The sequence below is a fragment of the Planococcus shenhongbingii genome (assembly GCF_030413635.1).
Lineage (GTDB): Bacteria > Bacillota > Bacilli > Bacillales_A > Planococcaceae > Planococcus > Planococcus shenhongbingii.
This window is the reverse complement of sequence record NZ_CP129235.1, coordinates 1,725,082-1,782,313: the sequence shown is the minus strand read 5'-3', so window position 1 is coordinate 1,782,313 and position 57,232 is coordinate 1,725,082. Positions and strand designations below refer to the sequence as shown.

General features: G+C 47.0%; 57 protein-coding genes, 2 pseudogenes and 1 other annotated feature (2 of these 60 running past the window's edge). Of the genes and pseudogenes, 14 read left to right on the top strand and 45 right to left on the bottom strand.

Features of this window, described 5'->3' with window-relative positions; all coding sequences use genetic code 11:
- Both parE and QWY16_RS08885 read right to left on the bottom strand, forming a co-directional pair.
- Positions 1 to 1,725 carry the 5' portion of a DNA topoisomerase IV subunit B gene (parE, locus tag QWY16_RS08890; RefSeq protein WP_300992829.1) on the bottom strand. The gene continues 246 nt to the left of window position 1, outside the view, so 1,725 of the gene's 1,971 nt are visible here — the first part of the coding sequence; its start codon is at positions 1,723 to 1,725; its stop codon lies beyond the left edge, outside the window.
- Positions 1,726 to 1,848: 123 nt separating this feature from the next.
- Positions 1,849 to 2,256 carry a CoA-binding protein gene (locus QWY16_RS08885; RefSeq protein ID WP_436837171.1) on the bottom strand — a complete coding sequence of 136 codons (408 nt, stop codon included), beginning with the start codon at positions 2,254 to 2,256 and terminating at the stop codon, positions 1,849 to 1,851.
- Between the two features lie 134 nt (positions 2,257 to 2,390).
- Between QWY16_RS08885 and plsY the strand changes: the two genes are divergently transcribed.
- From plsY to QWY16_RS08865, 4 genes are read left to right on the top strand one after another with little or no spacing between them, the layout of a single operon-like run.
- Positions 2,391 to 2,981 carry a glycerol-3-phosphate 1-O-acyltransferase PlsY gene (gene plsY, locus QWY16_RS08880; RefSeq protein WP_300992828.1) on the top strand — a complete coding sequence of 197 codons (591 nt, stop codon included), beginning with the start codon at positions 2,391 to 2,393 and terminating at the stop codon, positions 2,979 to 2,981.
- A 25-nt stretch (positions 2,982 to 3,006) separates the two neighbouring features.
- The gene (locus QWY16_RS08875; RefSeq protein WP_300992826.1) at positions 3,007 to 3,306 is read left to right on the top strand and encodes a HesB/YadR/YfhF family protein; all 300 of its coding nucleotides are present in this window, start codon (positions 3,007 to 3,009) and stop codon (positions 3,304 to 3,306) included.
- Positions 3,287 to 3,475 carry a hypothetical protein gene (locus tag QWY16_RS08870; protein WP_300992824.1) on the top strand — a complete coding sequence of 63 codons (189 nt, stop codon included), beginning with the start codon at positions 3,287 to 3,289 and terminating at the stop codon, positions 3,473 to 3,475. The genes QWY16_RS08875 and QWY16_RS08870 overlap by 20 nt, the downstream gene beginning before the upstream one ends.
- A gap of 43 nt (positions 3,476 to 3,518) precedes the next feature.
- Complete coding sequence (locus QWY16_RS08865) at positions 3,519 to 3,914, top strand: hypothetical protein (RefSeq protein ID WP_300992823.1); 396 nt, start codon at positions 3,519 to 3,521, stop codon at positions 3,912 to 3,914.
- A 103-nt stretch (positions 3,915 to 4,017) separates the two neighbouring features.
- Here QWY16_RS08865 and QWY16_RS08860 read toward each other — a convergent pair whose 3' ends face one another.
- From QWY16_RS08860 to QWY16_RS08845, 4 genes are all read right to left on the bottom strand, one after another.
- Entirely contained in the window at positions 4,018 to 4,314 is a 297-nt protein-coding gene (locus QWY16_RS08860) for a hypothetical protein (RefSeq protein WP_300992821.1), read from the bottom strand.
- Positions 4,298 to 4,738, bottom strand: coding sequence for an acyl-CoA thioesterase (locus QWY16_RS08855; protein WP_300992819.1), 441 nt, complete (start codon positions 4,736 to 4,738; stop codon positions 4,298 to 4,300). The genes QWY16_RS08860 and QWY16_RS08855 overlap by 17 nt, the downstream gene beginning before the upstream one ends.
- A 201-nt stretch (positions 4,739 to 4,939) precedes the next feature.
- On the bottom strand, positions 4,940 to 7,651 hold the full coding sequence (acnA, locus tag QWY16_RS08850) for an aconitate hydratase AcnA (protein ID WP_300992817.1): 2,712 nt from the start codon (positions 7,649 to 7,651) through the stop codon (positions 4,940 to 4,942).
- Positions 7,652 to 7,777: 126 nt separating this feature from the next.
- The gene (locus QWY16_RS08845) at positions 7,778 to 8,284 is read right to left on the bottom strand and encodes a DinB family protein (protein ID WP_300992815.1); all 507 of its coding nucleotides are present in this window, start codon (positions 8,282 to 8,284) and stop codon (positions 7,778 to 7,780) included.
- Positions 8,285 to 8,509: 225 nt separating this feature from the next.
- Between QWY16_RS08845 and QWY16_RS08840 the strand changes: the two genes are divergently transcribed.
- From QWY16_RS08840 to QWY16_RS08830, 3 genes are all read left to right on the top strand, one after another.
- A complete protein-coding gene (locus QWY16_RS08840; protein ID WP_300992813.1) occupies positions 8,510 to 9,364 on the top strand; it encodes a site-specific integrase in 855 nt (284 codons plus the stop codon).
- A 291-nt stretch (positions 9,365 to 9,655) separates the two neighbouring features.
- Positions 9,656 to 10,198 carry a cysteine hydrolase family protein gene (locus tag QWY16_RS08835; protein ID WP_300992811.1) on the top strand — a complete coding sequence of 181 codons (543 nt, stop codon included), beginning with the start codon at positions 9,656 to 9,658 and terminating at the stop codon, positions 10,196 to 10,198.
- A gap of 88 nt (positions 10,199 to 10,286) precedes the next feature.
- Positions 10,287 to 10,553: a GlsB/YeaQ/YmgE family stress response membrane protein gene (locus QWY16_RS08830; RefSeq protein WP_300992809.1), complete on the top strand. Its 267-nt coding sequence runs from the start codon at positions 10,287 to 10,289 to the stop codon at positions 10,551 to 10,553.
- A gap of 38 nt (positions 10,554 to 10,591) precedes the next feature.
- Here QWY16_RS08830 and QWY16_RS08825 read toward each other — a convergent pair whose 3' ends face one another.
- Entirely contained in the window at positions 10,592 to 11,239 is a 648-nt protein-coding gene (locus QWY16_RS08825) for a lytic transglycosylase domain-containing protein (RefSeq protein ID WP_300992807.1), read from the bottom strand.
- Positions 11,240 to 11,400: 161 nt separating this feature from the next.
- Here QWY16_RS08825 and mscL point away from each other — a divergent pair, with 161 nt between their 5' ends.
- Positions 11,401 to 11,790, top strand: coding sequence for a large conductance mechanosensitive channel protein MscL (gene mscL, locus QWY16_RS08820; RefSeq protein ID WP_300992805.1), 390 nt, complete (start codon positions 11,401 to 11,403; stop codon positions 11,788 to 11,790).
- Positions 11,791 to 12,395: 605 nt separating this feature from the next.
- Here mscL and QWY16_RS08815 read toward each other — a convergent pair.
- From QWY16_RS08815 to QWY16_RS08800, 4 genes are all read right to left on the bottom strand, one after another.
- Positions 12,396 to 12,956, bottom strand: a complete 561-nt coding sequence (locus QWY16_RS08815) for an SCO family protein (protein ID WP_300992803.1) — start codon at positions 12,954 to 12,956, stop codon at positions 12,396 to 12,398.
- A 95-nt stretch (positions 12,957 to 13,051) separates the two neighbouring features.
- On the bottom strand, positions 13,052 to 13,180 hold the full coding sequence (locus tag QWY16_RS08810) for a YvrJ family protein (protein ID WP_300992801.1): 129 nt from the start codon (positions 13,178 to 13,180) through the stop codon (positions 13,052 to 13,054).
- 67 nt (positions 13,181 to 13,247) lie between these two features.
- On the bottom strand, positions 13,248 to 13,463 hold the full coding sequence (locus QWY16_RS08805) for a DUF2922 domain-containing protein (RefSeq protein ID WP_300992799.1): 216 nt from the start codon (positions 13,461 to 13,463) through the stop codon (positions 13,248 to 13,250).
- Positions 13,464 to 13,483: 20 nt separating this feature from the next.
- Positions 13,484 to 13,702 (bottom strand): DUF1659 domain-containing protein, encoded by a 219-nt coding sequence (locus QWY16_RS08800; protein ID WP_300992797.1) that lies wholly within the window; start codon positions 13,700 to 13,702, stop codon positions 13,484 to 13,486.
- A 121-nt stretch (positions 13,703 to 13,823) separates the two neighbouring features.
- On the opposite strand from QWY16_RS08800, the gene QWY16_RS08795 reads away from it, so the two are divergent.
- Entirely contained in the window at positions 13,824 to 14,258 is a 435-nt protein-coding gene (locus QWY16_RS08795; protein ID WP_300993363.1) for a DUF2621 family protein, read from the top strand.
- A gap of 128 nt (positions 14,259 to 14,386) precedes the next feature.
- Here QWY16_RS08795 and QWY16_RS08790 read toward each other — a convergent pair whose 3' ends face one another.
- The 3 genes from QWY16_RS08790 to QWY16_RS08780 form a co-directional block, all read right to left on the bottom strand.
- Positions 14,387 to 14,896, bottom strand: a complete 510-nt coding sequence (locus QWY16_RS08790; protein WP_300992795.1) for a CcdC family protein — start codon at positions 14,894 to 14,896, stop codon at positions 14,387 to 14,389.
- Positions 14,897 to 15,023: 127 nt separating this feature from the next.
- Positions 15,024 to 15,734, bottom strand: a complete 711-nt coding sequence (locus tag QWY16_RS08785) for a cytochrome c biogenesis CcdA family protein (protein WP_300992794.1) — start codon at positions 15,732 to 15,734, stop codon at positions 15,024 to 15,026.
- 702 nt (positions 15,735 to 16,436) lie between these two features.
- Complete coding sequence (locus QWY16_RS08780; RefSeq protein WP_300992792.1) at positions 16,437 to 17,717, bottom strand: Y-family DNA polymerase; 1,281 nt, start codon at positions 17,715 to 17,717, stop codon at positions 16,437 to 16,439.
- Positions 17,718 to 17,853: 136 nt separating this feature from the next.
- Here QWY16_RS08780 and QWY16_RS08775 point away from each other — a divergent pair, with 136 nt between their 5' ends.
- Complete coding sequence (locus QWY16_RS08775) at positions 17,854 to 18,078, top strand: hypothetical protein (RefSeq protein WP_300992790.1); 225 nt, start codon at positions 17,854 to 17,856, stop codon at positions 18,076 to 18,078.
- Here the strand turns inward: QWY16_RS08775 and argH are convergent.
- The 4 genes from argH to QWY16_RS08755 form a co-directional block, all read right to left on the bottom strand.
- Entirely contained in the window at positions 18,068 to 19,441 is a 1,374-nt protein-coding gene (gene argH / locus QWY16_RS08770; RefSeq protein ID WP_300992788.1) for an argininosuccinate lyase, read from the bottom strand. The genes QWY16_RS08775 and argH overlap by 11 nt on opposite strands.
- On the bottom strand, positions 19,438 to 20,673 hold the full coding sequence (locus tag QWY16_RS08765; RefSeq protein WP_300993361.1) for an argininosuccinate synthase: 1,236 nt from the start codon (positions 20,671 to 20,673) through the stop codon (positions 19,438 to 19,440). The genes argH and QWY16_RS08765 overlap by 4 nt, the downstream gene beginning before the upstream one ends.
- A 126-nt stretch (positions 20,674 to 20,799) precedes the next feature.
- Positions 20,800 to 21,372: a hypothetical protein gene (locus QWY16_RS08760; protein WP_300992786.1), complete on the bottom strand. Its 573-nt coding sequence runs from the start codon at positions 21,370 to 21,372 to the stop codon at positions 20,800 to 20,802.
- 117 nt (positions 21,373 to 21,489) lie between these two features.
- On the bottom strand, positions 21,490 to 22,437 hold the full coding sequence (locus QWY16_RS08755) for an MBL fold metallo-hydrolase (RefSeq protein WP_300992784.1): 948 nt from the start codon (positions 22,435 to 22,437) through the stop codon (positions 21,490 to 21,492).
- Positions 22,438 to 22,558: 121 nt separating this feature from the next.
- Positions 22,559 to 22,766 (top strand) — a binding site (T-box leader).
- 458 nt (positions 22,767 to 23,224) lie between these two features.
- Between QWY16_RS08755 and proC the strand changes: the two genes are divergently transcribed.
- Complete coding sequence (gene proC, locus QWY16_RS08750; RefSeq protein WP_300992782.1) at positions 23,225 to 24,028, top strand: pyrroline-5-carboxylate reductase; 804 nt, start codon at positions 23,225 to 23,227, stop codon at positions 24,026 to 24,028.
- 54 nt (positions 24,029 to 24,082) lie between these two features.
- Positions 24,083 to 25,099: an NADPH dehydrogenase NamA gene (gene namA, locus QWY16_RS08745; protein WP_300992779.1), complete on the top strand. Its 1,017-nt coding sequence runs from the start codon at positions 24,083 to 24,085 to the stop codon at positions 25,097 to 25,099.
- Positions 25,100 to 25,820: 721 nt separating this feature from the next.
- Here namA and rnz read toward each other — a convergent pair.
- From rnz to mce, 5 genes are all read right to left on the bottom strand, one after another.
- Positions 25,821 to 26,780, bottom strand: a complete 960-nt coding sequence (gene rnz, locus QWY16_RS08740) for a ribonuclease Z (RefSeq protein ID WP_300992777.1) — start codon at positions 26,778 to 26,780, stop codon at positions 25,821 to 25,823.
- Between the two features lie 7 nt (positions 26,781 to 26,787).
- Positions 26,788 to 28,029, bottom strand: coding sequence for a DNA polymerase IV (locus QWY16_RS08735; protein WP_300992775.1), 1,242 nt, complete (start codon positions 28,027 to 28,029; stop codon positions 26,788 to 26,790).
- Positions 28,030 to 28,331: 302 nt separating this feature from the next.
- A complete protein-coding gene (locus QWY16_RS08730) occupies positions 28,332 to 29,447 on the bottom strand; it encodes a M20/M25/M40 family metallo-hydrolase (RefSeq protein WP_300993358.1) in 1,116 nt (371 codons plus the stop codon).
- A gap of 17 nt (positions 29,448 to 29,464) precedes the next feature.
- Complete coding sequence (locus QWY16_RS08725) at positions 29,465 to 31,006, bottom strand: acyl-CoA carboxylase subunit beta (RefSeq protein WP_300992773.1); 1,542 nt, start codon at positions 31,004 to 31,006, stop codon at positions 29,465 to 29,467.
- Between the two features lie 15 nt (positions 31,007 to 31,021).
- On the bottom strand, positions 31,022 to 31,420 hold the full coding sequence (gene mce / locus QWY16_RS08720; RefSeq protein ID WP_300992771.1) for a methylmalonyl-CoA epimerase: 399 nt from the start codon (positions 31,418 to 31,420) through the stop codon (positions 31,022 to 31,024).
- Between the two features lie 168 nt (positions 31,421 to 31,588).
- Here mce and prli42 point away from each other — a divergent pair, with 168 nt between their 5' ends.
- Positions 31,589 to 31,684, top strand: coding sequence for a stressosome-associated protein Prli42 (gene prli42, locus QWY16_RS08715; protein WP_300992769.1), 96 nt, complete (start codon positions 31,589 to 31,591; stop codon positions 31,682 to 31,684).
- A gap of 34 nt (positions 31,685 to 31,718) precedes the next feature.
- Here prli42 and QWY16_RS08710 read toward each other — a convergent pair whose 3' ends face one another.
- The 14 genes and pseudogenes from QWY16_RS08710 to QWY16_RS08650 all read right to left on the bottom strand — a co-directional run bounded on the left by QWY16_RS08710 (position 31,719) and on the right by QWY16_RS08650 (position 49,242).
- A complete protein-coding gene (locus tag QWY16_RS08710; protein ID WP_300992767.1) occupies positions 31,719 to 32,705 on the bottom strand; it encodes an aromatic acid exporter family protein in 987 nt (328 codons plus the stop codon).
- 56 nt (positions 32,706 to 32,761) lie between these two features.
- Entirely contained in the window at positions 32,762 to 33,202 is a 441-nt protein-coding gene (locus QWY16_RS08705; RefSeq protein WP_300992765.1) for a BrxA/BrxB family bacilliredoxin, read from the bottom strand.
- Between the two features lie 189 nt (positions 33,203 to 33,391).
- Positions 33,392 to 34,459, bottom strand: coding sequence for a methylmalonyl Co-A mutase-associated GTPase MeaB (gene meaB, locus QWY16_RS08700; protein WP_300992764.1), 1,068 nt, complete (start codon positions 34,457 to 34,459; stop codon positions 33,392 to 33,394).
- Positions 34,459 to 36,606, bottom strand: a complete 2,148-nt coding sequence (gene scpA, locus QWY16_RS08695) for a methylmalonyl-CoA mutase (RefSeq protein ID WP_300992762.1) — start codon at positions 36,604 to 36,606, stop codon at positions 34,459 to 34,461. The genes meaB and scpA overlap by 1 nt, the downstream gene beginning before the upstream one ends.
- A 1-nt stretch (position 36,607) precedes the next feature.
- Complete coding sequence (locus QWY16_RS08690; protein ID WP_300992760.1) at positions 36,608 to 38,302, bottom strand: methylmalonyl-CoA mutase family protein; 1,695 nt, start codon at positions 38,300 to 38,302, stop codon at positions 36,608 to 36,610.
- Positions 38,303 to 38,401: 99 nt separating this feature from the next.
- Positions 38,402 to 39,367 (bottom strand): annotated as a pseudogene (locus tag QWY16_RS08685) (dihydrolipoamide acetyltransferase family protein); the annotation flags it as partial.
- Between the two features lie 210 nt (positions 39,368 to 39,577).
- Positions 39,578 to 39,727 (bottom strand): annotated as a pseudogene (locus QWY16_RS19415) (biotin/lipoyl-containing protein); the annotation flags it as partial.
- Positions 39,728 to 40,102: 375 nt separating this feature from the next.
- Positions 40,103 to 41,086, bottom strand: a complete 984-nt coding sequence (locus tag QWY16_RS08680; RefSeq protein ID WP_300992756.1) for an alpha-ketoacid dehydrogenase subunit beta — start codon at positions 41,084 to 41,086, stop codon at positions 40,103 to 40,105.
- A complete protein-coding gene (locus QWY16_RS08675) occupies positions 41,086 to 42,087 on the bottom strand; it encodes a thiamine pyrophosphate-dependent dehydrogenase E1 component subunit alpha (RefSeq protein WP_300992754.1) in 1,002 nt (333 codons plus the stop codon). Before QWY16_RS08675 ends, QWY16_RS08680 begins: the two co-directional genes overlap by 1 nt.
- A 13-nt stretch (positions 42,088 to 42,100) precedes the next feature.
- Positions 42,101 to 43,528: a dihydrolipoyl dehydrogenase gene (gene lpdA, locus QWY16_RS08670; protein WP_300992752.1), complete on the bottom strand. Its 1,428-nt coding sequence runs from the start codon at positions 43,526 to 43,528 to the stop codon at positions 42,101 to 42,103.
- 22 nt (positions 43,529 to 43,550) lie between these two features.
- Positions 43,551 to 44,639: a butyrate kinase gene (gene buk / locus QWY16_RS08665; protein WP_300992750.1), complete on the bottom strand. Its 1,089-nt coding sequence runs from the start codon at positions 44,637 to 44,639 to the stop codon at positions 43,551 to 43,553.
- 393 nt (positions 44,640 to 45,032) lie between these two features.
- Complete coding sequence (locus tag QWY16_RS08660) at positions 45,033 to 46,136, bottom strand: Leu/Phe/Val dehydrogenase (protein WP_300992748.1); 1,104 nt, start codon at positions 46,134 to 46,136, stop codon at positions 45,033 to 45,035.
- A 19-nt stretch (positions 46,137 to 46,155) separates the two neighbouring features.
- Positions 46,156 to 47,064: a phosphate butyryltransferase gene (gene yqiS / locus QWY16_RS08655; RefSeq protein WP_300992747.1), complete on the bottom strand. Its 909-nt coding sequence runs from the start codon at positions 47,062 to 47,064 to the stop codon at positions 46,156 to 46,158.
- Between the two features lie 132 nt (positions 47,065 to 47,196).
- Positions 47,197 to 49,242, bottom strand: a complete 2,046-nt coding sequence (locus QWY16_RS08650; RefSeq protein WP_300992745.1) for a sigma 54-interacting transcriptional regulator — start codon at positions 49,240 to 49,242, stop codon at positions 47,197 to 47,199.
- 125 nt (positions 49,243 to 49,367) lie between these two features.
- Here QWY16_RS08650 and QWY16_RS08645 point away from each other — a divergent pair, with 125 nt between their 5' ends.
- The gene (locus tag QWY16_RS08645) at positions 49,368 to 49,601 is read left to right on the top strand and encodes a DUF2627 domain-containing protein (RefSeq protein WP_300992743.1); all 234 of its coding nucleotides are present in this window, start codon (positions 49,368 to 49,370) and stop codon (positions 49,599 to 49,601) included.
- A 33-nt stretch (positions 49,602 to 49,634) separates the two neighbouring features.
- Here the strand turns inward: QWY16_RS08645 and QWY16_RS08640 are convergent, their stop codons facing one another.
- The 8 genes from QWY16_RS08640 to QWY16_RS08605 all read right to left on the bottom strand — a co-directional run.
- The gene (locus tag QWY16_RS08640) at positions 49,635 to 50,369 is read right to left on the bottom strand and encodes a glycerophosphodiester phosphodiesterase (protein ID WP_300992741.1); all 735 of its coding nucleotides are present in this window, start codon (positions 50,367 to 50,369) and stop codon (positions 49,635 to 49,637) included.
- A 110-nt stretch (positions 50,370 to 50,479) separates the two neighbouring features.
- The gene (locus QWY16_RS08635; RefSeq protein WP_300992740.1) at positions 50,480 to 50,947 is read right to left on the bottom strand and encodes a plastocyanin/azurin family copper-binding protein; all 468 of its coding nucleotides are present in this window, start codon (positions 50,945 to 50,947) and stop codon (positions 50,480 to 50,482) included.
- A gap of 135 nt (positions 50,948 to 51,082) precedes the next feature.
- Positions 51,083 to 51,841, bottom strand: coding sequence for a sporulation transcription factor Spo0A (gene spo0A, locus QWY16_RS08630; protein ID WP_300992738.1), 759 nt, complete (start codon positions 51,839 to 51,841; stop codon positions 51,083 to 51,085).
- 35 nt (positions 51,842 to 51,876) lie between these two features.
- Complete coding sequence (gene recN, locus QWY16_RS08625; protein ID WP_300992736.1) at positions 51,877 to 53,574, bottom strand: DNA repair protein RecN; 1,698 nt, start codon at positions 53,572 to 53,574, stop codon at positions 51,877 to 51,879.
- Positions 53,575 to 53,590: 16 nt separating this feature from the next.
- Complete coding sequence (gene ahrC / locus QWY16_RS08620; RefSeq protein WP_036809248.1) at positions 53,591 to 54,040, bottom strand: transcriptional regulator AhrC/ArgR; 450 nt, start codon at positions 54,038 to 54,040, stop codon at positions 53,591 to 53,593.
- Positions 54,041 to 54,247: 207 nt separating this feature from the next.
- Positions 54,248 to 55,069, bottom strand: a complete 822-nt coding sequence (locus QWY16_RS08615; protein ID WP_300993356.1) for a TlyA family RNA methyltransferase — start codon at positions 55,067 to 55,069, stop codon at positions 54,248 to 54,250.
- Positions 55,069 to 56,970 (bottom strand): 1-deoxy-D-xylulose-5-phosphate synthase, encoded by a 1,902-nt coding sequence (gene dxs, locus QWY16_RS08610; RefSeq protein ID WP_300992734.1) that lies wholly within the window; start codon positions 56,968 to 56,970, stop codon positions 55,069 to 55,071. The genes QWY16_RS08615 and dxs overlap by 1 nt, the downstream gene beginning before the upstream one ends.
- A 91-nt stretch (positions 56,971 to 57,061) precedes the next feature.
- Positions 57,062 to 57,232, bottom strand: the end of a protein-coding gene (locus tag QWY16_RS08605) for a polyprenyl synthetase family protein (RefSeq protein WP_300992732.1). 708 nt of this gene lie beyond the right edge of the window; only the last 171 of its 879 coding nucleotides appear in the window; the start codon falls outside the window, past its right edge — the gene reads right to left on this strand; its stop codon occupies positions 57,062 to 57,064.

The window sequence follows — 57,232 nt, the reverse complement described above, 5'->3', positions numbered from 1 at the left end:
GCGCTGCAAAATATAGCCTTTGCCGACTTTTTTCGTCGATGCTTCCAGGTCCGCTTCGGTCCAGGCATAGTCGATGACTTCTTTCTTGCCAACGCCTTTTGACACTTTATACAGCGGTGGAAGGGCGATAAACACTTTGCCGCCTTCGATCAGCGGTTTCATGTAACGGTAAAAGAACGTCAACAGCAGCACTTGGATATGCGCGCCGTCCGTATCGGCATCGGTCATGATGATGACTTTGTTGTAAGCAATGTCGTCAATGGAAAAATCAGACGAGACACCGCCGCCGATTGCGTGGATGATCGTCGAGATTTCCTCGTTTTTCATGATGTCTTCCAGTTTCGCTTTTTCGGTATTGACGACTTTCCCGCGGAGCGGCAAAATCGCCTGGAATGTCCGGTCGCGGCCTTGCTTCGCCGAACCGCCGGCCGAGTCTCCCTCGACCAGGTACAATTCGTTTTTCGAAGCGTTCCGGGACTGTGCCGGCGTCAATTTGCCGGACAGCAAGACGTCGGATTTTTTGCGTTTCTTGCCATTCCGTGCATCTTCCCGGGCTTTCCGGGCGGCCAAGCGTGCCTGGGACGCGCGGATCGCTTTGCGGACAAGCGATGCGCTGAGGTCCGCATTTTCTTCCATAAAGTACATCAATTGCTGGGAAACGATCGAATCGACGATGCTTCTCGCTTCACTGGTGCCCAGCTTGCTTTTCGTCTGGCCTTCAAACTGCAACAGTCCTTCCGGAATCCGGACCGAGATGATCGCGGCCAATCCTTCACGGATATCAGAGCCTTCCAGGTTTTTGTCTTTGTCTTTCAATAAATTGATTTTTCGTGCGTAATCGTTGAAGACGCGCGTCATGGCGGCTTTCGCGCCGGTTTCATGCGTCCCGCCGTCACGGGTGCGGACATTATTGACGAACGACAAAATCGTCTCGGAATAGCCGTCATTGAATTGGAACGCGAATTCCACTTCCATTTCGTCTTGCTGGCCTTCGATATAGGCCACCGGATGCAAGACATCTTTTTCTTCGTTCAAATAAGCGGCAAACGCTTCAATGCCCGTTTCAAAAAAGAACGTTTCTTCCGTATCGGTGCGTTTGTCGATCAATTCGATTTTCAAGCCTTTTAACAGGAATGCGGACTCCCGCAACCGTTCGCTGAGCGTCTCATAATTGTATTTGGTGGTTGAGAAAATCGTCTCATCCGGCAGGAACTGGATGATGGTGCCGCTTTCTTTTGTCGAACCGATTTCTTCCAGAGTCGTAACCGGCTTGCCGCCATTTTCAAAGCGCTGGCGATACTTTTTGCCGTCGCGGAAAATGGTCACTTCCAGGAATTTTGATAAGGCGTTGACCACAGAAGCGCCGACTCCGTGTAGCCCGCCGCTGGTCTTGTAGCCGCCTTGGCCGAACTTGCCGCCGGCATGAAGCACCGTCAAGATGACTTCAGGCGTCGGTTTGCCGCTGCGATGCATCCCCGTAGGCATGCCGCGGCCGTAATCCCGCACGCTTATGCTGTTGTTTTCATGGATCGTGACCGTAATCCGGTCCCCGAATCCGGCGAGCGCTTCATCGACGGAGTTATCGACAATTTCATACACCAAATGGTGAAGCCCTCTGGTATCTGTTGAACCAATATACATACCCGGGCGTTTTCTAACGGCATCTAGGCCTTCGAGTACTTGGATCGCTTCTTCGTTGTATGCCGTGCTTTTTGTTTTAGCCATTAAAGTTCCCTCCAACAAACATCTGTTCGTACTTTCTTCTTCTTTTAATCGTATCGGTAACGGGCCAATCTGTCAATAATCATAGAAAAAGAGCGCTGGGCGCCCTTTATACCGCAATCGGTCTTATTTGAGGATGGCGTGTTCCACTTTGATGCAGCGGTCCATGATGACCGTGTATCCTGCATCGCTCAAGTCCTTAAACACATTTTCGTCCACGACATTCAATTGTGTCCAGAACACCGGACAATCAAGTTGAATGAATTCTTTCGCCAGTTCCGGCAAAAATTCGCTGCGTCTGAAGACATTGACGATATCGACGGAATGCGGAATGTCGGTCAGTGAAGCATAGCTCTTCTCACCTAATACTTCATCAGCTGCAGGGTTTACGGGGATAATGCGGTAGCCGGCTTTTTGCATGGCTTCTGATACCATATAGGAAGTCCGGTTCGGATTGGGGCTTAACCCCACGACTGCGATTGTTTTTGCAGAATCAAGGATTTTTTTAATTTCTTCACGGCTTGGATTGTTCACGGGAATCACCTGTCCTTTTTATTCTATCATACATGATTTCCTTTCGGAGGGTGAACAAACAGACACATATTGTCCAAAGAACTCGCTTCGTGTTAAACTGATAACATAAATAGAATGGTTCAAAGGAGTTCAAAATGGATACATTTCTTCCAGTACTTTTAGCTTATTTGCTTGGTTCAATTCCTTCCGCTTTGTGGATCGGGAAAATCTTTTACAAAACGGACATCCGGACAAAAGGAAGCGGCAACCTGGGCGCCACCAACACGTTCCGGACATTGGGCGCCAAAGCCGGAATCGTCGTTACCGTACTGGATATATTGAAAGGGACAGCCGCGACATTGATTCCGCTTTATATGGAGACCAATATCCATCCCTTGGTTTTCGGTGTCATTGCCGTAGTCGGCCATATGTTCCCGCTTTTCGCGAAATTCAAAGGCGGCAAAGCGGTGGCCACGTCCGGCGGCATTCTGCTCGGTTATCAATGGCCCCTCTTTTTAGTGGCGGTGGCTGTGCTTCTCATCACGTTGAAAATCACCAAGATGGTGTCGCTTTCTTCCATCATTTTAGCAGTGGTCGCTGTTATTTATACCACAATATACGCCATTTATACAGGAGATTATCTGTTCCTGGCGGTCATTGTCATCTTGGCAACATTCATCATTTACCGCCACCGCGCCAACATTTCGCGGATTAAAGCAGGTACAGAACCAAAAATCAAATGGTAAGGTTCAAGGAAAGGGCGTGCATGGAGTGAAGATCAAAATCAGTCAAGATGCATTCAAGTGGTTTCAAGAAGAAATGGAAGTCACTGCCGGAGAAGCGGTCCGTTTTTACGTTCGCTATGGCGGCTCGAGCCAGCTTCAGCCGGGGTTTTCTCTCGGCGTGACGAAAGACGAGCCTGCAGAAGCGGCTGCCGCGGTTAAACAGGATGAAGTCACTTATTATGTCGAGCAAAGTGATGCCTGGTTTTTTGATGGCCACGATTTACATGTCACGGTGAACGATGATTTGCAGGAACTGGATTATTCCTATGAGAAAGAAAGTGCCTGAAAACCGGGCAGCTTCATACCAAGATCGGCCCGCACTGCTTCGGCAGTGTTTTTTTGTCCAGTCAATGCCTCAATTCATTAAAGAGTGCCAGGAAAATGCGGATACTTTCTGGGATGAAGATGGCACGGCTCGTATTAGCCAGCTTCGCCTGTTAATGACAGCTACATGAACAGGCGAAACTCATAAACTTTTTTTGAAAGAAGGTAGTCTGTATGCGGATTCCTCAAAAAGAATTTACGGATGAATTGAAAAGGCAGATTGAATACACCGAAACGGAGTTGCAGCTGTATCTCGAAAAATGGCTTCTGCGCTACCAGCCGGCCTTCTTGCAGAACTATATGGTGCTCGACGGCGGAGTTGACAAAGAAGGCACCGATCCCTTTCAGCCGGATTATCGTTCTTCTCTTGTCATCAGCATCAGTGATGAAAACGAAGAGTTGATCGATTTGCAAACCATCCCGATCTGGACGTGTGAACGCTATTTTTTCGGTTTTCCAGTTGCCCAAAATTTCCCGCTCAGCCAAGGCATAGGAGAGCTGCTGGATGAATCATTGGAAGACATCCAAGAGGAATTGCAGGAGTATATTGAGAATTTCCTTGAATCGTGAGGCAATTGATTGCCGGCACATCTTTCCTTATCCAGCTTCACAGAAAAAACTGCCGGCAAAAATGAATCCGCCGGCAGTTTTTTTATTGAAAGGGTCTTTATGGTCACTGGAAGCGGTTCAATTGCTCCATCATGCCTTCAGCAGATAAAATCCGGCGCTGATGGTCGCCAAACAGGTCAAAATGAGGATAGTCGCCGCGCAAGTCCATCCACTCGGCCTTCAATCCGTACTGCTTCCCCCACTGCTCCAACTTTTCCAAATCGCTGCAGCCCACTTTCGTGACCGTCGAACAGCTTGGAAAGCGGTCGTCAATCCAGTAATGCGTGAGAAACGCGATATTTCCGGCTTCCACATTCTGCTTCCAGCGGTTTAGCTCTTCCCGCTTAATTCCGAATGCCATCTGGAGCCTGCTTTTTGATTTCTTCGTACTTATTATGCCATTCCGGGTAGATTTTCTGCAGCGAAACCGGGCGGAACGACTCTTTTTTGACCACGACGTGTTCAGAAGTTGCCGTCGCAGCGATCGTCCCATCTTCATGGAGGATTTCATAGCCATAGATGGTGCGGAGACGGCCATGGTCTTCCACCCAGGTGCGGACGGTCGCTTTCTGGCCATAGCGGAGCGCCGCTTTGTACTGGATTGAAATATCGGTCACAGGTGACAGATATCCTTCACTTTCCATTCCGGCGTAGGTAAACCCCAGATCTTCGATTAATTTGGTGCGGCCGATTTCCAGCCAGATAATGTAATTAGCGTGGTACACCACGCCCATTTGGTCTGTTTCCGCATAGCGGATCTCAATTTCTTTGTCGCTTATGTGCATTTTCTCTTTCACCTCTACTGTCAGTATACAGAAATTTTATGTATAAATAAAAAATAAGGCTGCCCAGAGGCAGCCTTATTTAAGTGTAAGGGATTGTGATTTGTTCAGATCAAACGTGCTGATTCAAGGCACGTTTGAACTTGTTGCTGTTGTTGTCTAGCTGCAGCGCTTGTAGGTGCTACATAGGCGCTTTCGCTTTTCTTATGCTTCTACTAATTTCTTTCTTAGTACCATTTGCAGGATACCACCGTGGCGGTAGTAGTCGACTTCAACTTCAGAGTCAAAACGCACAAGCGCGTTGAATTCTGTCACTTTTCCGTCTTCAGCAGTGGCTGTAACTGTCAGAACGTCACGTGGTTTCACGTCGTCTGTCAAGTTCACGGAAATGGTTTCGCGTCCAGTCAAGCCAAGTGAGTCGGCGTTTTGTCCGTTGACGAATTGCAATGGAAGAACACCCATCATCACAAGGTTCGAACGGTGGATACGCTCATAGCTTTCAGCGATAACTGTCTTGATGCCAAGCAGGAATGTACCTTTGGCAGCCCAGTCACGTGAAGAGCCCATGCCGTAGTCTTTACCCGCAAGAACTACAAGGCCGGTTCCGCGGTCTTGATACTTCATGGCAGCATCGTAGATCGGCAAGATTTCACCAGTCGGCCAGTAAGTTGTGAAACCGCCTGTTGTGCCTGGTGCCACTTGGTTACGGATACGGATGTTCGCGAACGTTCCGCGCATCATCACTTCATGGTTTCCTCGGCGAGATCCGTAAGAGTTGAAGTTACGAGGCTCTACGCCTTTTTCGCGCAAGTATTTCCCTGCTGGAGTATCTTTGCCGATGGCGCCAGCTGGTGAAATATGGTCAGTTGTGATTGAATCTGCAAATTTCGCGACGACACGCAAGTTATCCAAAGATTGGATCGGTTGCGGCTCTACGGATAAGCCTTGGAAGAATGGCGGGTTCTGAATATACGTCGATTCTTCATCGAACGCATATAGGGAATCGTCATTTGTTTCAATCGCATTCCATGTTTGGTTTTCGTCAAACACGCGTGCATATTCTTTGCGGAACAATTCAGGCGTCACTGTGCTCTTCACAACTTCGTTGACTTCTTCAGTTGTTGGCCAGATATCGCTTAAGTAGACATTATTGCCTTCTTTGTCTTGTCCGATCGGATCGTTTTGAAGGTCGATGTCAACCGTTCCTGCTAGTGCATAAGCAACAACCAACGGCGGTGAAGCCAAGTAGTTAGCTTTTACAAGCGGGTGGATACGCCCTTCAAAGTTACGGTTACCGGATAGTACAGAAGTCACCAATAAATCGTTGTCTAAAATCGCATCTTCGATTTCAGGAAGCATTGGGCCTGAGTTACCGATACATGTTGTACAGCCGTAGCCAACCAAGTTGAAACGGATTTGCTCCAAGTATTCAAGAAGTCCGCTCTGCTGCAGGTAGCCAGTAACAACTTTCGAACCTGGTGCCAAAGAAGTTTTAACGTAAGCTGGTGGCATTAGACCTTTTTCAGCCGCTTTTTTCGCAACAAGGCCAGCTCCAAGCATAACGTATGGGTTGGAAGTATTGGTACATGAAGTGATCGCTGCGATGCCGATTGCACCGGTCTTCATGACAGCAGTTGAACCGTCTTTAAAGTTGACAGTCGCTGTTTTGTTGATTTCTTCTTCACTCAGCGCGAAACCGTGTGGACCTTCAGGCGCCGTAACCGCTTTGTTGAATTCTGTTTTCATTTCAGACAACGGAATCAAATCCTGCGGACGCTTTGGACCGGACAAGTTCGGTTCGATTGTAGAAAGGTCAAGTTCAATTGTGTCTGTGTAAATAGGATCTTTATCAGCATCAAAGAACATGTCGTTCGCTTGCAAATAAGCTTTTACGATTTCGATGTGGTCGTCTTCACGGCCCGTCAGGCGAAGGTAATCCAACGCTTCTTCGTCAACCGGGAAGAATCCGCAAGTCGCGCCGTATTCAGGTGCCATGTTGGCGATCGTTGAACGGTCTGCAAGCGGCAATGTTGTAACGCCCGCTCCGTAGAATTCAACAAATTTGCCGACAACGCCTTTTTGGCGGAGCACTTGAGTGATTTTAAGTGCCAAGTCAGTTGCAGTAGCACCGTTTGGCAATGCGTTTGTCAATCTTACGCCGATAACTTCTGGAATTGGGAAGAATGAAGGCTGTCCAAGCATGCCCGCTTCCGCTTCGATGCCGCCGACGCCCCATCCAAGCACACCAAGACCGTTGATCATCGTCGTATGAGAATCCGTACCGACAAGTGTATCCGGGTAAGCTTCGAATGTGCCATCTTCATTTGCGATCGCATGAACAACGCTTGCCAAGTACTCAAGGTTTACTTGATGCACAATTCCCGTTTCCGGTGGAACTGCACGGTAGTTGTCGTATGCTTTTTGTGCCCAGTTTAGGAACTGGTAGCGCTCAGCGTTGCGCTCAAATTCAAGTTTCGTGTTGATTTTCAGAGATTCGTTTGAACCGTAGCTGTCTACTTGGACCGAGTGGTCAACAACCAGGTCAACCGGAACATCCGGATTGATCTTATTTGGATCTCCGCCAAGCTCAGACATTGCTGAACGAAGGGATGCCAAGTCAACGACTACCGGTACACCCGTGAAATCCTGAAGGATAACGCGTGACGGCTTGAATGGAACTTCCGCATCTTTGTTGGCATTTTTGCCCCATTTTGCTAATTCTTCAACGTGTTCGTCTTTGATGACGTATCCGTCGTGCTGACGCAATACGGATTCCAATAGTACTTTAATCGAGTAAGGAAGTCGTGATACTTTCGCGATTCCTGCTTCTTCTAATGCTGCTAAACGATAATAATTATACGTTTTGCCGTTTAGCTCAAAAGAAGTACGGCTGTTGTGCAAACTGCTTTTTGCCATGATCATGTTCCTCCTTTAAATCTTCTGAAAAGGCTGAGTTAGCGTCTTTTCTCCTCTTTCATCATACCTAAAATAGAAGCATAAGTAAATTACATTAAAATTATGGATTGTAATAAGTTTTTTGAATCACTCAACCTTTGCAGTTTCCAGTTTTTCCAATGTCTTTTTCAGCTGTTTCAAATGCCTTTTTTCGTGAAGGCCGATAAATGGAAACCATTGAATCAGAGGCACTTTGCCAAAAACGGGATGGGGCATCGATTTTCCTTCTAATGCTTCTGCTGCCGCTCCGTCATAAACTTTGTGAAGCAAAGCCCGTGAAGCTTCCAGCCGCTTCTTCATATCTTCAAGTGGAATAAATTCAGCAGAGGGCACGACATGATGCGGCGCATCCACTTTCACTACGCGGCTAACGGTCAATTGAATCGGCTTCTTGACTGCCTTTTCATATTTTCCGCTAGCCAATTGTTTGGCAAGACTTCTGGCAATCATGGTTTCCATCAGCTGGAGATGATCGAGGATCTGCATTGGTGACCACTCATCTGCAGAGGGTTTCCTATTGAGCGTTTCATCATTCACCCCTTCCACGGCTTTCAGTACAGCGTTTCTGATTTTTGCGTTTTCGTCTTTGAACATAGCTATCCCTCATTTTTACGGCCTTCTATAGTATGGCATACCCTTAAACTATTTAAATAAAGCTTTCTTGGCTAGTAATTTTTTGATCGAAGGGTGAGTGGGTCTTTTCGGACTCAATCCCGCATCCTTACAGCATTTCTGTTGATTAAAATAAGGGAAGATACGTTCTATTTTCCTTGATTAATGGTATAATTAAGGATAAATATGGAGGAGGGGAACTGCTTTATGCCTTATGGTTATGAAAAGTATCGATTAAAAAATGGCATCAGCCCGAATACGGTTGTCCATGAAGTGCAATTGATCCGTTCACTCTTCGCATTCTTGCGGAAAACGTATAAAAAACAAGTGGAACCCCATGAAATCCGGCCCAGCGATATCCAGAAATTCCTGCAGGAGGAATATGCGACGGGCATTAAAGACAGCACGTTAAACCGTAAATTGATCTACATTCGCCAATGGTTTGATTATATGTGGCGGATCGGCAAGATTCCGGTCGATTTTATGCCGAAGTTCAAATTCAATCAAAAATTGGACTTGACTCCGTCGGACATCCATGTGGACTATGAAGATCTGCTGGCTAAAAAGATGTCAGTCCTGGAATCTGATCAATTATCGTTGAACGCAAAAATTCTTTTTCTGTTGTATATGCGGGGACTCAGGCTGCGGGATATGGCAGCCATTGAGGTGGAGGATTTCGCGGATCACGGCGACGTGCTGGAACTGACCGTCGAAAAGAAAGATGGCTATGCTGTCCATATCGAATTCACGGGGAAGGAAATTCAAGTGATGCTCGAAGGCATTGAACGGGCGGTTTTCCGCAATACCCCTTACCTGCTTTCTTCAAAAGTGAAAGATGAATATACGATGTTCAAAATGGGGTCGCTTTCTGATTACACCGATTCGTTATCGGCTTTTCTTGGCACGCCGATCCGCTCGGGAGACATCCGTTTCGCTTATGTTCATCATCTGTATGCAGTGGAACATAAAAACGTGGAAGAGATTCAGCAAATCATGGGCGTTTCGCTCGATTCCGCTTCCCGTATGCTGAAAGATTCCTTGACGCGCCTAAAGCGCCATTAATTTTGCCCATTAAAATAACCTGCTCCCTGTTTTACTCAGGAGCAGGTTATTTTAAATGATGGATCACATGAACACTTCAAAGTCGAGTGCGAAATTGAATAGGATGACTGTATGAAGAATGACAAACCACATTGCCTGACGATTCAACTTTTTTGTGTTTTCGAATACCATATCCATCATCTCCTTTTGATGATTATACTGAATATTGTTTCTATTCGCAATATCTATTAAAGCTTTTTTTCAGAATTTTTTTATGGTTAGATAAAAAGGAAAAGACAAGGAGGATGACTCATGAAAAAGGCATTATTGGTAGTGGATTACACGGTGGATTTTGTGGCAAACGATGGCGCGTTGACGTGCGGAGAGCCCGGACAGGCCATTGAAGAAAAAATCTGTTCATTGACCGAGGAATTTGTTCAAAACAAAGAATTTGTGGTGATGCCGGTCGACTTGCATGAAATGGACAACAGCTTTCATCCGGAAGCGCAACTGTTCCCTCCCCACAATATCAGAGGCATGGCGGGAAGAAATTTATACGGCCGTTTGGCGGATGTCTATAGCGCCAATGAAGGCAGCATCGTCTGGTTGGATAAAACCCGATACAGTGCGTTTGCCGGCACCAATCTGGAGATTCTGCTGCGTGAACGGGACATAGAAGAAGTGCATATTGCCGGGGTTTGCACGGATATTTGTGTGCTTCACACAGCGGTCGACGCCTACAACAAAGGCTTTAAAATTGTCGTCTACCAAGACGCTGTCGCAAGCTTCGACCCGGCTGGCCATGACTGGGCATTGCGCCATTTCAAAAACACCTTGGGAGCCACTGTAAAATAATTTTTTCAACTTCATGTTTCAAAAGTCATGATTAAGGCTATATCTTAAGTGTAGCACTTATTCATAACGAAAAAGGAGTTGGACAAAAATGAGTTTCATTTTATTCTTGATTATGGGTGGTATCATCGGCTGGCTCGCAGGTCTAATTCTTGGTAAAGACATTCCTGGCGGCATTATTGGTAACATTATCGCAGGTATCATTGGCGCGTGGCTAGGCAGCTTGCTGCTTGGCGACTGGGGTCCATCAATTTGGGGCGTATACTTAATCCCAGCATTGATCGGTGCTTTAGTACTAGTGTTTATTTTAAGCCTTATTCTTGGATCTATGCGTAAAGGCAGAACAAGAAGAACTTAATAAAATATTAAAACCGGATCCTTGGGGATCCGGTTTTTTTATTGTCCTTGAAACTGCTCTTCATAAAGATGGTAATAATGCAAAATGTCTTCCACGTATTTGTCGCTGTGGTTATACTGAAAAATCGCTCTTTCGAGATCCCCGTCTGCTGCCCCGTTCTTTGACAAATAATTGGCGGCGCTGTACAAGGCGTCAGAGAGATTAAAGGGATCTGCGACGCCGTCGCCATTTCCGTCCACTCCGTATCCTCCGTATTTGGCAATGACTTCCGGGTCTGTTTTCTCGCTTTCCGGAATTTGTCCCTGCCCTTTTCCTGAGCAGGTCGGATGAGTCCAGCCGACAAACGTGCAAGGCATAAATTGAAGATGCCCTTCTGCCCCTACCGGCGACAGCAGCGGATCCATCGTCGAAAACTTCGTTTCAATGCGGTGATGCGCTGCAAGCAAGGTCCACGGGATGCCGTATTCATTTGCAGCTTCCTGATAAAGCGGAATATTTTCTTCAGGAAATTCAATTTCAAATAATTGTTGCGGCGTTTCTTTTAACGTATTCACTACTGTAATGGGGTTGAACAAATAAAACACCACGATGAAAAGCGTGGTCAGCACTACTGCAGCGGGAAACAATACAATCAAAAACCATATTTTCAAACGGTTGAGCCGTTTGCTTTTTTTCTTTTTCTTCATTTTTCCCACACCTAATCGCTCATTTCCCCTAGTTTACCATATCTTTTTGCAGATTTCTGTATACTGCTAAGAAGGAAACGGCTATAATTTACATTTTCGCATGAATGGGCATTTGATTATGCCCTTGCTTTCTGTAGACTTAAATAAAGGAGTTGGCGATTATGTGGGAAGATTTTAAGAAATTCGCTTTAAAGGGGAATGTGTTGGACTTGGCCATTGCGGTGGTGATCGGGACAGCATTCGGGAAAATTGTCACTTCCCTTGTGGAAGACATCATCATGCCGGCTGTCGGGATTTTGCTGGGCGGTTTCAGTGTGGAGGATTGGACCTATAGTTTCCAAGGGGCGGAATTGCGGTATGGCGTGTTTGCCCAATCGGTCATCGATTTTTTCATCATCGCTTTTTCCATCTTTTTAGTGATACGCGTGTTTACGAAAATAAAACGCAATAAAGATGTGCCTGCTGAAGAAGAGCTTCCGGTTTTGGATAAAAAAGAAGAGTTGCTTGTCGAAATCCGTGATTTGTTGGCAAAAGAAAAAATCGGTCAATGACCGGTTTTTTTAGCTTGTTGAAAAACTCTCGATAGCCTTATTCATTAGCCTTATTCATTTCGCTTCAGGTGGAACGCTTTCCGCGGACATGGCTTCAGCCGCTTCCTTTGCTCCTGCGATTACTCGTCGCAAATTGAAAAAACATTCGCTTTGCTCAGTCCAGGGTCTTCAGCTCATGTTATTTCCGCAGGAAGCGAACTGTGCAAAAGCACTTTTGCACGGTTCGTTTGCGACGAAGCTAGCGCAGCGATGCAGGAGCACATCTTTGCCCTTCGCCCACCTTCCGCTGCATTCGGCTCTTTTTTGTCACTTTTAGAGATTCTCTAAAATAGGGAGCTGATTCGGAAAGCTCTCTACTGTTTGTGCCTGCTCTCCAGATATGGAGCCAACCAGCGGAGGAAAACCGTACTGTCTCTGCATCGCTGCGCTAGCTTCGAGACATGAAAGGGAGCTGCTCCTGCGCAAGCTCGTCCCAAAGACTTGGCCTCACAAATCTCGGCCAATGTCTTCGCATCTGGTTGGCGGAATATCAATTAATGAGTAATTGCTAATAAAAATTTTCACTTTCCCAACAAAATAAAAAAACCGGTCATTGACCGGTTTTTTTATTTTTCTATTAATGCCTTCAGATCTTTGGTGATTTCTTCTACTGGCACATCGGTAAAACCATCGTAGTTATTGGCGATGGCACCTTCTTTATCCATCAAATAAAACGAAGTTCCATGGATCACTTGATTGCTGTTCGGATCGTCTTTGACTAAAGTTTTGAAATTATCTACGGCAAAATCCGAGATTTCCTGCTGGCTGTATCCAGTCAGCAAATGCCATTTCGATTCATCCGGAACGGAAAAGTTCTTGAGATACTGTTCCATTTTCTCCGGTGTGTCTTCCTTCGGATCAACGCTGAAAGCGATGATTTTGTAATCCTCGATGCCTTGCTTCACCAATTCTTCCTGGATGCCGGCCATATTGAACGTCATCGGTGGACATACAGTTTCGCAATTCGTAAAGACAAAAGTGGCGAGCCAAGGCGTGCCTTTTAAGCTTTCAAGAGAAACGGTCTCTCCTCTATGATCAGTGTATGAAAAGTCGTCGATTTGTTCGCTGCCGCAAGCTGAAAGAAGTAAAATCAGTCCCATGAGGAAGGCGGCTTTCATGTATCTCATGCTGTATTCCTCCATTCGTCCATAACCTCAATCTTAGCGAAAGCTTGTCGCCAATACAACTGTTGACCACCCCGCTTTGTCACAAATCTGTGAAGTCAGGAAATCTTTAAGGTGATCAATGCGTCGTGTATTGCCACAAGCTTCGCTTCCACCCGGTGCATCAAGTAAAATGACACAAAGATCGGGAAGCCCACTTCCTGGATCAAGCGCATCCACTCATCCATTTTTTCCACCTCGCTTCTATTTAAAAAGGCCCTCCTGCTTTAGGAGAGCCCAATTTGCCGTATTTCTTTACACTTGGTAATCCACTACATTGCGCTCCACAATGCGCGCGGCTTTCGCTGTGGCAAATGCTGATCCTTCCACTTCAAAGATATTGTGCGTGATGATGGTCTGCATGCCCGTCTGCAATTCCAGCGGTGTGAGGTTTTCGCGCGGTTCTTCAACCGACAAGGTCACTTCTTTTCCCGCCGTCGTTTCAAAGACCAGTTCCAATGTTTTTGCCATTCCTTATTCCTCCTTTTTCATTATGCGTAGATGTTCAACCCGGATTGCTTTTCAAGGAACAATAATTCCTTGGTTCCAAAATCCGATAAAACGATTGCCACCGCATAGATGCCGTCTGCTGCAGCTGTTTCCCTTACATTGTGATACGCTTTTACTTTTTTCTTCGTCTTGCCTTTGTCATCCAGCCCGTTGTCAAACGTGCACCGGATGTTCGCGTTCTTGAATTCGCTTGCTGCCATGTTGCTCACCTCCTTTCATTCGCTATATAGACACAAATGAAAAAAGAAGATACTTTTTTAATGAACTTTTACGAAAATCCTTCTATAATAGATGAAGGTAAGAATAAACGAGGTGAACAAAGTGGCACTTGAAGGCTGGTTTTTATGGTTTATCCTGTTTTGGGTCGTAGTCTTAGTTGGCTTGTTTGCAATAGGCGGCTTTTTCATGTTCCGGAAATTTCTCAAGTCGATGCCAAAAAAAGACGGATTGTCTGATTTGAACTGGGAAGAATACTATGTAGATAAAACCATCCATTTATGGGGAACAGAAGAAAAAGCGATGCTGAATGAATTGGTGCAGCCGGTTCCGGATTTGTTCCGTCCCGTCGCCAAGCAAAAAATCGCCGGGAAAATTGGCCAGATTTTATTGGAAGAAAAAGCGAAGAAGATGAAGCTTGAACACATCATTCGAGGGTATATCGAGGCAACTCCAAAACGTGACCATAAATTTCTGCGCAAAAAACTGGCGGAAATGCAGATTGACGTCAATCCTTACGAGCAATATTTCGAGAAATAAAAAAGCGCAGTCCTTGAGGGGAATCTGCGCTCCAGACTGCAGGCATCCCCGGCAACGCCGCGGTGCCTGCAGTTTTTTCTTTTAGATAAGCTATGGTTGATAAGAACGCAAATAGAAAGCGCAGTTCCTTAATGAGGAACTGCGCTTTCTATTTTTTCTTGAAGCTTTTTGTATTGCAGGAACATCGCCAAGCGCCACGGAACAATCATTCCGAAGGCAAGGATCCAGAACATGCCGCCCAGTTCGCCGATGTCAATCGTTGAACTCAAAACGACTTTTCCAATCAGGCGGATCAGCAATAACCCAAGCAGGATAAAGACAAATGCTTTCGATTGCTTCAAGTAGATGTCCCCGTCCCGGATTTCGAATTTCGATGTCCAGATCAGCACCGTCGAAAACAACATGCCGACTGCTAAAGCTTCCAGAATTTGCATGGGTGCGACGCGGAAAAACGGAAAAACGAACATCAAAGCACCGGTAGACATAAACAAAGGCGGCAAAATGATTTTTTTCGCTGAGGCTGGTTTTTTAGCGGATTTGGTCCGTACCACCATAGCCATAATCCCCATACCGAGCGCTCCGACAGTTGTCACCGAAAGCATTAGCCAAGAAGGAATCGTCTCCAATATTTCAAACATATTTTTTCACCTCAAAGCGCTTTATTTTCCGGCCTCTTTCTTCTATTATTGCATTTTCATTTTCATGGTTCAACTAACACTCGGGAGGATAGACCTCCACTGAGTGAAGTTTTTCTTAGTCCCTCAATCAAAACCCTTGGAAATCGCCGAACAACGGGCTCAGGATTTGGATAATGTACGTCATCCCGTCAAAGAACAGCAAGATTCCCACAGCTATCATAACATAGCCGCCGACCGTCATAATCTTCTGGCTGTTTCTGCGAAGCCAGCCAGTTTGGGCCACAAAGAATGACAAGACAAAGAATGGAATGGCAAAACCGAGAATATAAGCCACCATATACCAGATGCCGGATCCCGGGTTTGTTGCTGCCAGCGCATAAATGGCGGCTGTGATCGGACCCGTACACGGTGTCCATCCCGCCGCAAAAGCAATCCCGATGACGAATGTCCCAAGAAAACCGGAAGGCCGGTTTTTAAACGAAAGTTTTCGGTCCTGCATCAAGAACTTCGGTGTAAATACTCCGATAATCATCAACCCGAACAGGACGATAAAAATCGCACCCAATTGACGAATCAAATCATCATAACGGATAAACCATTCATAAAAGAAAGAAGTGCTGAAACCGAGAGCAATAAAGATGGTTGAGAATCCTAATAAGAAAAATAATGTATGGTACATGCCTCTTCGGCGCATGACCTTTTTATCATTTTTGAGTTCATCAATCGACATTCCAGTAATGTACGATAAAAAAGCCGGGTACAGCGGCAATGTACAAGGCGAAATAAAACTCAGAAATCCCGCACCAAACGCGAGAAACAAATTTATATCAGCGGCCACAATTGTCACCCTTTCACTATGCTCTACCTATCTTACCAAATTTATTCTCACATAACCGCCCCTTTGCCTGTGACATCTTTGTGGACAATGTGAAAAATAGAATTTCTCGTTTAGCACCGATGACAGTCTGACTTTTCAATGGCCTTGCCGTTTTTTCCCCCTTCTTCTTTTCTGCATTTTTTCTTTTTCTCTTTGCCGGTTCTTTCTTGTTGCTGGTTTTGAATTTTTGCTAAATTACCTTATGTAGTTTTCTACATGTATTATTGAAATGCACTTTTTATTAAATTATTTTTGAAGGGCTTTTGGAATGGTTCCGCGGCTCGCCTGCGCTTTTTGTCGTAAAATTTATGTCTCCTTGTGTTGCCTTGAACACTCCTAAGCCCATTTCAATTGTGGTTCCTTCCAGTAAGCTACAAATTTCAAAAGAATAGAGTCCAGGGTGATTTCCTGTTTTTCTCTTTCTTATTTCCGGTTTTTCTCTTTTCGTTTTTGACTTCTTTAAATTTTACCTTATGTAGTTTTTTACATGTATTGCCTTAAAAAGCACTTAGTTTAATTGCCCCTTCTGTTTCCATTTCGGTTGCAAAAGCGGCGAGTGGCCGCTGTCCGCCGGGAAAAAAGGAACTCTGCTCCGCGGCAGTTCATTAATAAACCGGTGTACTTGGCCAAATTTTCAACCAGGCTTTTATGGTTCACGGGCTATCAGTCTTCCGGTTCCTCAATACTGCCATCCGCTTTATGGCCGCCGATTAAATTCGCCCGTTCAAGCGCCGTGCCGGCTTCTGTATAGGAAACGGCGCGCAGTACCGCAGTCGGACCATATTTTGCCCGCAACTGGTCCATCGCTTCCCCCAATTTCCGGTTCTGCCATTTCCGCTGTTCAAACAAACTCAATTGCATCGATGTTTCATCTTCCAGCTTCGTCAGCGTGATGGCAAGCCTTCTGGCCGGCCGCCCATCATAGAACTCCGACAGCAGCGCTTTGCACACGGCATAGATTTTCAATGTATCGTTTGTCGCTTCATCGATCGTCCGCGAGCGATGAAACCCTCCCCCGAACGCTTTTTTGCTGTAGCCGACCGACAGCGAAACCGTGCGCCCCGCTTTTCCAGCTGTGCGCGCGCGCCTGGCGACATCTTCCGCCATTTCCAGCAGTACCGCCGAAATATCCTTGGCCGTCGTGTAATCCCGGTAAAGGATCTGCCCTTTGCCGTAACTGACTTGCCCTTCCACAAGCGGCGCACCGAGTTCCGACAAATCGATGCCCCAAGCATGGTGGTAAAGCTGATTGCCGAGAATGCCGAAACTTTCTTCCAGCTGCACAAGTTCGCAATGCGCCAAGTCGCCGACTGAAAAAATCCCCATGCCGTTCAAAGTGGCTTCCAGCCGTGAACCGATGCCCCACATTTTGCTGAGCGGCGTGACCGGCCATAATTTCTTCGGCACATCTTCATATGTCCATTTTGCAAACCCTGCCTTTTTCGCTTCCAGATCGAGTGCCAGTTTCGCCAGCAGCATATTCGGCCCCATGCCGATGGCGGAAGGCAGGCAAAATTGCCGAATGATGTCGTCTTGAATGCGCGCAATAAGTTCTTCGGGTGTCCCCCATAATTTCCCGGTGCCACTCAAGTCGACAAAACTTTCATCGACGCTATAGACATGGATGGCTTCAGCCGGTACGTATTCCTTCAGCAATCGCGTAATTTCCATCGATACTTTCAGAAAGAAGCCCATTTTCGGTTCAATTTTCTGGATCCGTGGATCATCTGAAATCTCAAACAGCCGGGTGCCAGTCCTGACCCCGAAATCCTTTTTCAACACCGGTGATGCCGCCAGCACCACGCTGCCGCGCCGCTCCTGATTGCCGATGACGGCAATGCAAGCTGTCAGCGGATCAAGGCCGAGGTCGATTGCAGCACAACTGGCATAGAAACTGCGCATGTCAAGGCAGATGATGGGCCGTGTTTCCAATCCCTCATACATGACTTTCCGCCTCCTTTTTTCTGTCTTTTATAATCATATACGAACATTTGTTCTTAATCAATAACCGTTTTCTGCTTTTGCTAAACTATTGTGGACGATTCCGGCAATTATTCTTCCGGGCAAAAGAAAGTTATTGATGTTTGAAAAGAAAGTAGTTCAGTCTGCAAAGGAAATAACAGTAAATCACCTTGGCATCCAACACAAAAAAAGCTGGTTTCCTCATCGAAAAGCAGGAAATCAGCTTAGGCCAAAAATACAAGTAAAAGCCGATTTTCCTTTGGGGAGAGGAAAATCGGCTTTCGGCGGCCAGATGCGGGTACCAAGCGCAACTGGCTTATATGATTGGACTTTTACCCGATGAGTTGCTTGGCAAGTCCCAGTTGATGCTGTACTTGATCAAATCCAGTGCCCCCGAGCGAGTTTCTGCGCTTTACCGCAGTTTTCGGCTTCAAGGTCTCGTAGATGTCTTCGCCAATCAAGGGACTGGCATCCTGCAGATCTGACAGCGGCAAGTCTTTCAGGAAATAACCGCGCTGGATGCAAGTGAACACCAGTTTTCCGGTCACGTCATGCGCTTCACGGAATGGCATGCCTTTTGCTGCCAAGTAATCGGCGAGTTCTGTAGCATTCGAAAAGTCCGAATGCACAGCTTTTTCCATAGAATCAGTGCGGACTGTCATAGTACGGACCATGCCTTCAAAAATCGGCAAGGATCCCATCAATGTATGGACTGTATCAAACATGCCTTCTTTGTCTTCTTGCATATCTTTATTGTAGGCAAGCGGCAGGCCTTTCAGCGTGGTGAGCAATCCGAAAAGGTTGCCATAGACGCGGCCGGTCTTGCCGCGGATCAATTCGGCCATATCCGGGTTTTTCTTTTGCGGCATAATGCTCGAGCCGGTTGAGAATGCATCGTCGAGTTCGATAAAACGGAATTCTTCGCTTGACCAAAGAATGATTTCTTCAGCAAAACGCGACATATGCATCATCAGCATCGAAGCATTGCTGAGGAATTCAACGATAAAGTCGCGGTCACTGACGGCGTCCAGGCTGTTTTGGTAAACGCCGGAAAAGCCGAGGAAGCTGGCAGACAACTCACGGTCAATCGGGAAAGTCGTTCCGGACATCGCCCCGGCGCCAAGCGGCGACAAGTCGATGCGTTTCAGCGATTCCGACAACCGTTCTTTATCACGCTCAAGCATCCAGAAATACGTCAATAAATGATGGCCGAATGAAATCGGCTGTGCGCGCTGCAAATGGGTATAGCCTGGCACCACAGTTTCTACATGGGCTTCCGCCTGTTCGACGATGGCCGACTGGAACGCAGTGACTGCTTCTATTATTTCTTTGACCCGGTTTTTTAAATAAAGATGCATATCGGTTGCCACTTGGTCATTGCGGCTTCTCGCTGTATGGAGTTTGCCGCCGACCGGGCCGATTTCATCGATTAAATGCTTTTCCAAGTTTAAGTGGATGTCTTCGTTCGAAACGCTGAATTCCAAATCGCCGGCTTGCGCTTTTTCTTTCAGCGTTTGGAGCCCCGATAAGATAAGAGCTGTGTCTTCTTCTGAAAGAATCTGGCAAGCTCCCAGCATTTTGACATGTGCTGTGCTGCCTTCCAGATCTTCCAGGACCAGTTTCTGGTCGAAAGAAATGGAAGCTCCAAACTCATCGACCCACTGTTCGGCCGATTTCTGAAAACGGCCGCCCCACAGTTTGGTCATGATTGAACGCCTACTTTCACGTTTTCAGGAACAACGACTTCTTTTTTATTGACCATGGAGTTGACGACTGTTGGAAGGCCCCATAACTCGATAAAGCCGACAGCCGATGCATGGTTGAAAGTGTCATCTGTAGAGTAAGTTGCCAATTGCTCGTTATATAGAGAGTTTGGTGATTTACGCCCTTCGATGATGGCATGCCCTTTGAACAATTTAACGCGCACTGTGCCGTTGACATAAACTTGCGTTTCTTTCAGGAATGCTTGCAATGCTACACGAAGCGGCGAGAACCAAAGGCCTTCATAAATCAATTCCGTCAATTTCTTTTCAATGACCGGTTTGAAATGCGCCATTTCCTTAACAAGTGTAATATCTTCGAGCTCTTTGTGAGCTGCAATCAACGTCATGGCAGCTGGAGCTTCGTAGATTTCACGGGATTTGATGCCTACCAAACGATTTTCCACGTGATCAATTCTTCCGACGCCGTGCTTTCCGGCAATTTCATTCAATTCCAAAATCAGTTTGGCAAATGTATAAGATACGCCGTTTAATTGCGTCGGGACGCCATTCACAAATTCGATTTCAACGATATCCGGAGTATTTGGTGTATTCTCTAAAGGCGTCGTAATATCGTAAGCTTCTTCCGGCGGCGCTGCCCATGGATCTTCCAGAACGCCACATTCGTTGGCGCGGCCCCAAAGGTTTTGGTCGATAGAGAACGGGCTGTCCAGATTAACCGGAATCGGAACATTATTTTCTTTTGCATAAGCGATTTCTTCATCACGCGACCAAGCCCATGCACGGACCGGCGCTACGACTTCAAGGTCAGGATTCAATGATTTGATTGAAACTTCAAAACGCACTTGGTCGTTGCCTTTTCCTGTACAGCCGTGAGCAACCGCTGTAGAACCTGTTTCTTCAGCAATCTCAACCAGTTTTTTGGAAATAAGCGGACGGGACAATGCCGATACAAGCGGATATTTGCCTTCATATAATGTATGTGCTTGAAGCGATAATAATGCGTATTCATTGGCAAACTCTTCTCTTGCGTCGATCATGTAGCTTTCCACCGCTCCAACTTGAAGCGCTTTTTGTTTAATGAAGTCTAAATCTTTTCCTTCTCCGATATCCAGGCATACAGCGACGACGTCGTAGCCTTGTCCTTTCAGCCACGGAATGGCCACCGATGTATCTAATCCACCTGAGTATGCAAGAACGATTTTTTTATTCAATATGAAAACCTCCAATGTATTTTTATGCAGTTATGTGCTGTTAATATACACATAATAACACGGGATATTTATAAGTGCAAGTGAATTAGTTTACAAATTTACAAAAAGAAAAAGCAGCCGCCGCTGCTTTCACTCTCCGCCTACTGTATATTCGTGTGTATCTAAATTGACGCGCACTTCAGTCATTTCCCCATCAATCATGTTATTGAATAAAAATCCGATTTCATTGTCCCGGACAATTGGCTGGCCAAGAATAACCAAACTCGACAATTGCTCGCCTTCGATGTAAGCAAGAAGCGCTTCGGATTGCTCAGCTGATGCTTCATCATTCAAAATTGACACGGTTTGCGCCTCGGCTTCCATCGGAAAAGTTTCTTTTACCGGCCCTGTGTAATCCACGCTGACTTTCATGCCGGTGCGGATATCCCCGACCACGCCGTCTGTGGTATCAGTGCCGTTTTTAAAGGATACTTTGGCATCTTTTGGAATTGTGAAATAAATATTGTTAACGAGAATCTGGTTCGCTGTCACTTGCGTGATGAACCCTTCTTCCGACAGTTCTTGCTGTTCTTCGGCTGCTGTATCCTGCTCTTCAACTGCTGCGTCCTGCTTTTTCGGTTCTTCCACAGGCTCAGCTGCTTTATCATTGGAACACGCTGCTAAAAATAGCAGGCTTGCCATCAATAGACTCAATTTCTTCAAAATAACCCATTCCTTTTCGGTTTAATCATCGTGGCGCCATTCATTTTTTTGAAAAGTCCAACAGGTTTATTTTAACCGCTGGTGGCCTTCGTTGCAATAAAAAACCGGCTGCCGCCATTAAGCTTTCAAGTAATGGAAAACACCTTTGCCGTCCATGCGTTCCGTAATCAATCCGTCTTCCAGCAAGTAATCGATTTGGCCGATTGTTTCTGACAAGGTCAGCCCCAGCTCTTTTTCATAGGCATACGGAAACAATTCTTTCGTCAAGCTGTATACGGTCTTCTCTTCATTTTCCAGCATATCCAGCACTTTCAATGCACGCTGATGCTGCTTTTCAAGCCTTACAGCAACCAGTTCATGGACATTCCGCACTTCTTCCCCGTGGCCGCTATAGACGACTCCAATCGGCATTTTCAATAACCGCTCCAGCGATGCATTATATTGAAGCAATGATTTCGGCCGGCCATCTTCCCGGTGGAGCGGCGGCTCGATCAAAGGATTCGAGGACACTTTTGCGATGACATGATCTCCTCCGATCATTTCCCCGCTTTCCGGATTCCAATAAGATAAATGGCTTTGGGCATGGCCAAGTGTTTCGAGCGCGTGCCAGCCTGGATGCCCCGGCAATGCGTCACCTTCATGGATTGCCATATCAAGAGGCCGGTTGCCCATCAGGTTCAATGGCCTTTTCATTTTTTTGACCCAGAACCACAGTTCTTCCGGCACACCTTCTTCTTTCAGGCGGTCCAGATAAAAGGCATCATGGTAGTCCAGAAATGCCTGGTCGCGCCGCAGCCATAAGTCGTTGTACGGATGTCCGAACAATTTAGCATTTTCAAAACCATCCACCCAGCCGGCATGATCCGGATGGTGATGCGTCAGCACTACTTGCTCCACATCTTTCGGCTCCACATTCGTAGCCTTTAAACCGGCTTTTAGCGCCAGCCAGGCTTCCGGTGTTTTTGGCCCGGCATCAATCAATGTCAGCATATCGCCTTTAAGTAAGTATGAATTAACGTCGCCGACTGCAAAAGGCGTCGGAATAATAATTTTATGTAAACTCATTTTCCCATCTCCCTTAGAAACTGAATCGCTATTCATCTATCATACCGATAAAAGCCGATTTCGTCACGCGGCAAAGACCATTTGACAAACAATTGGAACTACCTCTATAATTCAGATACATATACGAGCGAAGAAAAAGACCAGTACAGAAGGTGATGGTGCCAAGAGAGTGCGCTCCAGCTGAAACGCGCATCCCCGCTCCCTTCTCGAACCTGCTTTTGAGCTGCCTGTGAAAACAAGGCCGTCTATCCGCGTTAAGGATCTCGAGAAGTGCCGCAAGTCGGCAAATTTAGGTGGTACCGCGGAAACCAAGCGTTTTCGTCCTTGCAAAAGCAGGGACGGATGCGCTTTTTTTTATTGAAAAGCGCAAGCGGCCGTTAAGATTCGACAGGCAAGAGATGGACCAAAAATTGTTTGGGCCATCTCTTTGCGACGAAGCATGAAGTGCTGCAGGAGCAATATGGGTTTTAGACGATCCGGCGAAGCGGCGTGTTTTCAGCCGCACAGCCGGAGTGGCTTATGACCCGAGAATCTGGCCGCTGCAGCTGGACACTGAAAAGCGCAGGCGCCCATCTAGCCCCGGCAAGCGCTGGAGGTCTGGGCGGTAATGGCGTTTTCTGCCATTGGCGGCTAGACTGAAGCGACCTCGAGGGGCTGGACGCCGGAGCTGGACAATGAGAAAAGCGAAAGCGGCCGCTCAGCTCCGTCAGGTCTGCCCTTCTCGAAAAACTCGGCGCTGGTATCCAAAACCAAATTAGTTTACATAGCAGAAAAGGAAGTGGGAAGCATGAATATCGTATGTATCGGAGCAGGTTCCATGGCAGAATCCATGATCCATGGCTGGATCAATAAACGCATATTGAAACCAAGCGATATTTCCGTGATGAATAAATCCGATATCGATCGCCTGGAGTTTTTGCGTGATGAGTACGGTGTCAATATTGTCCAGAAAGAAAAGACGGAATTAAAAAACGCTGATTTCGCTTTGCTCGCCATGAAACCGAAAGATGTGAAAGCTGCACTTTGCGGAATTCAAGACGACTTGTCTCCAGACACAGTCATTTTATCGGTCGTGGCGGGGGTTCCTATCCGCACCATCCAGAAATACGTCGGCAATCTGCCTATTGCCCGCGCGATGCCGAATACATCAGCTAAAATCGGTAAATCGGCAACAGGCGTAGCATGGAGCGAACAAGTGACGCTTGAGCAGCAATATGAGTTAAGAGACTTGCTGTCGTCAATTGGCGGCGTTACCGTCGTAGAAGAACCGCAGCTGGATGCAGTCACTGCTGTCGCAGGCAGTGGCCCGGCTTTTATCTACTATTTCGCAGAAGCGATGACCGAAGCCGGTGTGGCCAACGGATTGTCGCTTGAGGATTCGAAAAAACTGGTCCGCCAGACGTTTTCCGGAGCCTCTGAAATGCTGCAGTATGCCGAATTCGCCGAACTGCGAAAAAAAGTGACCAGCCCGAACGGCACAACCGCCGCCGGCATTGCTTCATTGGAAGAAAACAATTTTAAAGAAATTATCGGAGAATGCATTAATCAAGCAGCCAGCCGTTCGCAAGCCCTTGGAAGAGAATTTGAATAAGGTCTTCTGATATAATTAGCTTCAAATCGCGAAGATTCGGGAGGGAACTTATTTATGGCTAAATTGTTTGAGCCCATTACCTTCAAGAATACAACATTCAAAAATCGCATTGTCATGGCACCTATGTGCATGTACCAAAGCGACCAGGAAGACGGCAAAGTGACCGACTGGCACCGTGTGCACTATCCGACACGCGCAGTCGGCCAAGTGGGCCTGATTATTGTGGAAGCGACAGCTGTACAGCCCCAAGGCCGCATTTCCATGAGAGACTTAGGCATCTGGGAAGACGGCCATATCGAAGGCCTCGCTGAAATTGTCCGGCTGATAAAACAGCACGGCGCCAAAACTGGCATCCAGCTGGCGCATGCCGGCCGTAAAGCGAATTTGGAAGTACCCATCCAGGCCCCCAGTGCCATTGCCTTTAATGAAAAATACCAGACACCCCAGGCGATGACGCTTGAAGAAATCGAAGAAACGGTACAGGCATTTAAAGACGGCGCTGTGCGTGCGAAAAAAGCCGGTTTTGACTTGATTGAATTGCATGCTGCGCATGGTTATTTAATCAATCAATTCCTGTCTCCCTTAACCAATAAACGCAACGATGACTACGGCGGCTCTGTAGAAAACCGTTATCGCATCCTGCGCCGAGTCATTGATGCCGTCAATGAAGTATGGGATGGGCCGCTGTTTGTCCGCATTTCGGCTAAAGACTATGCAGAAGGCGGCATGACGCCGGGCCAATACGTGGAAATGGTGCAATGGATGAAACAGCAAGGCGTAGATTTAATCGATGTCAGCTCCGGAGCTGTGGTTCCTGCAACGATTCCATCATACCCTGGCTATCAGGTGCCATTTTCAGAAACCATCAAACATGGAACACCTATCGCAACAGGCGCTGTCGGTTTGATCACACACGCACTTCATGCGGAGGAAATTTTGCAAAATGAACGGGCAGATATGATTTTCTTAGCCCGTGAATTGCTGCGCGACCCTTACTGGGCCTATACGGCAGCGAAAGAGCTGGGTGCTGACATTGAAGCACCCGTGCCATATGAGCGCGGCTGGATATAAGGCAGTTGCAAAATGCTCGAAATTTAGTATACTGAAAGTAACGTAAAAAAACCGAATGCCGGAGCATTCGGCCAGCTGCGTGCCGCACCAAAGGCGGTTGGCTGGAATTCTTGGCTTTGAAAACAACCGTCATTCCTCTACCACAAGGGACGGTTGTTTTCTTCGTTTATAGCCAAGTTCCCGCCTGCAACTGTACTATTATAGTAACATAAACGGAACGTGTGTTCTATTAATTATATATTTTCTTTTATTTTCCTTTTTTCTTTTAGAAAAGTTGAATACATGACTTGTAATCCGGGTACAGCAGGAATGGAAAACGGATTGCCCTCTTTAGTTGTTTGAAAATATTTTCAGATTTAGTATACTAACATTAACGCAAAAAAACCGAATGCCGAAGCATTCGGCCAGCTGCATGCCGCGCGTGAGCGGTTGGCTGGAAAACTAGGCTTTGAAAATAACCGTCATTCCTCTACCACAAGGGACGGTTATTTTTTTTCGTTCATGGCCAAAATCATGTAAACGACCAAAGTCACTGCACTGATCGTTACCCCGATGCTCGTGAAGACGAGGGCAAAGGATTCTGAAAGAGTCATGTCACCACCCCCTTTCTGCGGGAATGGCCAAACCGTCCTCATGCAGCTGTACCTTTATTTTATCACAAAAAGAACATATGTTCTATTATTTCCTCGATAAACTTGAAAAATACAAAAAAAGCCATCGCTTAGCGACGGCTTTCTATTTTCTTCCTTACTTCTTGGTTATGTTGATGCCATTCGTATTCTGCGAAATCCCGTGCGATAAACACGTTCGGGTGTATCCCACGGACCTGCTCAGTCAGTATTTTGTCATCATCCGGCAAGAATCTGGAGCTGATATGATTGGCGATCAACGCTTTCGCTCCAGCGAGGCTGGCGGTTTTGGCTGCATCGTAAATAGTCGAATGGCCATAACCTCGCGCCATCTTTTTCGTCTCTGCATCAAATGTCGCTTCGTGCACCACGATATCTGCATCTCGGCTTAACTCAATAGCTGCCTTGCAGAAACGGGTATCGCCAAGAATTGAGACAACAAATCCGGGATGTGCAGGCTCTGTCACATCGATGCTTTTGACAATTTGCCCATTTTCCAGAACCACGTCCTCCCCTGCTTTCAGCTTTGCCAGCAACGGGCCTTTAGGGACACCGTATTCCGTAGCTTTTTCGATATTCAATTTTGGCTGCAGCGGTTTTTGAGCAATCCGGAATCCATACGAAGGAATGACGTGGTCAAGAAGCGCCGCTTTCACCACCATCGTTTCATCTTCAAAAATGATGCCATCCAGATTTTCATGAAAAACGATTTTATATGTCAAATGCGTCCGGCTGAGGCGCAAGAACGTTTCTACAAGTTCCTTAATGCCTGTCGGACCGTATATGTCAAGCGGTTCTTCCCCTCCTTGAAAGGAACGCGAGCCCAGCAGTCCCGGCAAGCCGAAAATATGGTCTCCATGTAAATGGGTAATAAAGACTTTTTCAATTTTACGCGGTTTTAAAGTCGTATGTAACATTTGATGCTGTGTCGCTTCCCCACAGTCAAACAGCCAAAAAGTTCCGCGTTCCTCAAGCAATTTTAGAGCGAGAGAACTGGAATTCCGGTGCTTTGACGGCATGCCCGCTCCTGTTCCGAGAAATAATAGCTGCATAAACTCCCTACTTTCTTTCGTGGTCATGGTCGGCCAAAAAATCTTTGCTGAAACTGGTTTCTGATTCAGAAGTCGTTTTTTGGGAGCGCGTCCCCCGAATAATGACGCTTTTGCCGAATTTTTTTTCAAGTTTGGACATCAGGTTCAGAATCGGTTCTTCTTTAGCGTGCTCCTGGAAATTAAAAATGGACAGCTGTTCCGTCATCTCGCCTTTCTTAGCCACATTCGATACCGTTACGCCGACAAGACGGAGGGGCTCTCCATTCCAATGCTTCGTGAACAATTGCCATGCATTTCGGAAGATGTCGTCGCGTTTCCATACGGTGTTTCTCAGCGTAATGCTGCGGGTGCGGTTTTGCCACTCCGAGCTGCGGGTCTGGATGCTGACAGTAGGACCGGCCAGCTCTTTCGCTTCGAGCCGGTTGGCCACCTTTTCACTCAGTTTCCGGAAAATCGCTTTTAAGTTTTCTTCATCGGTTTCATCTACGGGCAATGTTGTTGAAGTCCCGACGCTTTTCGTATCGTAAATCGAATCGGGATCCACGATCCGGTCATCCATGCCGTTTGCCCGGTTCTGAAGGCGCAAGCCATTCTTGCCCATCTTTTCTTTGATGAGCCCGGTATTGGCTGCCGCTAAATCTCCGATCGTGGCAATCGACAGGCGTTTTAGTTTTTCTGCAGTGCTTTCTCCGATGCCATGCATTTCGATAACCGGCAGCGGCCAGAGCTTTTTCTGGATGTCGCGCTTCCGCAAGATCGTGATGCCCATCGGCTTTTTCATATCGGAGGCCGTTTTTGCCAAAAATTTATTCGGTGCAATGCCAAGTGAACAGGGCAGATCAAGTTCTGATTTCATGCGCTGCTGGATTTCTTCCGCCAGCTCCAGCGCATGCCGATCTTTAGCCAGTTCCGTCACATCAACGTAGCCTTCATCGATCGATACCGGTTCCACAAGGTCCGTGTAAGAACGCAGAATGTCAAACATCGCTTTTGATGCAGCCCGGTAGCGCTCGAAATTCGGCGGCAAGAGAATCAATTCCGGATATTTCCGTTTGGCTTCATGCACTTGCATCGTCGTATAAATCCCGTGCGCCCGTGCTTCATAAGAACAAGTCACAATGATGCCGCGCCGCTCTTTCGGATTGCCGGCAATTGCAATCGCTTTGCCTTTTAAAGTCGGGTCATGCGACTGCTCCACCGAAGCATAAAAACTATTCATATCAATGTGGAAAATCACTCGGCCTGCCATGTGGATCGCTTCACTTTCTTTTTCTTTCAGTTTACCATACGAAAAGCGAGGCTGCCTCTTAGGAATGTGCCGGATACCTGGTGCTGCTCTTCTCTTTTTCTTTAAAACCGGCTTGTTCTTCCGCAATTTTTGAAATACGGCCAGTTGTTGCAGAAATACGACTCACAAGAGACAAAATATGACCAGCAAAAGAGAAAATACGATTCCGGCCGAAATCTTCCTCATTTTTATTGCCTTTAAACAGAAAAAAACTGCAGGCATTATCGGGAAAACCGACTATGCCTGCAGTCTTTTCTTTTCTATTAAACAGCTGACTCTCTCACAATTTCAACCAGCATTTCGGTCAATCTCTCCAATTCTTCGATTGGCATGCGTTCTTTTTTCGTGTGGATATCTTCATAGCCGACACTTAAATTGACGGTCGGAATGCCAAAGCCATTAAAGATATTGGCGTCGCTTCCGCCTCCGCTTGTTAAGACAGGCGCAGCAAGGCCGATATTGGCTGCCGCTTGCTTGGCAATTTTCACAACTTTTTCATGTTCATTGAAATGGAAACCTGGATACATCAGTTTCACTTCAGTTACGGCAGTGCCGCCCATGCGTTCCGCGACTTCTTCAAATACCGATTCCATATGCGCTGTTTGAGAAGCCAATTTATCTTCCTGGATAGACCGGGCTTCCGACAGAATGTGGACTTCGTCGCACACAATATTGGTCGCCTGGCCTCCTTCAAAACGGCCGATATTGGCTGTCGTTTCTTTATCAATGCGTCCCAGCGACATTTTCGCAATGGCTTTGGCCGCAATTGTGATCGCTGAAACGCCTTTTTCAGGAGCTACCCCGGCATGGGCTGTCTTGCCATAAATGGTCGTCCATAACTTCGCCTGGTAAGGAGCAGTCGTGACGATTCCGCCAACTTTGCCATCGCTGTCCACGGCATAGCCGTATTCCGCGAACAATAAAGAAGCATCCAGTTCTTTGGCTCCAGCTAAGCCGCTTTCTTCTCCGGCTGTAATCACTAATTGGATATCGCCATGCTCGATTTCCTGTTCCTGAACCGAACGGACCATCTCGAACAAAGCGGCAATTCCCGCTTTGTCGTCCGCCCCTAAGATGGTAGTGCCGTCGGAATACACATAGCCCTCCCGGATTTCGGGCTTAACGCCTTTTCCAGGGGTTACCGTGTCCATGTGCACAGTAAAATAAATCGGTGAAGCTGCAATTGCGGCTCCCCGCAATGTGGCAATCAAGTTATTGGCGCCATGGCCGTTACGGAAAGAGGAATTGTCTTCTCTCACATAAAAGCCGAGGTCTTCCAATTTCTGTTTCAGCACTTCGGCAATTTTCGCTTCATTTTTCGTTTCTGAATCGATTTGCACCAATTCAAGAAACTCGTTCAATAATCGGTCTTTCTTCATCATTGGTACCTCTCTTTTTATAAAGGCATATTGCCATGTTTTTTAGCTGGGCGCGTCTCTTTTTTATGGCGCATCATTTCCAGCGCCTGAATCAGTTTAATGCGCGTTTCCCGTGGATCGATTACATCATCCACCATTCCACGTGCCGCTGCCACATACGGGTTGGCGAATTTCTCGCGGTATTCCTCTATTTTGGCCGCCCGTGTTTCTTCCGGGTTATCGCTTGCATCGATTTCGCGTGCAAAAATGATATTGGCTGCTCCTTGTGGACCCATAACGGCGATTTCGGCATTCGGCCATGAAAACACCAGATCGGCCCCAATCGATTTGGAGTTGAGTGCCACATACGCGCCGCCGTATGCTTTGCGCAAAATCACCGTCATTTTCGGCACCGTCGCTTCTGAATAAGCATACAGGATTTTTGCGCCGTGCCGGATGATTCCGCCGTGTTCTTGTTTGATGCCAGGGAAAAATCCGGTGACATCTTCAAAGGTAATCAATGGAATGTTAAAGGAATCACAGAAACGGATAAAGCGGGCCGCTTTATCAGAAGAGTCGATATCGAGTCCGCCGGCCATCACTTTTGGCTGGTTGCAGACAAGACCGACCGTTTCACCTTTAATGCGCGCCAAGCCAACGACAATATTGCGGGCAAATTCCGGCTGGACTTCCATGAAACTGCCATCATCGACCACTTGATTGACAACAGCCCGGACATCGTACGGGCGAATCGCTTCGTACGGCACGACGTCTGCCAGGTCCGGACGGTAATCGTCTTCCCCGTCCGCTTCAAGACGAGGCGGCATTTCCTGGTTGTTCTGCGGCAGATAACTGATCAACTTCCGCACCATCTGCAGCACTTCTTGTTCGGAATCCGAGCGGAAATGCGCATTTCCGCTGATTGCTGTATGTACTTTCGAGCCGCCCAGGTCTTCAGAAGAAATCTTCTCTCCTGTCACCGTTTCAATGACTTTCGGCCCGGTGATGAACATCTGGCTTGTTTTATCGACCATGAACACAAAATCGGTAATGGCCGGCGAATAAACGGCGCCTCCGGCTGATGGCCCCATGATGACGGAAATCTGCGGAATCACGCCTGAATATATGGAGTTCCGGTAAAAAATATGGCCATAGCCATCAAGCGACAAAACGCCTTCCTGGATGCGGGCGCCGCCTGAATCGTTCAAGCCGATAAATGGCGCACCGTTCTTTGCTGCCAAATCCATGACATTGGCAATTTTTTTGGCATGCATTTCACCCAGCGCTCCGCCAAATACAGTGAAATCCTGTGAAAACAGATAAATCGGACGGCCACCCACTTTTCCGTAACCCGTGACTACCCCTTCACCAGGTCCGTTTGCCATTCCAAAATCCGTCGTCCGATGTTCCACGAAAGGGCTCAGTTCCACAAAAGAACCTTCGTCCACTAACAGCTCGATGCGTTCGCGGGCAGTCAGTTTGCCTTTTTCATGCTGTTTTCTGATGCGTTCTTCCCCGCCGCCAAGTTCAATTTCGCGTCTGCGGTCATATAACTCATTGATTCTTTCGTAAATATCCATTTCTCCACTCCTCAATCATTGCTTTTCGCATAGCTCGTATAATACCCCATTTGAAGATTTAGGATGCAAAAAGGCAACCATTGCGCCGCCAGCTCCCGGATTTGCATGCTCACTCAATAATTTGACACCGTTTTCACGCAGTTCGGCCATGCGCTGTTCAATATCCTCCACGCCAAACGCGATGTGGTGAATGCCTTCTCCGCGTTTTTCGATAAACTTGGCCACTGCACTTGTGTCATCCAACGGTTCAAGCAATTCCAATTTGATGTTGCCGGCATCAATAAAAGCCACCCGCACCTTCTGGGACTCCACGTCTTCGATTTTCAGCAACGGGCAGCCAAGTGTATCGGTGTAATAAGGCAGTACCTCATTCAAATTCCGGACTGCAATTCCAATATGGTCGACTTTTTTCATTCTTTTCACTTCCTTTTATAAGTTCTCTTTTATTGTACCCATTAGACTGTAAAAACTCTAGTTCTACTTGAATATTTGGAAAACGATGGGACACGGGACTTCAAATCCCCTGCTGTTTATGTTATTATTTCATTATGTCCAATTGAAAAATAAAGGAGTCGTATATCCATGAATAATCCTGCATTCCGTAAAGTTATCGTTTATGCCATGGTCGGCATCATGCTTTTGTCCAGTTTAATGATGGGACTCAGCTTCGTTATCTAATAAAAAGAATAAAACATAGAAAAGACAGCGGAAATCAATTGATTTCCGCTGTCTTTTTGTTGGTGAATCCTTTATAGGAAGACTTGATCTCCAAATAATCTTCCATTTCCTGAATTACTTGATAAAGTGCTGCCATAGCCAAAAACTTTTCATGGGTATTCGGCAATGGCATCGTGGCAAAATCGTCTTTGACCGCTTGCAATTTGCTGATGTAGCGGTATGCCGTATTGCCCGAATGGACATGGAGCGCCAAATCTTCCAGAAAATCCGCCACTAAATGGGTATGGCCGACGATTACAGGCAGTGCCGTAATTTGAGGCAGAATGCGTTCGATGATTTCCAGCTGCTGCTCTCTCATATCGAAATAATGGTAATATTTGTTTTCAAGACGGGTAACATGGTTTTCAACATCCTGATACGCCAGCGCCTTCGCTTTTTTCAAGAGCGCAGCACTGTCGGTCAATTCTTTCCCGGTCCAAGCTGAATCGCCTTGGCGCAGAAAAATTACGATTTCCTGGAAAATAGACGAATACAGCGATTCAATCTCGTAGCGGTACGCATTCAATTTCCGTTCGATGCTCGGCATATACATATTGACCGCTAATGCAGTACCGAAGCCGACAGCCATCAACGACAATTCATTCAGAAAAAGATCCAGCGTCAAGTTTTTAGAATCGTATATATGCAGCAAAATAACCGAACTGGAAACAAAACCATCTGAAAACCTTAAAGAAACCAGGACTGGAATGAAAAGCAAAATCATGATGCCGATAACGGCAGGGTGATAGGCTATGCCTTCAAGAAACACGAAGGCATAGCCTATCCCGATCAAACTGGCAACTAAACGGGAGAATGCGGCACGGATTGATTTCTTCTTTGTCGGCTGAATGCATAAAATCGTCAAGATGCCGGCCGATACATAATAATCCAATTGAAAAAATTGCGCCAAAGAAATAGCGATTGCCACACCTGCTGCTGTTTTCATTGTCCGGTAGCCGATTGAAAATCTTTTCAGTTTCATATTCTGCTCCTTTTTTTACAACATAAAAAAATGCCCCTTTTTGAGGGGCATTCAGCTTAAATCTCTTTGCAATGCTCTTCAAACAATTCCTGGATATGCGTAATTACAGACATCGGGTCATGGCCTTCAATTTCATGTCTGCCAATTTCATCAATCATTTTCCCGTCTTTCAAAAGAACGAATGACGGAGAAGAAGGAAGATGATCTTCACCAAAAATTTCACGTGCTTGAGCAGTCGCTTCTTTATCCTGTCCTGCGAATACAGTCAAAAAACGGTCCGGGCGTTTGTCGTAATGGACAGAATGCAATGCTGCGGGACGGGCGATGCCGCCTGCACAACCGCAAACCGAGTTGATCATAACCAGGCTGGTGCCGGGCTGGGCAAAAACTTCTGTGACCTCTTCAGGTGTTTTGAGTTCAGTATATCCTGCATCAACCATTTCCTTGCGGGCTTGGTTCGCGATATCATTCATAAGAAAATTAAAATCCATTGCCATTTCTACCACTCCTTATCAATTCCTTCATTATATCCCACTTTAACGGTCAGTAAGATTCCCCCTTCTTCAAGCGGGAATCCACTGTCCGTAAAAGTCCGGTTGGTTCAGCTAACAACTATTGGGGCATTATCCCCAATGGTTGTAGTTTCTCTTTATCATATCAGGAGTTGAAAAGACTTGCAAAAAAGCTTACTCGAATAAATTCGAAATCGCCTGTGATACAGTCAAGTCGTCCTGCAGTACTTTCTGCTCCAGCATTTTCACTTTTTCCCGCCGGGCTTGATCATCAAAAAAGCGGCTCAGCAATTCATCGGTAATCATCGAACGGAACCAGTCTTTGGTTTGGTTCTGGCGGCGGATTTTCCAATAGCCGCTTTTCTTGACGGTGTCTTCGAAGTCCTTCACCATTGCCCAGATTTCCGAAATGCCCGTACGTTCAAGCGATGAAGCAGGCAGTGCCTGTGTTTTCCAGCCTTCTGTTGCTTGCTGAAGAAAATGCAGGATCTGCTTGTATTCCCGCACCGTCTTTTTGGCCAAATCGGTGTTATGGCTGTCCGCTTTATGGACGACAATGGCATCCGCCAGTTCCAGTATCCCTTTTTTCATGCCTTGCAGTTCATCTCCGGCTCCTGTCAGAACAAGCAGCAAGAACAGGTCGACCATGCCGCGCACCAGCGTTTCGCTTTGGCCGACCCCGACCGTTTCCACAAGGATGACGTCGTAGCCCGCCGCTTCACAAAGCAGCATCGTTTCACGCGTTTTCTTATGGACGCCGCCAAGCGTTCCCGCAGTCGGCGATGGCCGGATAAAGGCTTTCGGATTGCGGGCCAGGCTTTCCATGCGGGTTTTGTCGCCCAGGATGCTGCCGCCTGTGATCGATGAACTCGGATCGATTGCCAGCACGGCCACCCGGTGGCCAAGATTTGTCAGCATTTCGCCGAATGTCTCGATAAACGTGCTTTTCCCAGCGCCCGGGACTCCTGTAATGCCAATCCGGATGGAGTTCCCGGTAAAAGGAAGCAAGCAGTTCAACAGTTCCTGGCCATGTTGTTTATGGTCCGGGTTTGAACTTTCAAGCAACGTAATCGCTTTTCCTAAATGCAGGCGCGAACCACTCCGGACCCCTTCAGCTAATTCTTCATAGTCAAAAGCTTTAGTCTGCGGTTTTTTGAATTTTTTCCGCGGCGCTGCTTGCATACCGTCATGGGCTGCTTTCACGCCTTCCATCACCCGGCGTGATTCCATTTCGCGGTCCATCAGTCAGCCACTTCCTCATATCCGAGGCGTGCATAAATCTCTTCGATGACTTTTTGCGCCGCTACCGGAATGACGGTTCCCGGGCCAAAAATAGCGCTGGCTCCGTTATTTCTCAGGAATTCATAATCCTGTGCCGGTATGACGCCGCCGACGACAATCAATATGTCTTCCCGCCCGATTTTCTTCAGCTCTGCCCATAGGTCCGGCACGAGCGTCATATGCCCGGCTGCCAATGAACTGACACCGATGACATGGACATCATTTTCCACCGCTTGCTGTGCTGTCTCGGCAGGCGTCTGGAACAAAGGGCCGATATCCACATCAAAGCCCAAGTCGGCGAACGCCGTCGCAATGACTTTGGCTCCACGGTCATGGCCGTCCTGCCCCATTTTCGCAATCAAGATGCGCGGTCGGCGGCCTTCATTTTCAATAAAATCTTCCGTCATTTCTTTTACAATTTCAATTTCCTGGTGATTTGAGAAATTGGCACTGTAGATTCCGCTCACCGAACGGATCACCGCTTTATGCCGGCCGGATGCTTCTTCAATCGCATCAGAAATTTCACCAAGCGTTGCCCGGAAGCGCGCTGCCTCAACGGCGCATTCCAGAATGTTGTCATCGCCGGTTTTCGCGGCAGCCGTCAGCTTAGCGAGTGCTTCCTTCACTTTGTCATTGTCGCGCGACGCTTTCATGCGTTCGATGCGCTCAATTTGTGTTTTGCGGACCAAGGTATTGTCGATATTCAAAATGTCAATCGGATCTTCTTCATCAAGGCGGTACCGGTTGACGCCGATAATGACTTCTTCGTTCGAATCGATTTGCGCTTGTTTTTTAGCCGCAGCTTCTTCAATGCGCATTTTAGGAAGGCCTGTCTCGATTGCTTTTGCCATACCGCCGAGCTCTTCCACTTCTTCAATCAATTGCCACGCTTTCTCCATCAATTCGCTGGTCAGCGATTCCACATAATACGAGCCGCCCCATGGATCGATGACTTTGGTCATTCCCGTTTCTTCCTGCAGGAACAATTGCGTATTGCGGGCAATCCGCGCCGAAAAATCAGTTGGCAAGGCAATCGCTTCATCCAATGCGTTGGTGTGAAGCGATTGCGTATGGCCCATCGCAGCCGCATTCGCTTCAATCAAAGTCCGTGTGACGTTATTAAATGGATCTTGTTCAGTCAAGCTCCAGCCGGACGTCTGCGAATGGGTGCGGAGAGCCAAGGATTTATCGTTTTTCGGATCAAATGATTTCATCATTTTCGCCCAGATTTCCCGCGCAGCCCGCATTTTCGCAATTTCCATAAAGTAATTCATGCCGATGCCCCAGAAAAATGACAGCCGCGGTGCAAAGGAATCGATATCAATGCCAGCTGCAAGGCCTGTGCGGACATATTCCAGTCCATCCGCCAATGTATAGGCGAGTTCAATATCGGCTGTAGCTCCCGCTTCTTGGATATGGTAGCCCGATATGGAAATCGAGTTGAATTTCGGCATTTTTGTCGATGTAAATTTGAAAATATCCGCAATGATCTGCATCGACATCGCCGGCGGATAGATATACGTATTTCTCACCATATATTCTTTTAAGATATCGTTTTGAATCGTGCCTGCCAATTGCTCCGGCGAAACGCCTTGTTCTTCTGCCGCCACGATAAAGAACGCCATGATTGGTACAACTGCGCCGTTCATCGTCATGGAAACCGACATTTGGTCAAGCGGGATGCCATCAAAAAGAATCTTCATGTCCTCGACGCTGTCAATCGCCACTCCCGCTTTTCCAACATCTCCTGTGACACGCGGATGATCGGAATCATATCCCCGGTGGGTTGCCAAGTCAAAAGCGACCGACAAGCCTTTTTGGCCCATTGCCAGGTTCCGGCGGTAAAATGCATTGCTTTCTTCCGCTGTAGAGAAACCGGCATATTGGCGGACCGTCCATGGGCGCGATACGTACATCGTCGGATACGGGCCACGGATATTCGGAGCGAACCCTGGATAACTTTCCTGCTGGGATGCAATATCTTTTTCCGAATAAGCCGGCTTTACCGCAATGCCTTCATTTGTTTCGAAAACCTCTTCGTGGATTGCCCCGTTTTGCTTGATTTCCAATTTTCCTAAATCCACTTTTGTGAAATCTGGTTTGCCCATATCAGATGGCCTCCTTTCCAAGACTCAGAATTTGCTCAAGTTTTGAGATGATGTGCTTTCCGGCAAAAATGGCATCCGCCACGCCGTTTGCCGCCCAGCCGCTCAAATCATCTTTACTGTACTTCCCGGCAACATCGAGTACTGCTGCTGTTTCCAATCCTGGAACCACTTCATCCAGTTTTTCTTTCGGCCCGCATAATACGGCATAATCAATAGCATTATCAGCCAAGTACTGGTTAACGTCTTGGGCAGAATTTAACGCCGGGCTAAGCAAAGGCTCGATGCCGCCAACCGCCAAAAAGCCTTGGACAAAATCCGATTGGCTTTTCACCGTTTTCAACGGCCCCAGATGCAACACCGCTGTTTTCAATGTCTTTAGTTTGCTTTGGGCCCTTAACTTTTCAAAAGGAGCGGCCAAACGTTTAGCCGTCATGTAGACAAGGTGGCTGTCATCCACTTTGCCTTCTTTTATAGGCTCTTGTGGATTAGCGTAAATATTGGTGCCAATCAACGAATGCTCGCGTGCCGCGACTTTTTCTTTTCGTTCTACCCATTTCGCTTGAATGTCATCTGTCAGCCAGCCGGATTTAATAACTTCCGAATAGCCTCCAGCTTCTTCAATCTCCAAAAAGTAACTCCATGCGGCATCCACGAATTCTTTTGTTAAAGTCTCGATAAAATAAGAACCTGCTGCCGCATCAAGCACGTGTGATACATGCGTTTCTTCTTTAATCACCAATTGGACATTGCGGGCAATCCGGCTGCTTTGTTCATCCGGAACGGTTAAAAAATCATGGGGATGCACCGTATGGGCGTTGGTTCCGCCAAGCACTGCTGAAAAAGTGGCGTTGCCTGCCCGCAGCAAATTGACGTAAGGGTCTAATTTCGAATAAGATCGAACCGAAGTTTCCGTGAAAACAGGAAGTATGGGCGCCGTTTCACCGTAGGCTGAACAAAAAGCGTTCCAAAGCACGCGGAATGCACGAAGTTTTGCGATTTCCTGGAAAAACTGTGTATCCACGGCAAACCGGACCCAAATATCAGCCGCTTTTGTTTGGAATTCATGCTTGCTGAATGTTTCAGCTAAAATACTTAATGCCACTCCAAGCTCATGAACAATGGTGCCGCCCGCATTGTGGACCGGAATCGTATCGACCAACTGAGTCCGGACGTTTTGAGGTGCAGCTGCTGGAGCTTCCGAGTAAATGACGCCCTGGACATGCGCAAGCTGTTCTTCTTCAATAAAGTCAAAAACCCGAAGAATGCCATTGTCATCAGAACTCAACCGGAAATATAAAGGATAATGGACAATCAATTCCGCCAGGCTTTTCAACTCTTCATCGGACCAAGACAAATTCTGATTGCTGGTATAGACGACCATTTCATTGCCGCGCTTTAAATCTTTTTTCATGGCGTCCAAGTAGCCGGCTGCTGTTTCAGCATGGGTTTCTTGCGCCACAAACCATCCTGGAAGCCTTTTGCCATTCTGGACGGCTATGGTCTGCGAACGGACAAATGAGTCCAGCCGCTCCAGCATTTCTTTCGTATACAGGGGTTCTAGTGTAAGTCCTTCAATGGTAGGCGTTTTGAGAGTTTTTTCGAATGGCTTGCCTTTTAAAGTTTTTTCAGCCGCTTCCCGCCAATCTTCATATGTACGTTCGGAAAAATTTGTCTGTTTCATCGATTCGATTGTCAAACTATTCCCTCCTCAAAGGATATCTCTTTTCATTTTACCCGAGTAGCCACAGACATTAAAGCAAAAAAAGCTTGAAGTCCAAAGACTTCAAGCTTTTGCTCAGTAAACAGACGTATTGTCTTTGTTCATGTTCTCAAGAATCGCTTTGACGCGACCAAGGAATTGGCCACAGACAAGTCCGTCGAGCACACGATGATCGAGCGATAAACACAAGTTGACCATATCGCGTGCTGCAATCATGCCGTTGCCCATAATCACTGGGCGCTTGACGATCGACTCGACTTGCAGGATAGCCGCTTGCGGATGGTTGATGATGCCCATCGACTGGATAGAGCCGAACGACCCTGTGTTGTTGACAGTGAACGTTCCGCCTTGCATATCAGCAGAACCCAATTTGCCGTTGCGCACTTTCAATGCCAAATCGTTGATGTCTCTGCCAATGCCTTTAACCGACTTCTCATCCGAGTTCCGGATGACCGGAACGAATAACGCATTGTCGGAAGCGACCGCAATGGAAATGTTGATGTCTTTTTTCTGAATGATTTTGTCTCCCGCCCACATCGAGTTCATCATCGGGAATTCTTTCAAGGCTTGGGAAACAGCTTTCACGAAGAACGCGAAATACGTGATATTGAATCCTTCTTTTTTCTTGAACTCGCCTTTAATGGAATCGCGGTACGAAACCAGATCTGTCACGTCCACTTCAATCATCATCCAGGCGTGCGGTGCTTCGTGCTTGCTCTTCAGCATATTAGCCGCAATTGCCCGGCGCACGCCGGTGACCGGAATTTCGATATCTCCCGGTGCACTTTCAATCGGCGCCGATTTTGCTGCCGGTTGTACTGGCTGAGACGGTTGCGCTTGAACTTGAGTTTGAGGTGCTGCCGGTGTCTGCTGTGGTGCCGCCGCTTTTGCATCTCCAGCTTTCGGGATATTGCCGCCTTCGATTAAAGCCAGCAAATCTTTGCGGGTAATGCGGCCTTCATTGCCCGTGCCTTGGACTTGAGTCAAGTCGATGTCATTGTCTTGTGCAAGACGCAAAACGGCCGGTGAATAACGGGCTTTTGAACCTTCCGGGCGAACAGGCTGCGAAGAACCTTTTTCACCTTTCAGTCCTTTGGTCACTTCCGTATCTTCTGCCGGCATGATGTTTTCTTTTCCAGCTTCTGTCGGTTCGCTGTCTTCAGCCGGAGCCGAATCGCCGCCTTCAGTTTCAATGGTGCAGACGATTTCTCCCACAGCCAATGTATCGCCTTCTGCAGCAATCAGTTCCTTGATCGTTCCTGTAAATGAAGATGGAACTTCAGCCGTCACTTTGTCCGTATTGACTTCTGCCAAGGGGTCATACTTATTGACATGGTCACCGGGCTGAACCAGCCACTTTTCAATGGTTCCTTCAGTTACACTTTCACCTAGCTGAGGCATTTTAATATTTTCAATAGCCAAAGGGATTCCTCCTTAACTGCTTTTACTTACGTTTAAGACTCTTGGATTTAATGGTGTGCGTTCTTTTCTGTATAGATGGAACCAATATATTCCAGCTTTCGATATTCCGCAAAACAGCTTCGCTTGCCGCGGGCGTCTCCGCTGTTTGCTCCATATCTAAGTGAACAATCATTAAAAAGCTATCTTAATGATCTTCTCTTTTCTAGAAAGCTTCTCTAGCGAAGGCGCGTCCACGGGCTAGGCGGAGCAATAAGACGGATGGTTTTCCCGGCTTATTGCGGGAGCCATGCCCAAAGCGTCCGAAGCGATATTAAAAGAATATTTTTGCTATACAGGCGCTTCCGCTTTTCTAGATTAAAACTCCGCCAAATCCCGCATGGCTTTTTCGACTTTGTCCGGATTGATCATGAAGTATTTTTCCATTGTCGGCGCATAGGCCATTGCCGGAACGTCCGGGCCAGCCAGGCGGCGGATCGGAGCATCTAAGTCAAACAGGCAGTTTTCAGCGATGATCGCCGCCACTTCCCCTATGATGCTTCCTTCTTTATTGTCTTCAGTGACCAGAAGAACTTTGCCCGTTTTTTTGGCCGCTTCTATGATTCCTTCTTTATCCAAAGGATAAATGGTGCGAAGATCCAGGATATGGGCCGAGATGCCGTCTTCTGCCAGGCGTTCTGCCGCTTGAAGAGCGAAATGCACAGCAAGGCCATAGGTGATAACGGTGATGTCGTCTCCTTCGCGTTTTACGTCTGCTTTGCCGATTTCGATCGTGTAATCTTCTTCTGGCACTTCCCCTTTGATCAAGCGGTAAGCGCGTTTATGTTCGAAAAACATTACCGGATCTTCATCTCGGATGGCCGCTTTTAAAAGCCCTTTTGCGTCATATGGGGTTGACGGGATGACAATTTTAAGACCCGGCTGGTTAGCGAAAACTGCTTCCACGGATTGCGAATGGTACAAGGCACCATGGACGCCGCCGCCAAACGGAGCGCGGAATACGATTGGGCAAGACCAGTCATTGTTCGACCGGTAACGGATGCGTGAAGCTTCTGAAATGATCTGGTTGACTGCCGGCATAATAAAATCAGCAAACTGGAATTCAGCAATCGGGCGAAGTCCATACATCGCTGCACCAATGCCGACACCTGCGATTGCAGATTCTGCAAGTGGTGTATCGATCACGCGGTCTTCACCAAATTGATCGTAAAGGCCTTGCGTCGCTTTAAACACGCCGCCTTTTTTCCCGACATCTTCACCGAGAACAAAAACGTTTTCGTCACGCTCCATTTCTTCTTTCATTGCAAGCGTGATGGCATCAATATAATTCATAACTGCCATTATTCGTTTCCTCCTTCAGCATAGACGTATTTCAGTGCATGTTCAGGTTCTGCATAAGCTGCATTTTCCGCATAATCTGTCGCTTCATTGACAATTGCCATGATGCGGTCATTGATTTCTTTTTCCAATTGATCATCCATGATATTGTGTTCCTTCAAATAAGCGCCGAATGTCAGAATCGGATCTTTTTCTTTTTGGGCAGCCAGTTCATCAGCTGAGCGGTACTGACGGTGGTCGTCATCTGATGAGTGAGCCGTCATTCGTTCGGAAACCGTTTCGATCAAGCTCGGGCCATCTCCGCGGCGTGCACGGTCTGCCGCTTCTTTCACATGTTTGTAGACTTCAATCGGGTCGTTGCCGTCAATCGTCACACCCGGCATGCCGTAGCTTGCGGCACGGTCCGAAACGTTTTTGCTCGCTACTTGGCGTTCAAAAGGAACAGAAATTGCGTATTTATTGTTTTCCACCATCGTGATGACCGGCAGCTTATGGACGCCAGCGAAATTCAGGCCTTCGTGGAAATCACCTTGGTTGGACGAACCTTCGCCAAGTGTGTTGAAGGTAATGAAGTCTTGTTTTTTCATTTTTCCAGCAAGCGCTACGCCGACTGCATGAGGCAATTGCGTCGTTACCGGAGAAGAACCGGTCAAGATGCGGTTTTTCTTCTGGCCAAAATGTCCAGGCATCTGACGGCCGCCGGAGTTCGGATCTTCCGCTTTGGCAAAAGCCGACAGCATTAAATCTTTCGGCGTCATGCCGAAGTGCAGGACTACACCAAGGTCACGGTAATAAGGAGCAATATAATCTTTTGTATTATCGAGAGCAAAGGCAGCCCCGACTTGAGCTGCTTCTTGTCCTTGACAAGAAATGACAAACGGAATTTTTCCAGAACGGTTTAATAGCCACATGCGTTCATCGACGCGGCGGGCCGTTAACATCGTTTCATACATTTTCAGCAAATCGTCATTGGATAAACCAACTTCTTCGTGTTTTGCAGCCATTGAAATTCCTCCTTTAACTATGAATCGCTTTGCCGTCAACCGCTAACGCCGCTTCGCCCATCACTTCTGAAAGTGTCGGGTGCGGATGGATCGTATCGGCGATTTCCCACGGAGTTGCGTCTAAAACCATGGCAAGCCCCGCTTCTGAAATCATATCAGTCACGTGCGGGCCAATCATATGGACTCCGAGAATATCATTTGTTTCTGTATCAGCGACAATTTTCACAAAGCCGTCAGATTCTCCGTAAACAAGTGCTTTGCCGATTGCTTTAAAAGAGAACTTGCCGACTTTGACGTCGAAGCCTTTGTCTTTTGCCTGCTGTTCGGTGATGCCGACGCTTGCAGCTTCCGGACTGGAATAAACGCAGCGCGACACCAAGTCATAATTTATGGCGTGCGGATTATTGCCTTTGATATGCTCAACAGCCGTAATTCCTTCATGGGAAGCGACGTGCGCCAATTGCAGCCCGCCGATCACATCGCCAATCGCATAAATATGGGATTCTTTCGTCTGGAAAGTATTTTTCACTTGAATAAATCCTTTATCGACAATGATGTCCGTATTTTCCAAGCCGATGTTTTCAATATTAGCCTGGCGCCCAACAGAAACCAGCATTTTCTCAGCGCTGAAAGTTTCAGTGCCTTCTTTGAGTTCCGCTTGGATGGTCACGCCATTGTCGCCAGTTTCGAGTGTTTCCGCCAAAACTTTTGCGCTTACGGCAAATTTAATGCCTTTTTTCGTCAGCAATTTCTGCATTTCTTTTGAAACGTCTTTGTCTTCAGTCGGAATAATGCGGTCTGCATATTCGATCACGGTCACATCTACCCCAAAATCATTGAGCATGGAGGCCCATTCAATTCCGATGACGCCGCCGCCGACAATTAAAATCGACTTTGGAAGTTCTTTCATTTGCAGCGCTTCATCTGAACTCATGACCAAATTGCCGTCAATCGTCAGACCTGGCAGCGTTCGCGGGCGTGAACCTGTGGCGATAATGACGTTATGTGGAATCAGCATTTCGTTTTCTTCCCCGTTGGTCATTTCCACGGATACCGTTCCGGCATTCGGCGAGAAAATGGAAGGGCCAAGAATGCGGCCGATGCCGTCATAAACATCAATCTTGCCTTTTTTCATCAACCCTTGGACACCTGCGTGCAATTGATCCACAATGCTTTGTTTCCGCTGCTGCACACGCGAGAAATCCAAAGAAACTTCTCCTGTATTGACTCCGAAATCAGCTGCATGATTTTTAGTGGTTGAGTATACTTCCGCGCTGCGCAACAATGCTTTGCTTGGAATACAGCCTTTATGGAGGCAAGTGCCTCCGAGTTTGCCTTTTTCGACGATAGCCGTTTTTAAACCTAGTTGAGCAGAACGGATGGCGGCTACATAGCCGCCCGTTCCGCCTCCGATAATGACTACATCATAATTTTGTGCCATAAATGAAGACGACCTCCTTTAATCATTTCCCTGCTGAATAGGTCTTCGCTTGCTCTTCTTTATTCAATACCCGGACGGCTCCTTCTGCCAAAGCCTGCAACTCGTTTTCACCCGGCATAACAGCGACATCCGCAATCCAGTTGACGCGGTCTGAAATCGATTTGACAAAGTCTTTGCCGTAAGCCAAGCCGCCCGTCAAAATGATGGCATCGACTTTACCATTTAATACAGTACTGGCTGAACCGATTTCACGTGCCACTTGGTAAGCCATCGCATCATAAATACGTTCAGCTTCCAAATCGCCTTTTTGGATCCGCTTTTCCACTTTGACCGCATCATTTGTTCCCAAATAGCCGACCAATCCACCTTGTCCTACAAGCATTTTCATGATTTCATGGCGATAATATTGCCCGGAAAAACATAATTCAACCAAATCTCCGGCTGGTACTGTGCCGGCCCGTTCAGGACTGAATGGCCCGTCTCCATGCAGGCCATTATTGACCTCGACCACCCGGCCATTCAAATGCACACCTACTGTAATGCCGCCGCCCATATGCGTCACAATCAAGCGCATGTCTTCATACGTACGCCCCAATTCTTTGGCATACCGCCGTGCTACAGCTTTTTGGTTTAAGGCATGGAAAATCGATTTGCGCTCAATCAGTGAAAAACCGGAAATGCGGGCAATCGGGTCCAGTTCATCCACTACAACGGGATCGACGATAAACGACGGAATGTTCAGGGCTTCTGCAATTTCGTAAGCAAGAATGCCTCCTAAATTAGAAGCATGCTGCCCTAAAATCCCTTTTCTTAAATCCTCGAGCATCGCTTGATCCACAGCATATGTACCGCCTTCAATCGGACGCAGCAGCCCGCCTCTTCCACATACGGCAGAAAGATTGGAAACATTCATGCCCTCTTCATCCAACGCCTCCAGAATCGTCTGTTTGCGGAAGCTGTACTGGTCGATGATGGAAGAAAATCCGGCTAACGCTTCCGATGAATGGCGGATGGTCTTTTCCATAATCAGGATATCGTTGTCAAAAACGCCAATTTTAGTCGAAGTTGAACCCGGGTTGATGACCAAAATGCGATGCAGCTGTTCTTGCACAGCGATCCCTCCGTTCTTTCTAAAGTCCATTTAAGGTTTTCTATAGCGCCTATTTTATTTACGTTTGCGCTTTTCTTGTCCAGCTGCAGCGGCCAGATTCTCGGATCATAAGCCACTCCGATGTCTAGTTCAGTGCCTAGCTCTTCGGGACATAAACCAACCCAGCTGTGTGGCAAAAAGCGCCACTTCGCTGGTCCGCCTTACGCCTGTCAGAGCTGGACAGGCACTTCCACTTTTCGAGACTGTGCGGCTGAAAACATGCCGCTTCGCCGGATCGTCTTATGTCTGTCGAATCTTAACGGCCGCTTCCGCTTTTCTTGCTAGCGGCAAAAAGCGCCGCTTCGCCTCTTTGTCTGTTGACTGTCGAAGCTAACCGGCTCTTTCCACTTTTCTTTAAAATCTTCTGCTTAAGATATTGTGCTCGTTGCGCATGAACTGGCTGCGTGATTTGCTTACGCGTTCAATGCGTTCTTCAGCCATGCGGTCTGCTGCCTGGTAGCTAGGAATGCCGTCCCGCTTAGAAATTGCGAAGATTTTCGAAATGCTGTCATAGATTGTTTCAACGCGTTTCATCGCGCGTTCGTTATTGTAGCCGTATAATTCATCTGCAACGTTGATAACGCCGCCTGAGTTAATAACAAAATCCGGCGCATAAACGATGCCGCGAGCTTCAAGTTCATCACCATGGCGTTCTTCTTTTAATTGGTTGTTTGCTGAACCGGCTACCGCTTTTACTTTCAATTGTGGAATCGTGTCATCGTTGATGATGGCCCCCATCGCACATGGAGCAAAAATATCGGCTTCTTGTGAATAAATCTCATTCGGTTCAACAGCTGTCGCTCCAAAGTCATTTACTGCGCGCTGTACTGCTTCTTGGTTAATGTCAGATACGATCAATTTAGCGCCTTCTTCGTGAAGGTGTTTGCATAATGTATAAGCTACGTTTCCTACACCTTGGACAGCAATCGTTTTTCCTTCAAGTGAATCGTCGCCGAACGCTTCCAGTGCAGCAGCTTTCATGCCGATATATACGCCGTAAGCTGTTACAGGAGAAGGGTTTCCTGAAGAACCGAACGCCGGAGAGATGCCCGTGACAAAGTCAGTTTCTTCATGGATCAAGTCCATATCAGCAACAGTTGTGCCTACATCTTCCGCTGTGATATAACGACCGTTCAAGCCCTGGATAAAACGACCGAATGCACGGAACATTTCTTCGTTTTTGTCTTTTAGCGGATCGCCGATGATAACCGTTTTGCCGCCGCCAAGGTTAAGCCCGGCTGCTGCGTTTTTATAAGTCATTCCGCGGCCAAGGCGGATTGCATCTTCGATTGCTTCTTCTTCCGTCGCATAATTCCACATGCGAGTGCCGCCAAGTGCCGGCCCAAGAGTTGTGTCGTGAATGCAAATGATTGCTTTAAGCCCTGAAGTTTTATCTTGGCAAAATACCAGTTGCTCATAATCGTGCTGTTCCATTTTTTCAAAAATACCCATTGTCATTTCCTCCTAGTATGTTCCGTTAAATGTTGGACGAGCGAAGTGCGAGTGCCAGTGAATACAATTTGCTTTCAGCGCTGTCTGCACGGGATGTCAATACAATCGGCGCTTTTGCCCCGGCTATGATGCCTCCCACTTTCGCTTTTGAAAAATACACTAATGATTTGTACAGGATGTTGCCTGCTTCGATATTGGGCACCAGCAAAATGTCCGCCTTGCCTGCGGTGTCGCCTGTAATGCCTTTATGCTTTGCAGCAATTGGGGAAATGGCATTGTCGAGCGCAAGCGGCCCATCGACGATGCAATCGGTAATTTGGCCGCGCTTGTTCATCGCCGTTAAGGCAGCGGCGTCCAGCGTCGCTTGCATTGCTGGATTTATCACTTCCACTGCGGCCAGCGGTGCCACAATGGGCAATTGGACGCCAGTAGAGCGGGCGATTTGAACGGCGTTTTGTATAATTTGTGCTTTTTGCTGCAAATCAGGATCGATGTTCATCCCGGCATCCGTAATGAAAATCAGGCGGTCAAAGCCTTCAATTTCAAAAGCTGCCACGTGGGATAATACATTGCCGGTCCGCAAGCCAAAATCTGGATTCAACACCGCTTTTAATAGCACGGCTGTCGGTATATGGCCTTTCATCAAAACACTGGAGTCGTTCATATAAACCGATTTGACCGCTTCTTTGGCTGCCTGGGCTGCCCCTTTGACATGAAAGATTAATAGTTTTGGATGATTAATGAGATGCGGAAAGCTTGTGCTGATCATTTGTTTCAGCTTCGCTTCATCGTCATATAGCCTGAAACTGGCCAAATCTCGCTCGATTGCCAAACTGACGGCTTCAAGCACTTCTAAATCGGCTGCGGCAGCTACAGCAACGGCATTGTCTGCTTCAATAGAAATTTCATCCATTAGTTCAGCTAAAGTGGCCATTATTGTCACCCCATTCCCTTTTAATTAAAACAGATAAATCCGCAATATATAAGGCTTGTAAGCGCTTTATTGATGTTTCCAGCTGAAATACTTTGCAAATTCTTGCAAAACCCTGCAAGAATTTGCAAAACCTTATGAAAGGCCATACTTTTCTAATTTGTAATAAAGCGTCCGCAGTGAAATTTCAAGTTGTTTGGCGGTTTTGGATTTATTGCCTTTAAATTGTGTCAGTGCATGATGAAGAATCTTGCGCTCAATTGTATCCAGCTGCTCCTGCAGCGGCACTGAAGACTCAAAAGTGACTTCCTGCTTGGCTTCTGCCGCTTTGATCATATTTAACGGAATATGTTCTTCGGTCAGGACTTTATCATTCATTTGCATGAAAATCATGGCCCGGCTCAAGACATTTTCAAGTTCCCGGACATTGCCAGGCCAATCGTAGACCCGCAATAATTGCAAGGCTTTGTCGGTCACCGTTTCTATATTCCGGCCGTATTCCTGGTTCAATTTCAATAATAAGCGGTCGACGATTCTCGGAATGTCCTGCTTTCGCTTGCGCAGCGGCGGGATAAGAATCGGCATCCGGTTCAGCCGGTAATACAAATCTTCCCGGAATGTCCCTTCTAGCAATGCTTTTTCCATATTGGCATTGGTGGAAGCAATAACCCGCACATTGATGGGTATCGGAGTCGATCCGCCAATCCGCAAGGTTTCATGTTCTTGAAGGACACGCAGCAGTTTGCTTTGGATCATCGGAGACAGCTCGCCGATTTCATCCAGAAAAATGCTGCCGTTGTTCGCTTCTTCAAACAAGCCCCTTTTTTCACCGCTTTTGATGCCTGGCAATGCTCCTTCTTCGTAGCCGAACAGCTCACTGTCGAGCAATTCCTCAGTCAGCGCGGCACAGTTCACCCGCACGAATTTATTGTATTTCCGCTCGCTTGCGCTATGGATGGCATGGGCAAAAAGTTCTTTCCCTGTCCCTGATTCCCCGCGCAGCAAAACCGTCACGAGCGTCTGGGCAGCAAGTTTCGCTTGTTGCAGGCTGAGCTGCATTTCCGAGCTCAAGCCGATGATGTCATCAAACGTATATTTCGATTCCAAGGTCCGGATGATGCTCCGGGCACGGTCCAATTCTTTCATCAATGAACGGATTTCCGTAGTATCATGGATGACTCCGACACTGCCTTTTAATTTATTATCGACAATGATCGGCGCAACATTGACGATGACTTCACGGCTTGCCGGCCCTACTTTCAAGTTCACGCCCCGGTACGGCTTGCGCGTTTGAAGCGCTTTCAAGTGCATGCTTTCCCCTTCGGAAATATCCGCTGAAGCCGGCATGCCGATGACGTCTTCCATTTGAAGGCCGGTAATCCGTGTATAAGCGGGATTCACCAAGAGCCCGTTGCCCTTTTCATCAACCACTGAAATGGCATCGTCGCTCGATTGAATAATCGCCTGCAGCATGGTCTGGACTTCTTTCAAATCGGTGATTTGCTCGGCAAGCGATACCACTTCCGTGATGTCTTTAAAAACGGCGAACGCGCCGATCGTTTCACCGTGCTCATCGACCATCGGAAAACGGGATGTGACTATTTTCGAGCCGTTCGGCAAAATCAATTCCTGATTCAATTCCGTTCTGCCGGTTTCATAAATGCGCGGCAATTCACTGGCAGTGATATATTCATGGATTGGCCTGCCAATGGTCGTTTCCGCTTCAACTTCCAGCATCCGAGCGGCGCTTTTATTGATGAAATTGATCTGCCCCTTCTGATTGATGCCGACCATGCCTTCTTCCACCGAATTAAAAATGATATTCTGCTTATGGCTTTCTTCCCGCAACAAAGAAATGAAATGTTGTTTCTCCGTCATTAATCTGACCAGGACATTCGCAATACTGCCGGGGATAATGACGGTTTTTTTTGGAAAATGAACCGGGAGCTCCTGCTGCACTTTTTCGCTGCCAGACACGTTGACCACCATATCCACTTCGTCTTTATTAAATTCCCTAAAGTCCTGAGAAACCGGGATGCCAAACTTTTTTGCTTTCTGAACCGCCGGAGCCTCCAAATTAATATCCGCAATTCCATAGACGTTCAAGTATTCGGATTCCATCAGCATTTGCAGAATAACGGAACCACCGGCTCCGCCGCCTATAATCAGTACATTTTGCAATCCGCTTCATACCTTTCCAATAATTATGTGCAATTTTTTGCAGTTACCTCCATTAGCGTACCTGAGGATAAGATTCTTGACAACTATAAACGAATTGGAAACAATAGAGATGAAGGAGTGGAAGCATGGGACGTTTAATCGCATTTATTATCTTGTTGATTCCTGGTATCATGGCTGCATACGGCATTAAATTGATGCGCGATACCTTATTCAATAAATTATTGGAGCCTTATCCGGCTTTATGGATTCAATTCACGTTAGGAACCATTTTCGTGGTGCTGGGCATCGGATTTTTCGCTGGATTCCTGTTGAACCGGGACCGCAAAAAAGGAACGGTTTCAAAGCGATTCCAGAAATAAAGGAAAGTTTAATCGCGGCATAAAAAATTGCGTCTACCTCTTGACAGGTAGACGCAATTTTTTTGTAATCCGCTCCGGATAATCGGTGATGATTCCTTTTAATTCAGGGGCTATTTTTTTCATAGCGGCTTCCGAACCGATGATGTTATAAATCCGGATGTTTTTTTTCATTTCTTGAAGCGCTTCAAGAAATGACAGGGAATACAATCGCCGATGAAGATGGATGCTATCAATCCATTTCATTTTCCGGATGGCTTCCAGTGGGATGCTTTTTTTGATAATCAACGCCATTTCCCTGGCTGGCATAAGCTGCTTCATTTCTTTCAGCAAATGGGGATTAAAAGAAGATACATGGAAATTTTCTAACCCTTCCAGCATGGAAGCTAAAATTTTGGGTCCTTCCGGATGTGCGCTGAATGAATTTTTCATTTCAATATTCAAAGGCACTTGTTTTTCTTTTGACCATTGAAATACTTCGTAAGCCAGCGGGATTTGAGCATTTGAAAAACGCCGCGACCATCGTTTCCCGATCTTCAACTCTTTCAGTTCTTCATACAAGATGTTTTCGATTTTATACTTTTTGCCTCCGAGCCGCTTTAAATTATCATCATGGAAAACTACCACGACACCATCTTTGGTGATTTGCACATCCAATTCAATGCCTACATTAAATTCGCAGGCTTTGTAAAAAGCATTCCACGTATTTTCAAGGGCATACTTGGAAGCTCCCCGGTGAGCATATACTGTCACTTCCTGCAATTTCCTCATCTTCTTTCCTTTATAAAGATACAGTTCAGGTGTCATCCTGCAGTGAAATCCAAAATTTTTATAAAATAAAAAGGCCGGGCAGCAGTACACCCGGCCCTATATTCAACTGGTTATTCGAAAAAGACATTATGTTCGACCGTATCCTGGTTGGTCCAAGTTACGACCGTTCCAGGAGCCACGGTCAGTTCGGCTTCAGCATAAGCAAAATCCACAATCTCCACTGCCGCTTCCCCGCTAGTCGAAGCACCTTCTTCCACTACCACTTTCATGGTCATGTTCGGATGCGGCTCACAATGAATTGGGAATTCTCCCACTTCATTAAAAATATAACTAGTTGTTTCACCTTGAGCCAATAGTGGAGAAGCTTCTCCACTTGCCGCTTCCGGCGGCTCGGCCTGATCAACGGAAGAAGACTCCGGTTCATCTTCTGCCGCTTTTCCATCTGCATTATGATCGCCTTTGTCCATTTCATGATCCGCTACATCCGTTGTTTCTTCTGCAGGCTGTGCTTCTTCTTGTCCACATGCTCCCAATAACAATATGCCCCCAACAACAAGCGCGCTCCATCTTTTGTACATGTAAACCTCATCCCTTCTTGTTTTTTATCAATAGAAAGAAACAACGGGGTAATTTACATTAACATGCCGGGCTGCATGCAACTGGGGCAATAGCTGTTGTTTGTCAGTTGCATGGCAAGGATTCTTTACAGTTTATTATAATTTAGATTCGATTCGAATGCTATCGGCAACCATTGCGATAAACTGTGAATTGGTCGGTTTCGATGCCAAATGTTCTTTGCTGTAGCCGAAAAGTTTGGAAATATGCTGGGTTTCATTGCGGCTCCAGACCACCTCAATCGCATGGCGAATCGAACGCTCGACACGCGCCGGCGTTGAATCGAGGTTTTTGGCGATGCCAGGATACAGCTCTTTCGTGACTTTGTTTAAAATATCCGGATTTTTCAGCACCAGCGAAACGGCTTCTTTTAAATAAGTATAGCCTTTGATATGCGGTGGAACCCCGATTTCTTTAATAAGACTGGTAATCAGTTCATCGATTTCAGCTTCTTCGTTTTTCGGTTTCTTGCCGTCTTTTCGGTTTTGCATTATATGATTGATCTGGATAGCCAGCCGCGCGGTTTCAAAAGGTTTCATAATGAAATACGAAGCGCCGTACTGGGCCGCCTGGCTCATAATCGATTCCTGTCCAAAAGCGGAAAGCATGATGACGTCTATCCCGCGCAAATTCTCATCTTCTTTTATGGCATCCAAAACGGCAATGCCATCTAAATAAGGCATGATGATGTCGAGGACCAAGACGTCCACTTGATGCTGTTTCAGCATCTCGATACACGTTTTGCCATTATAAGCGACAGCGACAATTTCCATGTTCGATTGGCCGCTTAAATAATCACTCATGAGCCTGACCAATTCGCGATTATCGTCTGCGATTGCAATTTTTATCTTATCCATCAACTTTCTCCCCCTGTTGACCGCTTGTTGCAAATCTACCTCATCGTCAGTTTTCTGTCGCGTGCCAGCGTCAGCAATTCTTCGGCATGTTGCAATGTCAATTCTGTAATTTCTGCTCCAGACAGCATTCTGCTCATTTCTTCTGTACGTTCATCTCCATCCAGTTCATGGACGGTCGTTATGGTGCGCTGATTTTCCACATTCTTTTCGATGAATAAATGCTGGTCTGCCATAGCCGCAACTTGCGGCAAATGGGAAATGCACAGCACTTGCGAATGGACGGAAATAGCGGCGATTTTTTCCGCGATTGCCTGTGCCACCCGGCCGCTGACGCCCGTATCCACTTCGTCGAATATGATGGAAGTAATGCCTTGGTGTTTTGAAAAAATCGTTTTTAACGCCAGCATCATTCTTGAAAGCTCTCCGCCTGATGCCACTTTTGTCAGTGGTTTCAGCGGTTCTCCAAGGTTGGTTGAAATATAAAAAGCAATTGCATCGCGGCCATTCCGGTCGAAACGCCCATTCGGCAATGCACTGAAATTCACTTCGAATGACGCTTTCCCCATATGCAGCGCCTGCAGCTGTTCCATAATGGCTTCGCCTAAATCCTTCGCGGCTTTCTTTCGCAACAGCGTCAACTCTTCCGCTTCCACGCGGAGGTCTTCCGTAAGTTCCTTGAGTTTCGCTTGGTCAAGCTGCAAACGCTGATCACGATTAATCAAGCGGTCGAGCTCATCCACTTGCGTTTCATGATAAAGCAAAATGTCTTCTACAGAAGCCCCATATTTTCTTTTTAACGATTGAAGAAGCGCCAGACGCTGCTCGATTTCGTTCAGCCTTGCCGGATCGAATTCCATATCATCTATTATACGCTTGATTTCGCCAGAAACATCCTGAATCTGATAAAAAGCCCCGGAAAGTATTTCGGAGTGGCTGCTGAATTCCTCATCCACCGAAGCTGCATGCTCAATTTCTGACATTGCAGAACCCAGCCAGTCGAGGCCTTTCGACTCTCCTTGAATCGCTTCATGCGCGGCGGACACCGACTCATAGATTTTATTGAAATTCTGAAGTTTTTTGCGTTCTTGCAGCAGCTCTTCTTCTTCTCCCGCAACCAGTTCAGCAGCTTCGATTTCCCGCAGCTGAAACGTCAAAAGGTCAATCCGCTGGGCAATCTGCTGCTCGTTTTCATTATATGAGGCAAATTCACGCTTCAGCTTCATGTACTTATCGTAGGTATGAAGATAGCTTTCCTTCGCTTTGGCAATCGATTTTCCAGCAAATTGATCCAGCAAATACACATGCTGTTTTTCATCCATCAATTCCTGTGTTTCATGCTGGCCATGAATATCGATCAAAGCGGCGCCGACTTCCCGCAAGATCGAAATCGTCACCAGTTTCCCGTTGATGCGGCAAACATTTTTCCCCTTATCGTTCAGTTCCCGGCGCAGCAAAATATCACCGTCACTGGCGTCAATACCAAATTCCTCTAGTTTCCGAAACACCGGATGCTGCATAGTTTCCAAGGAGAAAAGCCCTTCAATTTCCGCTCTTTTAGCGCCATGGCGTATAAATTCTTGGCTTCCTCGTCCTCCGGCCAATAAATGCACAGCATCAATGATAATGGATTTCCCGGCACCCGTTTCCCCGGTCAACACGGTCAATCCTTCTGTGAAACTGACTGAGAGTGCATCAATAATGGCAAAATTGCGTATATCCAGTTCCCGAAGCATACCCATCCACCTCTTTTTATAGCATTTCGATCAATCGTTGTTTCAATACTTCCCGCTGTTCTGTGTCACGGCAAATGATTAAGCAGGTATCATCCCCGCAAATCGTTCCAAGGATTTCTTCCCAGTCCAAATGGTCGATTAAAGAGCCGATGGCATGGGCATTTCCCGGCAATGTCTTCATAATTAAAAAGTGGCTGGCTCCATCAATGCTGACGAATGCATCGGTCAAGGCCCGGTGCAGCTTTTGCATCGGGTTGAAGCGCTGATCAGCCGGCAAGCTGTATTTATAGCGTCCATCCTGCAAAGGCACTTTCACCAAATGCAATTCTTTTATATCACGCGACACAGTAGCTTGTGTAACTTCGTAGCCGGCAGATTTCAATAAATCCACGAGTTCATCTTGTGTTTCAATTTCCCGGTTGGAAATCAAATCACGAATTTTTATATGGCGTTGACCTTTGTTCACTTTTAGTCCTCCTAGAATGAATAATTATTCTATATATTTAATATCGTACCTTTAAATAGGACTAAAAACAAGCAATGAAAGCGGGCACACCCATCCAGTCCTGCAAGCAACGTAAACCTTGCAGCTAGTGGAAACCTTGGAGCAGGCTAATGTCCTAAACGCGCCGGTCAAGGCCGAAAAAGAAAACACATTCCTTGTGGAATGTGTTTATAATTTTTCATGCGCCGTTTTCACTGTTTCTGCTATCTGCTCTGCCGAAAGAGGCATGATTTCTTCGCTTTCATGGGCAGATTGCAAATGAAATAAAAACTCGATATTGCCTTCTCCCCCGGTAATGGGGGAAAAAGACATATTTTTCAAATGGAAGCCGGCATCAACAGCGAAGCCTCCGACTTTGGCAAGCACTTCCCGATGGATTTTCGGGTCTCTGACGATGCCTTTTTTCCCTACTGACTCCCGCCCTGCTTCAAACTGCGGTTTTACTAAAGCAATCACATCGCCGCCAGGCATTAAAATCTGCTTTAAGACCGGCAGGATGATGCGCAGTGAAATAAAACTGACGTCAATCGTGGCAAATTCAGGCAGTCCTTCTGTAAAATCTTCCGGTTTGGAATGCCGGAAGTTTGTGCGTTCCATAACGGTGACGCGCTCGTCTTGCCGGATTTTCCAAGCCAGCTGGTTGTACCCAACGTCAAGCGCATAACAATGTTTTGCGCCGTTTTGAAGTGCACAATCCGTAAATCCTCCGGTTGAAGAACCGATATCGAGCATCAGCTTGCCTTCGACTGACAAGTCAAATTCCGCCAATGCTTTTTCCAGTTTCAATCCACCGCGGCTTACATACTTCAAGTCGTTGCCTTTCATTTGAAGCGGAGCATCTTCAGGGATCTTTTCGCCTGGCCGATCCATGCGCACTTCATTGGAGTAGATGATGCCTGCCATAATCGCCCGTTTTGCTTTTTCGCGTGTTTCACAAATTCCGCGCTCTACTAACAGGATATCTACTCGCTCTTTTTTCGGTTTGTTCATCATACAGTCGTTTCCGCTTTAGTAGCCGGTTTCACACGCTTTTTCACAACACGCACCACTTCATCACTATTCAAATGGATTTCATCCATAAGTTCGGCAACGTCGCCGTGCTCGATAAACTGATCCGGAATTCCTAACCGGTCGATCACAGCGCCGCGGTATTGGTTTTCTTCAGCAAACTCCAATACACTGCTGCCAAAGCCGCCTTGCAGAACCGCTTCTTCAATGGTGACGATTGGAACATTGCGCTCAAAAATCTGATGCAGCATATTGATATCCATCGGTTTGATAAAGCGCGCATTGACCACTTCAGCCTGAATTCCTTCTTCACGCAGTTGCTCTGCAGCATGCAGCGCCATTGGAATCGTGGTTCCGAATGTCAAAATTACAGCATCCGTCCCTTTTTGGAGCACTTCCCACGATCCGATCGGCAATGCTTCCAGTTCTTCATCCATCGGCACGCCTAACCCGTTTCCTCGCGGGTAGCGGAGTGCAATCGGACCGCCGTTGTAATCAATCGCGGTTTTAACCATATGCTGGCCTTCATTCTCATCTTTCGGCATCATGATGACCATATTCGGCAAATTCCGTAGAAACGCGATATCGAACACGCCTTGATGCGTCTCGCCATCCGCTCCAACTAGCCCCGCCCGGTCAATGCCGATAAAGACATTCAGATTCTGGCGGCAAATATCATGGAGCACTTGGTCATAGGCACGCTGAAGGAAAGTCGAGTAGATCGCCAAAAACGGTTTCATGTCTTGAGTGGCAAGCCCCGCTGCCATTGTAGCGGCATGCTGCTCTGCAATCCCGACATCATAAAAGCGGTCCGGGAATTCTGATGCGAATCCGACCAGTTTTGAACCGACTGGCATTGCCGGCGTGATTGCGACGATGCGTTCATCGGTCCGCGCAAGTTTCCGGACGGTTTCAGCGACCAACCCGCTCCAGGAAGGTGCCGTGTTAGAAGATTTAACCAAATCGCCAGTCTCCATTTTATAAGGGCCGGTTCCGTGCCAAGTGCCGACTGTGTCGGTTTCCGCAGGCAAAAAGCCTTTTCCTTTTTTCGTGATGACATGCAGCAGGACCGGACCTTCGGTTTTTTTGGCATAACGAAGATTGTCTTCCAATTCCTCTAAATCATGTCCGTCGATCGGGCCGAGATAAGTGAATCCGAGTTCTTCAAAGAACATGCCGGAAACCACCAAGTATTTGAGGCTGTCTTTCAAACGTTCGGCCGTGGAGGCTAACCGGCCTCCGACTGCCGGGATCTTCTTCAGCAAATACTCCAGATCGTCTTTCACTTTATTGTATTTGCCGGCTGTGCGCATTCTGCCAAGCATGCTGTGCATGGCTCCAACGTTTGGAGCAATCGACATTTCGTTATCATTCAAAATGATAATCATATTGGTTTTTTCATGGCCGATGTGGTTAAGGGCTTCAAAAGCCATTCCGCCTGTCAGCGCGCCATCACCGATAATCGGAATCACGTGATTGTCTGCTTTTTTGATGTCGCGCGCAGCCGCCATACCCATTGCCGCAGACAATGAAGTTGAACTATGCCCGGTTTCCCAAACATCGTGGTCGCTTTCATTGCGTTTCGGGAAACCGCATAAACCTTTGAACTGGCGCAGCGTATCAAACTGGCTGGCACGGCCCGTCAAAATTTTATGCACATAGGACTGGTGTCCCACATCCCAGATGAATTTATCTGCAGGGCTGTCAAAGACCTTGTGCAAAGCAAGTGTCAATTCAACAACACCCAGGTTCGGTCCAATATGGCCGCCTGTCCGAGAGAGGTTTTCTATTAAAAATTGCCGGATATCTTCACTTAATCGAACGAGCTGTTTATTGTCCAGCTCTTTTAAGAAAGATGGACTAGTAATCGTATGCAGATCCATTCCATCACACACCTTTTTTAAATTTTTCCATAAAATAGCCTGTTTCCATTATAGCAATCTCTCTCCAATGTACAAATTCGAGAGACGAAATTCAGCTTTTTCTTTTCACGATCAACGCCGTCAATTCTTTCAAAAGCGGTTTTTCGCCTTCGAGCAGTTTGATGGCATCGAGTGCTTCTGCCGCATGATAATCCAGTTTTTCTTTTGCTTTTGGCAAAGTCAACAAGCTGGGATACGTGCTTTTCTCGCTTGATTCATCTTT

Bases quoted from the DNA above. Each gene is read 5' to 3' on its own strand.
- QWY16_RS08615 (WP_300993356.1), bottom strand. From the start codon at position 55,069: ATGAACAAACCGAAAAAAGAGCGAGTAGATATCCTGTTAGTAGAGCGC.
- QWY16_RS08810 (WP_300992801.1), bottom strand. From the start codon at position 13,180: ATGGATGAGTGGATGCGCTTGATCCAGGAAGTGGGCTTCCCGATCTTT.
- recN (WP_300992736.1), bottom strand. From the start codon at position 53,574: ATGCTTCGGGAACTGGATATACGCAATTTTGCCATTATTGATGCACTC.
- QWY16_RS08825 (WP_300992807.1), bottom strand. From the start codon at position 11,239: ATGAAGAAAAAGAAAAAAAGCAAACGGCTCAACCGTTTGAAAATATGG.
- QWY16_RS08710 (WP_300992767.1), bottom strand. From the start codon at position 32,705: ATGAAACTGAAAAGATTTTCAATCGGCTACCGGACAATGAAAACAGCA.
- QWY16_RS08830 (WP_300992809.1), top strand. From the start codon at position 10,287: ATGAGTTTCATTTTATTCTTGATTATGGGTGGTATCATCGGCTGGCTC.
- QWY16_RS08675 (WP_300992754.1), bottom strand. From the start codon at position 42,087: ATGGCTGCAAAACACGAAGAAGTTGGTTTATCCAATGACGATTTGCTG.
- QWY16_RS08855 (WP_300992819.1), bottom strand. From the start codon at position 4,738: ATGCACATAAGCGACAAAGAAATTGAGATCCGCTATGCGGAAACAGAC.
- mscL (WP_300992805.1), top strand. From the start codon at position 11,401: ATGTGGGAAGATTTTAAGAAATTCGCTTTAAAGGGGAATGTGTTGGAC.
- QWY16_RS08660 (WP_300992748.1), bottom strand. From the start codon at position 46,136: ATGACAATGGGTATTTTTGAAAAAATGGAACAGCACGATTATGAGCAA.
- scpA (WP_300992762.1), bottom strand. From the start codon at position 36,606: ATGGGCAAACCAGATTTCACAAAAGTGGATTTAGGAAAATTGGAAATC.
- QWY16_RS08735 (WP_300992775.1), bottom strand. From the start codon at position 28,029: ATGGCAGGCCGAGTGATTTTCCACATTGATATGAATAGTTTTTATGCT.
- QWY16_RS08805 (WP_300992799.1), bottom strand. From the start codon at position 13,463: ATGGCAAAAACATTGGAACTGGTCTTTGAAACGACGGCGGGAAAAGAA.
- QWY16_RS08790 (WP_300992795.1), bottom strand. From the start codon at position 14,896: ATGTTTGAAATATTGGAGACGATTCCTTCTTGGCTAATGCTTTCGGTG.
- plsY (WP_300992828.1), top strand. From the start codon at position 2,391: ATGGATACATTTCTTCCAGTACTTTTAGCTTATTTGCTTGGTTCAATT.
- QWY16_RS08640 (WP_300992741.1), bottom strand. From the start codon at position 50,369: ATGAGGAAATTGCAGGAAGTGACAGTATATGCTCACCGGGGAGCTTCC.
- QWY16_RS08840 (WP_300992813.1), top strand. From the start codon at position 8,510: ATGCCTTATGGTTATGAAAAGTATCGATTAAAAAATGGCATCAGCCCG.
- acnA (WP_300992817.1), bottom strand. From the start codon at position 7,651: ATGGCAAAAAGCAGTTTGCACAACAGCCGTACTTCTTTTGAGCTAAAC.
- meaB (WP_300992764.1), bottom strand. From the start codon at position 34,459: ATGGACCGCGAAATGGAATCACGCCGGGTGATGGAAGGCGTGAAAGCA.
- rnz (WP_300992777.1), bottom strand. From the start codon at position 26,780: ATGCAGCTATTATTTCTCGGAACAGGAGCGGGCATGCCGTCAAAGCAC.
- QWY16_RS08645 (WP_300992743.1), top strand. From the start codon at position 49,368: ATGGGACGTTTAATCGCATTTATTATCTTGTTGATTCCTGGTATCATG.
- argH (WP_300992788.1), bottom strand. From the start codon at position 19,441: ATGACCAAACTGTGGGGCGGCCGTTTTCAGAAATCGGCCGAACAGTGG.
- QWY16_RS08775 (WP_300992790.1), top strand. From the start codon at position 17,854: ATGTTTGAAAAGAAAGTAGTTCAGTCTGCAAAGGAAATAACAGTAAAT.
- namA (WP_300992779.1), top strand. From the start codon at position 24,083: ATGGCTAAATTGTTTGAGCCCATTACCTTCAAGAATACAACATTCAAA.
- QWY16_RS08730 (WP_300993358.1), bottom strand. From the start codon at position 29,447: ATGAAGAAAGACCGATTATTGAACGAGTTTCTTGAATTGGTGCAAATC.
- lpdA (WP_300992752.1), bottom strand. From the start codon at position 43,528: ATGGCACAAAATTATGATGTAGTCATTATCGGAGGCGGAACGGGCGGC.
- QWY16_RS08800 (WP_300992797.1), bottom strand. From the start codon at position 13,702: ATGGCAGCAAGCGAATTCAAGAACGCGAACATCCGGTGCACGTTTGAC.
- QWY16_RS08845 (WP_300992815.1), bottom strand. From the start codon at position 8,284: ATGTTCAAAGACGAAAACGCAAAAATCAGAAACGCTGTACTGAAAGCC.
- QWY16_RS08725 (WP_300992773.1), bottom strand. From the start codon at position 31,006: ATGGATATTTACGAAAGAATCAATGAGTTATATGACCGCAGACGCGAA.
- yqiS (WP_300992747.1), bottom strand. From the start codon at position 47,064: ATGGCCACTTTAGCTGAACTAATGGATGAAATTTCTATTGAAGCAGAC.
- mce (WP_300992771.1), bottom strand. From the start codon at position 31,420: ATGAAAAAAGTCGACCATATTGGAATTGCAGTCCGGAATTTGAATGAG.
- QWY16_RS08755 (WP_300992784.1), bottom strand. From the start codon at position 22,437: ATGAGTTTACATAAAATTATTATTCCGACGCCTTTTGCAGTCGGCGAC.
- QWY16_RS08835 (WP_300992811.1), top strand. From the start codon at position 9,656: ATGAAAAAGGCATTATTGGTAGTGGATTACACGGTGGATTTTGTGGCA.
- QWY16_RS08865 (WP_300992823.1), top strand. From the start codon at position 3,519: ATGCGGATTCCTCAAAAAGAATTTACGGATGAATTGAAAAGGCAGATT.
- QWY16_RS08815 (WP_300992803.1), bottom strand. From the start codon at position 12,956: ATGAGATACATGAAAGCCGCCTTCCTCATGGGACTGATTTTACTTCTT.
- QWY16_RS08870 (WP_300992824.1), top strand. From the start codon at position 3,287: ATGAGAAAGAAAGTGCCTGAAAACCGGGCAGCTTCATACCAAGATCGG.
- proC (WP_300992782.1), top strand. From the start codon at position 23,225: ATGAATATCGTATGTATCGGAGCAGGTTCCATGGCAGAATCCATGATC.
- dxs (WP_300992734.1), bottom strand. From the start codon at position 56,970: ATGGATCTGCATACGATTACTAGTCCATCTTTCTTAAAAGAGCTGGAC.
- QWY16_RS08780 (WP_300992792.1), bottom strand. From the start codon at position 17,717: ATGTATGAGGGATTGGAAACACGGCCCATCATCTGCCTTGACATGCGC.
- QWY16_RS08860 (WP_300992821.1), bottom strand. From the start codon at position 4,314: ATGGCATTCGGAATTAAGCGGGAAGAGCTAAACCGCTGGAAGCAGAAT.
- QWY16_RS08635 (WP_300992740.1), bottom strand. From the start codon at position 50,947: ATGTACAAAAGATGGAGCGCGCTTGTTGTTGGGGGCATATTGTTATTG.
- prli42 (WP_300992769.1), top strand. From the start codon at position 31,589: ATGAATAATCCTGCATTCCGTAAAGTTATCGTTTATGCCATGGTCGGC.
- spo0A (WP_300992738.1), bottom strand. From the start codon at position 51,841: ATGGATAAGATAAAAATTGCAATCGCAGACGATAATCGCGAATTGGTC.
- QWY16_RS08705 (WP_300992765.1), bottom strand. From the start codon at position 33,202: ATGGCAATGGATTTTAATTTTCTTATGAATGATATCGCGAACCAAGCC.
- QWY16_RS08680 (WP_300992756.1), bottom strand. From the start codon at position 41,086: ATGGCAGTTATGAATTATATTGATGCCATCACGCTTGCAATGAAAGAA.